This window comes from Streptomyces kanamyceticus, from assembly GCF_008704495.1.
Lineage (GTDB): Bacteria > Actinomycetota > Actinomycetes > Streptomycetales > Streptomycetaceae > Streptomyces > Streptomyces kanamyceticus.
Genome location: NZ_CP023699.1, coordinates 1210215 through 1266680, shown reverse-complemented (window position 1 = coordinate 1266680; position 56466 = coordinate 1210215). Strand labels below are relative to the sequence as shown.

Here is a 56466-nt window from a genome sequence, read left to right as displayed (position 1 = left end):
CGACTGATAGACGAGGGATATCACGACACTCAACAGTGCTGCGGCTGAGATGATCAGCGAGATCACAGCTGTCAATTGCCTCACCTCATGAATGACTCCGGTCGCCCGGTGGCAGCAGCAGGATCTCCAGGGCGCGGGCGCAGCCCCGTGCCCTGGAGAGGAACCAGTCGGTTCTGTCGTCCGTGATCAGTTCCGGGGTCGCGCGCAGGGCGAGGGCGAAGCGGGCGTGGCCCGTGCGGTCGAGTACCGGTACGGCCAGGGTGCGTACGCCGTGTGCCGACTCGCCGTCGTTGCGGGCGTGTCCAGCGGTTCTCACGCGGGTCAACTCGGCTTCCAGCGCCGCCGGTTCGACGATCGTCCGCTCGGTGAACGCGAACAGGGGCGGGAGTGACGAAGGGCCGCCCTCGCCGGGGCGCGCCCAGGCGAGCAGGACCTTTCCGAGTGCCGTCGAGTGCAGTGGGCGGCGCAGGCCGACCTTCGGGGTGACCGAGCCGCCCGCCACGATCACCGCGTGTGGTCCGCTGCGCAGCGCCAAGTCGGCGGTGACGCCCGTGCGTTCGGCCAAGTCGGTGAGTTCGGGTGCGGCCAGGTGGAGGCCGCGCTGGTGGTACGAGAGGCGCCCCAGCTCGGTCACGGCCGGACCCAGGCGGTAGCGCGCCGTGCGGAAGTCCTGCTCCAGGAAACCGGCGTCGAGCAGGGTGCGGGCCAGGCGGTGCGCCGTCGAGACGGGCAGCGCCAGGCGGCGGGCGAGGTCGGACGCACTGAGGTCGGGGCCGTTGTCGTGGAAGCAGTGCAGGACGTCGAGGGCGCGCCGCACCGCCTGGGCGCCGGTGGGGCGGCGCGGTGCGGTGGCCTCGCTCATGGGGTGTGCCTCTCCTGGTGTGCGTGCTTGTTCTGTGTGTGGAGCCTCTTGCTCTCCGCTCCAATTCTCTGTGCCGCTTCCCACATTACGGCAGCGGAATCGGGCCCAAACAGCCTGGTGAAACACCCTGTTCACGCTCGCTCCCACATCGTGGGAAGCGGCTTGATGAGGGGGCACGGTCCGTGCCAGTCTGCGGTCGTCACCACCACGAGCGCCCGTAGAACGGGAGAGGGGAGCAGCGCCATGCGCGGTCGTCGTCGTACCGCAGCGCCTGCCGCCCGCCCGGTTCCGGTCGCCTTCACGCTGCGCCGCCACATCGATCTGGCCCGCGTGTCCAGCGCCGCCTGTCGCTGACCCTTCGTCTCCGCCGGTCCTTTCGCCGCTGCCCGCTGCTTTGCGGTCCCTCGGCGGCGCCGCCACACCTCCCCCGGGAAGAGTCCATGACCCATGCCCTCGTGCCCCCTGTGCCGGAAACGCTCTGGTTCACCCGCTGTCCGGTGCCCACCGCGACCGGCATAGCGGCCGATCAGCGGTGGCTGAACGCCGAGTTCGCGCGGGACGGCATCGCCGTACGGTCCCTTCAGGATCTGGATCCGGACGCCGCCGACCCCGCCGTGGACCGACAGGCCCACTACACGCACGCGCTGCCGGGACTCTTCCGCGAGGGCGGCAACGTGCCCGCGCTGTGGGCCCGTTCGCGCGGCGAGCGGACGCGGCTCGTCGGCCTCACCTGGATCGAGGAGCGTCAGGCCGTGCTCGTCGCGCCGGGATCGGGGACCCGCGGTGCCGCCGCGCTGCGCGGCCTTCGCCTCGCGGTGCCCCGGCATGCCGTGGCCATCGACTTCTGGCGGGCCATGGCGCTGCGCGGTTTCGACGGCGCGCTCGCGTCGGCCGGGCTCGGTCTCGGTGACGCCGCGCTGGTCGACGTACCGGCACGGGGGTACGAGGGGCAGTGGGCCGCGGAGCTTGCGGCGCTGCGGCGCGGGGACGTCGACGCCGTCTATGTGAAGGGTGCGCTCGCGGTCGAGGCGGCCCGGCGCGCGGGGGCCGAGGTCGCCGTCGAGCTGGACGAACTCCCCGACCGGGCACACCGCGTGAACAACGGCACGCCCCGCCCCATCACGGTCCACCAGGACCTGCTCGACGACCACCCGGACCTCGTGGCGCGCTTCCTCTCCGTGCTCCTTCGCGCCGCCGACTGGGCGGCGGACCACCCCGCCGACGTCGCCCGGATCCTCGGCGCGGAGACGGGTGCGGGCGCGGCGGGCGTCGCGGGCGCCTACCGTCCCGGCACGCACCGCACCCTCCACCCCGACCTGTCCGAGGAGCGCATCGGGCTGCTGGCGCGGCAGGAGGAGGGGCTGCGCGCGCACGGCTTCCTGCCCGAACCCGTCGACGTACGCGCGTGGACGGATCACGAGCCGCTGCGGCGTGCCGCCGAACTGGTGTGTGCGGAGCCGGAGTTCACCGCCGGGCCCGGGCCGTCCCGTACGACCCCCACCGCTACCGCGCCGCCGCCCCCGTCGCCCCGTACGGCCTCACACTAAGGACCCCGTCATGCGCATTCCGAAACTCCTGGTGGCCCTCGCGGCCCTCGCCGCGCTCGCGGGCTGCGGCACCTCAGAGGCCGATTCCGGCGGGGAGGGCGGCGGACAGGTCACCGTCCGCATCCCCGACCCGGGGAACGCCGGTGTCCTCGCCCTCGGCAAGAAGGACGGCAGCCTCGCCGAGGCACTGGCGAAGGCCGACGCGAAGGTCGAGTGGACGGGCAGCGCCGGTCCCTTCGCACCGGCCGCGCAGGCCATGAACGCCGATCAGCTCGACATCGCGACGGGCTCGATCACCTCCGGCATCACCTCGCTCGCGCAGACCCCCGGCTTCCGGTTCTTCACCGCCACCGCGCCCGACCCGGTCGGCGAGGGCATCCTCGCGAAGAAGGGCTCCGGCATCGACGGTGTCGAGGACCTGGTCGGCAAGAAGGTCGCCGTCAACCAGGGCGGCACGGGCGAGTATCTGCTCCTGAAGGCGCTCGCCGAGCACGACATCCCGGCGAGCGAGGTGGAGCGGGTCTATCTGCGGCCCGACCAGACCGCCGCGGTCTTCAACACCGGCAAGGTCGACGCCTGGGCGGTCTGGGCGGCGTACGCCGTGTCCGAACTCGGCAGCGGGAAGGCGGAGTTCGTCGCCGACGGCAAGGAGATCGGATCCGACAACTACAGCCTCACCGCCGTCCGCACTGCCTTCGCCGAGCAGCACCCGAAGGTGGTGAAGGCGCTCTACGACTACCTCCACGAGAACAGCGCCAAGGAGAAGAAGGACCCGGCCCGCTACCTCAACGTCACCACGGACGCGGGCCCGCAGGCGCTGAGCGGCGACGCCAAGCGCATCCAGACCGACTTCACCGCGCGGGGCGGCACGGTCGAGCCGATCACCCCCGCCGACATCAAGCGCTTCGAGGCCGTGGCCCGGTTCTACGCCGAGCAGAAGGTCACCAAGAAGACGGTCGACATCGCGTCGCACGTGCTCGATGTGGAGCGGCTGTGAGGGCGGGGCGAGGGGGCGGGGCGCCTGTGCCCGCGCCCGCGCGGAGGGACTCGGCGCCTGCCGCGCCGGCCGCGGGCGCCGTGCCCGCACACGCTGTGAAGGGTTCGGTGCCTGCCGTGCCTGCCGTGCCTGCCGCGCCTGCCGCGCCCGGCCGGTCCGCCGAGCCCGCCGCGTCTGCCGAGTCCGGTGTGCCCGAGGCGAAGGGCGTAACCAATACGGCGCCCACGGCACCCGCACCCGCCACCCCCACCGAATCCACCGAAGGACCACGCCCGCGCCCGACCCCGCCACCCGGCCTCGTCACCCCCGCCCACCCACCTCTCGCCCCCGCCCCCGCGCCTACTCCCTGACCGTCCGCACCCTCGGGCCCTTCCTCCTCCTCGCCCTCTGGTGGGCCGCGTCCGCGAGCGGGCTGCTCACCCCGGACGTGCTCGCGTCGCCCGCCGAAGTGCTGCGTGCTGTAGGGGAGTTGTGGGGGAACGGACAGTTGTCCGACGCGCTCGTCACCTCGCTCACCCGGTCCGGGCTCGGACTGCTCATCGGGCTCGCCGTCGGGCTGACCCTCGGCATCGTCACCGGGTTCACCCGGCTCGGTGACGAGCTGCTCGACTCCTCGATGCAGACGCTGCGCACCATCCCCTTCCTGTCTCTCGTGCCCCTCTTCATGGTCTGGTTCGGCATCAACGAGACCGCGAAGGTGCTGCTCATCGCGGTCGCCACGACCTTCCCGATGTACGTGTCGACCTCCAGCGGAGTCCGCGCCACCGACCGCAAACTGGTCGAGGCGATGCGCAGCTTCGGCATGGGCAGGATCGGCATCGTCAGGGAGGTCGTCCTGCCCGGGGCGCTGCCCTCGCTGCTCGCGGGCCTTCGGCTCTCCATGACGCTCAGCGTGATCGCGCTGATCGCCGCCGAGGAGATCAACGCCACCGCGGGCATCGGCTACTTGATGTCGCAGGCGCAGAGTTTCGCCAGGACCGACATCCTCGCCGTCTGCATCCTCGTGTACGGAGTGCTCGGCCTGCTCGCCGACGGCCTCGTACGTCTCCTGGAGCGGGTGCTGATGCCGTGGCGCCGCGCCGGTCAGGGGGTGGTGGCGCGATGAGCACCGCCGTCCACGTCGCCGGACTGCGCCGTGCCTTCGGGCAGCGGGCCGTCCTCGACGGGCTCGATCTCACCATCGAGCGGGGCGAGTTCGTGGCCCTGCTCGGCGCGAGCGGCAGTGGCAAGACCACGCTGCTCCGCATCCTCGGCGCCCTCGACCGCGCCGACGGCGGTGACGTCCTCGTACCCGAGTCGCGCACCGTCGTCTTCCAGGAGCCGCGTCTCGTACCGTCCAAGCGGGTCCTCGCCAACGTGACCGTCGCCCTGCCCCGCGGCCGCGCCGAACAGGGCCGCACCGCGCTCGCCGAGGTCGGTCTCGAACGGCACGCCGACGCCTGGCCCGCCACTCTCTCCGGTGGCGAGGCGCAGCGCGTCGCCCTCGCGAGGGCCCTGGTGCGCGAGCCCGAACTGCTGCTCCTGGACGAGCCGTTCGCCGCCCTCGACGCGCTCACCAGGCTCCGGATGCAGGACCTGGTCGGCGAGCTGTGCCGGGTCCACCGCCCCGCCGTGCTGCTCGTCACCCACGACGTGGAGGAGGCCGTACGCCTCGCCGACCGGGTCTGCGTGCTCCGCGAAGGGCGCCTCGTCACCGACGAGACCGTCGCCGCCGAGCGTCCGCGCGACCCCGGGGACCCCGCCTTCGCCGCCCTGCGCCGACGTCTTCTGAACGACCTCGGAGTCCACACCCCCGACCCCACTGGAGTGAGCTGAATGACCATCACCATCGGTGTCCACAACAGCAATCCGACCCTCTACTACCTCTCCCGGCTCGACTACGCCCAGGAGGAACTGGCCGCCGTCGGCGAGAGCGCCGCCTTCCACACCTACGTCAACGGCGTACGCACCGGACAGCTCCTCACCGAAGGCGTCATCGACTTCGGAGGCACGGGTTCGACGCCTCCGGTGACCGCGCAGGCGGCGGGACACGACATCGTGTACACCGCCGTCTCCGCTCCCCGCCCCGACCACGGCGCGCTCTTGGTCGCCGAGGACAGCCCGGTGCGTACCGTCGCGGACCTGAAGGGCGGCACCGTCCACCTGGCCATCGGCTCCTGGCAGACCCACCTGATCGCCAAGGCCCTCGACGACGCGGGCCTTTCGTACGCCACCGACATCACCCCCGTACGCGGTGGCGAGGACAGCGAGAGCCTGCTGCGCGCGGGCGGGATCGCCGCCTGGGTCGCCCAGGGCGCGCAGCTCGTCGCGGCCCTGCGCGCCGGGGGAGTGCGCGTGGTGGTCCGCACCGGGGACGTCATCACCGACCGGTCCGTCTTCTTCACCCGCCGCGAACTGGCCGAGGAGCGGCCCGAGATCGTCGCCGCGCTCACCCGGGCGCTCCAGCGCGCCGACGACTGGGCGGCCGCCCACCCGCGCGAGGCCGCCGAGATCGCCGCCGCCCATCAGGGCGGCACCGTCGAGGACTGGGAGAGCGCGCTGCGCGCCCTGCCCTGGCGCATCGAGGAGGTCGGCGACGCCTTCGTCGCCGAACAGCAGCAGGCCGCCGACATCTTCGTGCGCACCGGATTCATCGACCGCCCGGTGACCGTCGCCCACGCCCTGCCCCGGAAGGCGGCGTAGCGCATGGCATCGGAAGTCCTCTGGTACATCATTCCGCGCGAAGGCGCCTACCCCTGGGAGCCCGAAGGGCGCAGGCCCGTCGACCTCGGCTACCTCCGGCGACTCGCGGGCACCGTGGAGGGCCTCGGCTTCTCCGGCGCCCTGCTCGCCACCGATCTGTACGACGTGTGGCCACTCGGCAGCGCCCTCGCCGCCTCGACGTCCACCGCCTTCAAGCCGCTCCTGGCCGTCCATCCGGGCCTGATCTCGCCGACCCTGCTCGCCAAGATGGCGCTCAGCTTCGACACCCTCTTCGGCGGGCGGCTCCGCTTCAACGTCGTCAACGGCTCCACCAAGTCCCTTCAGGAGTACGGACTTCACGTGGAGCACGACGAACGCTACGAGCTGAGCGCCGAGTACTGGTCGATCGTCAAGCGCCTGACGGCCGGTGAGGTCTTCGACCACAAGGGCCGCTTCTACGATCTGAAGGACGCGGGCGCCTCCTTCCGCGAACTGCGTCCCGTCCAGGAGCCGCACGTCCCCCTCTGGTTCGGCGGTTCGTCGGCGCCGGGCATCGAGATGGCGGCGGAGCACGTCGATGTCTATCTGACCTGGGGCGAGCCCCCGCACCTGCTCAAGGAGAAGCTGGACCTGGTCCGTGCGCGGGCCGCCGCGCACGGGCGGACGCTGCGGATCGGACTGCGCCTGCACCTGATCGTGCGGGACACCGAGGACGCGGCATGGGCCGCCGCCGACCGGCTCCTGGACGTCACGAGCAAGGCGACGTACGCCCGTCAGCTCGGCGACCGCGCGGGCGAGGACGGGGTGGGCTGGCAGCGGCAGTTCCGCGAGCACGGCGGGAAGGTCCCTGCGCGCGCCAGGGAGCTGGAGACCCATCCGAACCTGTGGCCCGGCATGAGCCTGTTCCGGCCGGGCCCGGGCACGGCCGTCGTCGGCTCGGCCGCCCAGGTCGTGGAGCGCCTGAAGGAGTACGAGGCGCTGGGAGTCGACACGTTCATCCTCTCCGGCAACCCGCTCTTGGAGGAGGCCTACCGGGTCGCCGAGACCGTGCTTCCCGCACTGCGCTAGGGCGTTGGGGGCAGTTCTCGGGGCATGGTGGCGCCCTCGCGGGGCAGGTCCCGGAGCCGATGCGGGAAGATGATGCCCGACGGCGACCGCCGACGGCGTCGTCCCGCGTCCGCCCGGAAGGAGAGACCACAGGTGACCGACGAGTCGAGCGCCGCGCCGCGTCCCACGCTGGAGGCCGTGGCCGCACGGGCGGGGGTCTCCAGGGCCACCGTCTCGCGCGTCGTCAACGGCGACGCGGGGGTGCGCGAGGTGCTTGCCGTGAAGGTCAGACGTGCGGTCGACGAGCTCGGTTACGTGCCGAACCGGGCCGCTCGCAGCCTGGTCACCCGGCGCCACGACGCGGTCGCCGTGGTGATCGCCGAGCCGGAGACGAGGGTCTTCGCCGACCCGTTCTTCGCGCTGCAACTGCGCGGCATCAGCAAGGAATTGACCGCCCAGGACGTACAGCTGGTGCTCCTGCTCACCGAGGGGCGGGACGATCACGAGCGGGTCGGCAGGTACCTCGCGGGCGGGCACGTCGACGGCGCGCTCGTCTTCTCGCTGCACCTGGACGACCCGCTGCCCGGCATCATCCGCCGCGCCGGGGTGCCCACCGTGTTCGGCGGGCGCCCCGGCTGGTCGGACCCCGTGTCCGGCGGGCCCGGCGCCCCGTACGTCGACTGCGACAACCGGGGCGGCGCGCGCGAGGCCGTGCGGCATCTGGTCCGCCTCGGGCGCGGCCGCGTCGCGCACATCACCGGGCCCCTGGACCAGACGTCGGCGGTCGACCGGCTCGACGGCTTCCGCGACGTCCTGGCCGACGCCGACCCGAGGCTGATCGTCGAGGGCGACTTCACCCCCGCGGGCGGCGAGCGCGCGATGCGCCGACTCCTGGACGTCTGCCCGGACGTGGACGCGGTCTTCGCGGCCAACGACCTGTCGGCGTCCGGCGCCCTGCGGGTGCTGCGCGAGCGCGGCAGGAGGGTGCCGGACGACGTGGCCGTGATCGGCTTCGACGACATGCTGCCGGTGGCCGAGCAGGTGGACCCGCCGCTGACGACGGTGCGTCAGGACATCGAGGGGATGGGGCGGTTGATGGCGCGGATGCTGCTCCGGGGGAGGGGCGAGGGCCCTGCCGCAAGCCCGACCGGTGTGGTGCTTCCGACGTCGCTGGTCCGCAGGGCCTCGGCGTAGCGGAGGGGGTGGAGCGGGCGCAGGGGCCGGGTCAGGAACCCACGCTCACCGTGAACCGCCGCGGGTTCCCGTCGTGCGCCGCGCCCGACACGTCCGGCTGTCCGTCGGGCCGTACGTCGTCGTACGGGAACGCGTACCCGATCGGGGAGTTGGCGTGCACCACCCGGGACCAGTGGTTGGTCACCGCGTCCCGGTAGTAGTCGCTGGAGGTCGTGCCGTTCGGCTGCTCGGGGTGGGTGAGCATGATGCTCCTGTTGAACCCGGCGGCGAGCCTGGCGAGGAGGCCCTTCTTGTCGTCGGGGTCGCCGGGGTTGTTGGCGAAGGGCCCGTGGTTGCAGGTGAAGATGTCCTTCGACGTGGGCTTGGCGAAGGAGTGGCCGCCGTTGAACGTCAGCACGTCGCCGCTGACGCGCCCGGTGAACACGCCCCTGCCGCCCTGGAGGTCGATCTTCAGGTCGGTGGAGCGGTACTTGTCCCACACCTGGTCGATGTAGCCGTTCCACAGGTCGCGGAACGGCATCTGGTCGGGCCGGTCGAAATAGGGGGCCATCAGGTTCTGCGGCGAGATGACGCGCAGGACGCCGCCGCCGTCACCGCGGATGACCAGCTTGTCCCACGGCTGCCCGTCCTTGCCTGTCTGCGCCGCCAGATCCGCGGCGATCTTGTCGACGGCGCCGTCGGGGAGCGGGGCGACGGTGTGGGTGCCGTCGCCCTCCAGGGTCAGGCCGATGGGCAGCGCGGTCACCAGGTCGACGTAGCTGATGTTGGCGTACAGCTGCTGCGGGTTGAAGGTGAACTCGCAGAACGACCACGTGCGCCCGTAGTTGGGGTCCTCGCGGGTGGCGAAGGCGGGCTCGACCAGGGAGGGACCGGGGTTGAGGAAGAAGTCGAGCTTGTCGTCGCGGACGAAGTAGACGCGGGCGCCGTACATCTGAGGCAGCGTCAACACCTTCGGCGCCGAACCGGCGGCGCCGAGCGGGATGGCGCAGTCGACGGGCAGCGGGGTCTGCGGCGCGGAGGGCGAGTCGGGCCGGTAGACGCCGCCGTCGGGCTTGAGCAGCACCCAGCGGTCCGTGCCCTGCTCGTGCCCGGTGACGTAGGCGCGCACCTGCCCGGGCAGCGATTTGTTCCGCAGGGCGAGCTCGCAGGTGGCGGGCGCGGCCGTGCTCCCGGCCTGGGCGCCGGGGCTGAGGGCGCTGCCCCAGACGGGATAGGTGAGGGCACCCGCGGCGCCCGCTGTGGCGGTCAGGAACGTTCGGCGCGATATCACGGAGGGTCTCCTGCGGTGGGGGGTGTGTGGGGGTGGTGCACCACTGTCGCGGCGGGGGAATGGGGCGTCAAGAGATGTGACTGAGAGCGCTCTCAGAAATCTTCTGCCTTCAGGAAATGACGACGTGAGAGGGGTCCAGGCGGTGCCGGAACCGCCAATCGGCAGGACGGCAGGCGGATTGTCAGTGGCGGGTGCCAGACTCAAGGGAACGGCAGTGAGATGCGACAAAGGAGTCGATCATGCTCAATAACCGTTTCGTCACCGGAGCACCTGTCTGGGTGGATATGTGTGCCCCGGATCTCGGCACCGTCAGCTCCTTCTACCGCGAGCTGTTCGGCTGGGAGCTCCAGCAGGGCGGCCCGGAAGTCGGCGGCTACGGCCAGTTCCGGATCGCGGGCAGGACCGCGGCGGGCGCGATGGCCGTCTCGGCGGACGAGGCCCCACCGTCCTGGACGCTCTACTTCCGCACACCGGAGGCCGACGCCACCGTGAAGTCGGTCGAGCAGGCGGGCGGCCGGGCGCTCTTCGAGGCCGTGGACATCACCGACCTCGGCCGCATGGCGGGCCTCGCCGACTCCGCGGGCGTGCCGTTCTCCGTGTGGCAGCAGGGACAGCTCAAGGGCCTCGATGTCCTGAACGAACCGGGCGGCCTGATCTGGGCCGAGCTGTACACCCCGGACGTCGCGGCGGCCACCGCGTTCTACGGCTCCGTGTTCGGCTGGGGGACCACCGAGGCGTCCTTCCCCGGGGGTTCGTACACGATGGTCCACCCGGCCGACGGCACCCCTGACGACATGTTCGGCGGCCTGGTGTCGCTGGACTCCGACCCCGCCGAGACGGCGGCGTACTGGCTGCCGTACTTCCAGGTGACCGACTGCGACGCCGCGGTAGCCACGGCGCGAGGGGCCGGTGGCGAGGTGCGGATGGAGCCGGTCTCCATGGAGGGCGTGGGCCGCTTCGCCAAGCTGGCCGACCCCGCGGGAGCCCGGTTCGCCGTGCTGCAGCCCTCGCCTCCCGGCGAGCAGATGGGGGCGTAGTCTTCGGTCCCCGCGGTTTCGGAGGGCTGCTTTCAGGGCAGCCCTCGTCGGGAGCCTCGTGCTGATGTCCGGCGGCGAAACACCGTCGGCCCTGTCGTTGATCGTTCGTTGATCGAACGTTTCGCGCGGCACGGCAGCATCGGCGGCATGTTGATCGAGATGACGGCCGAGCCCGAACTGGCCTGGCAGGAACAGGCGCTGTGCGCCCAGACCGGAGCGGACTTCTTCTTCCCCGAGCCCGGCAGCTCGGTGCGCGAAGCGAAGTACATCTGCCGGATGTGCGAGATGCGCCCCGCCTGCCTCGAGTACGCCCTCGCCAATGACGAGCGGTTCGGTGTCTGGGGCGGCCTCTCCGAGAAGGAGCGGTACGCCCTCAGACACCAGTCGGGCAGCTAGTGCCCGCGCTGCGCACGGGGCCCTTCGCCGCCGGCGAGGGGCCCTTCAGGCGTACGTCACCGTGAAGTGCCGCGTCCCCGCGGGGATGTGCACGTCGTCCCCGGACACCGTCAGCTGCCTGCCGTCCGCCGAAGCGGCCCGCACCCGTCCGAATCGGCACGGATAGACGTACCGCACCCGTTCCGGCGCCCGGGTGAGCTCCACCGCCACGGTCCGGTCGCCCGCGTCGTGGGTGAGCCGGTAGCCGAAGGGCTCGCCGAACAGCGTCGGCGCGGACTCCACCTCCACCGTGTCACCGTCCGGCACCCAGTGCGGGCGCACCCCCGGCGCGATGTACAGATGCGGATCGCGGTCCTCGTCCGCCTCGAAGAGCAGGATGTCGCGGAGCAGCAGCAGGTACTCGGCCGCCGCCCAGCCGTGCGGGATGTCCCCCATGTACCAGTGTCGCGACGGCACTTCGTGGAAGTCCGAGGCGATCGTGAAGGCGTGCTGCTCGTTCCACGCGCCGAGCGCCACCGCCCGTTCCTGGGTGCGCGGGAAGGCCGCGCCGACGATCCAGCCGAGCAGCGCGTCCATCCGCACCGGATCGCCCGCCAGCAGGTAGGCGTGCGCCAACTGCGTGGTCAGATAGGGCCCGTAGGCGTTCCACGCGGCCTCGTGCCGGTAGCCGCCCGCCACGAAGTGGGTGTACATGGTGTCGAGCGTGAAGCGCGCGGCCCGGTCGATGTCGGGCCCGAGCTTGCTGCCCATGTGCAGCCGCAGCGGATGGAAGAACGCGGCCGTGCCGATCATCGTCGAGTCGAGCCGCCCGGCGTCCGCGGGCCCGGTGGGGATGTAGGTCTCCCAGGCCCCGCGCCTCCGCTGCTCGTCGAGGACCCAGCGTACGGAGGCGGCCGTGGCGCGCTTCACGTCGTCGAAGGCCGCCCAGAGTTCGGGCACGTCGGGCGAGCCGATGCGCTCGGCGAGCCGCGCCGCCTCGTAGAGACCCGCGAGGGCCCACAGGTCGTCCCAGTAGTGCGGCTTGTCGCGCTCGCCCAGGTGTTCGGCGCTCCAGCCGCTGTGCAGCAGGCCGTACTGGTCGCGGTTGTCCCGCAGCCAGCGCGCGCCGTCGACGACGTACGGCGTGTACAGCTTGGTGCCGAACGCGGCGCCCCTGCCCAGCGTGCGGTCGAGGCGGCCGATCGCCCAGAGCGCCTGGCCGTTGCTGTCCCACTCGCGGTCGTCGCGCTCGTGCGGCCCGCCGTAGAAGCCGTACTCGGCGCACGGCCCGATCCGGCCCGTGCCCCGGTTGAACTTCAGCGGATAGTGCGTGCCCAGCTGGCGTTCGGCGAGCGCCGCGTCACCCACGAGCGAGCAGGCGGTGGCCTCCACCGACGAGTCGCGGATCCAGAACGAGTCGTAGACGGTCGGGCCCGGATGGATCTCGCCGTGGTCGGAGAGGATGAGCAGCTGCGAGCGCGCCTCGCGGAACAGATCCGTCAAGTGTCCGACAGGGCGTGGCAGTTGGGGCTGGACGCCCTGGCCGAGCAGCTTGGCCGTCCAGAACGCGCGGTTGCCCTCCTCCAGTTCGGCGGCCGGGGTGGCCCTGATCTCCGCGAGGTCGGCCGCCCCGCTGTACAGATCGACCGGCAGCCGTACGTCCAGTTCGAACATCTCGTCGTCGACGACCCGGAAGGGCCAGGCGAACGCCGCGCTGCAGAGCCCGGCGACCTGGTCCTGGGCCTGCCGCGCGCCGTTCAGCTTGCCGCCCATGACCAGGTCGTGGAAGGGGCTGTGGGCGAGGTAGGAGTCCGGGTCGAAGGAGAACTCCGGGTTGCCGTAGACGCCGTACTGCTCGGGAGCCGTGTCGAATACCGGGCCCCAGCCGCTGTTCGTCTCCACCCGGTTCTCCTCGGGCAGATGGCGCAGGAACGTCAGCCTCCGGTCGGTGATCCGCCGTCCGTTGCGGTCGTGCCGCTGGAAGCCGCTCGGGCCCGCGGGCATGACCGCCGCGCAGAGCCAGCCCTCGCGCGGCTGGCCGGTCGCGGTGCCCACGGTGAGCCGGGTCACCACGAGGTCGCGCTGCCGGGCGCCGATCGCCGTGGCGAACGTCCGCTGCACGAACTCGACGCCGTCCGGCGTGCGGAACTCGGTGAGGACCACCGGCAGATGCGGCGCCTCCATGCGCTGGCAGACCGTGCCGCCGTCGGTGAGCTGCGGCAGGTGCAGGGCACCGGTCGCCGGGTCGTAGAGGAAGAAGGACAGGCAGTACTTGTCGTAGACCGGCTCGATCTCGCCCGCCTGCCCGATCAGGGACTCCTGGCGGTGGTCCTTCACTCCCACCATGTGCCAGTAGCGGTACAGGGCGTTGGAGGCGAGCGCCGCCTCCTTGGATTCGTACGTCCCGGAGTCGAAGTCGTCGCTCCAGCGCCGGAAGGCCTGCTGCGTCCACCACGGGACGGGATAGGGCACCTGCGCCCTGCCCGCCCAGCTGCGCCACATGACCTCGTAGAACATCCACTCATGGGTCTGCGCCATGGGTTCACCCCCTCGCCCACCGTTGCACCGCGAGGGGCGTTCGTAAATCGGCTGCGGTCAGGGTCCCGGCTTCACCGTCTTCATGGTCAGGTGGGAGTCGACGCGCAGGACACAGGGGAGGCCGGTGAGCTTGCCGGTGAGGAAGGCCTCGTAGGCGGCGTGGTCGGCGACCGCGACGCGGATGAAGTAGTCGGGGCGGCCGAACATCCGCCGGACCTCTATGACCTCCTCGTAGGAGGCCACGACCTCCTCGAACTCCAGGTACGTCTTGCGGTCGTTGGCGCTGACCTCGACATCGATGAGGACTTCGAGGCCGCGGCCGAGGGCTTCGGTGTTGAGGACCGCGTGGTAGCCGGCGATGACGCCGGATTCCTCCAGGCGCTTGACCCTGCGCAGACAGGGCGGCGCGGTCAGGCCGACGCGTTTGGCCAGTTCGACGTTGGTCAGACGGCCGTCCTGCCGCAGGTGAAACAAAATTTCGTGGTCCAGGGCGTCAAGGCGAATTTCATTGCTCACGGGGCCATCATAGAGCCACTATCCGCAACCATATTAGGCGTGGATCTTTATAAAATGTCGGCATGCGAATAGCTCCACCCGTTGTCGGCGACACCCCCGCGCCCACCCCTGTCCCCACCTCCGCCCCACCCTCCCGGCCCCTCTCGGGGCTGCGCGTCGCACTGGGGGACACCGCTTCCGTAGGTCTCGCGTTCGTGCCCATCGGCCTCGCCTTCGGGGCGCTCGTCACCCAGTCCGGCATCGACTGGTGGTGGGCGAGCCTGTCCGCCGCGCTCATCTACGCGGGCTCGTTCGAGTTCCTGCTCATCGGCATGGTCGCCGCCGCCGTCCCGCTGGCCTCGATCGCCGCGACCGCCTTCATGGTGAACGTCCGGCACGTCTTCTACGCCCTGTCCTACCCGCTGCACCGCGTCCAGGGGCGGCTCGGCAAGGCGTACGGCACCTTCGCGCTCAGCGACGAGGCGTACGCCCTGACCTCGGGGGAGAAGGCCCGCTCCTGGCCGGGCCCGCGCATCATCGGGCTGCAGCTCCTGCTGCACCTGTACTGGGTGGGCGGCGCGACCGCGGGAGCCCTGCTCGGCTCGCTGATCCCCGAGGGCGTCACGGGCCTGGACTTCGCGCTGACCGCCCTGTTCACCGTCCTCGCCGTCGACGCCGTCCGGGACCTGCGCGGCGATCTGCCCACGCCGCTGCTCGCCCTGCTCAGCGCCCTGTTCGCCCGGCTGCTCTTCCCCGGCGAGCTGCTCCTCGCCGCCTTCGCCCTGTTCACCCTCGGGCTCCTGGTCCGCCACCTCGCCACCGGCAGGAGGCCCGGCCGTGCCTGACGCCCGCTATGCCGTCGCCGCGGTCGTCATCACCGCCGCCGTCACCTGGACGCTGCGCGCCCTGCCCTTCGCCGCCCTCGCCCCGCTGCGCGCGAGCGGCACCGTCCAGTACCTCAGCACCCGCATGCCCGCGGGCGTCATGCTGATCCTCGTCGTCTACTGCCTGCGCGACATCCCCCTCACGCAACCGCGCGCCCTGGCCCCGGTGGTGGCCCTCGCCGTCACCGTCGGGCTCCATCTGTGGCGCCGCAACGCGCTGTTGAGCATTGTCGGCGGCACGGCCGTCCATGTGATCCTGGCCAGCACGGTCTTCGCCACGTGAGGCCCCGCGGCCGCATCCGGAAAGGTACGCACCGTTGAACACCGGCAGTTACTACGAGCCCATCGACGAGCACCGCTACAAGCCCACCGCTCATGCCAGCGGCGCGTGGGACCCGGCGGAGCTGCACTTCAGCCCGCTGGGCGGCCTCATCGTCCACGCGATCGACCGGTATCTGGCCGCACGGCCGGAGAGCGGCCTCGTGCTGTCCCGGATCAGCTTCGACATCCTGGGGCGGCTCGCGCTCGACGAGTGCGAGATACGGGTGGAGAGCGTCCGCCCGGGCCGCACCATCGAACTGCTCGAAGCGGTCGCGTTCGTCGCCGACCGGCCCGTGGTGCGGGCGAGGGCCTGGCTGCTCGGGTCCGGTGACACGACCGCCGTGGCAGGTGGCGGCGCCGACGCGCTCCCGCACCCTGACACGCTCGAACCCTGGCCGCTGGCCGACCTGTGGCCCGGCGGGTACATCGCGTCGCTCGACGCCCGCGCCGTCGCGCCCCCGCGTCCCGGCCGTACGACGGCGTGGATCTCCACCGGCCTCGACCTCGTCGCGGGCCGGGACGTCAGCCCGCTCGCCGCCTACGTCGCGCTGGTCGACACCGCCAACGGCATCGCCGTCCGCCAGCCGCCCACGGCCTGGATGTTCCCCAACGTGGACCTGACGGTCCACCTCCACCGGCAGCCCGAAGGACGCTGGGTCGGACTCGACACCACCGTCACCTTCGGACCCACCGGGCAGGGCACCACGAGCACCGTGCTCCACGACATCGCGGGACCGGTCGGCCAGGCCCAGCAGATGCTCACCGTGCGGCCCCTGCCGGGCACCGGCACCCCGGGCACCGGCACCCCGGGCACGGGCTGATGCGGGTCAGGCGCCCCGCGCCGCCATCCGCGCCTTGCGCGCGGCCAGCTTCTCGTCGAACTTCGACGCCTCCGCGTCGAGCCCGCCCATGAAGAAGCCCAGCTCCTCCTGCGCCTTGAGGCCCTCGGGGCCGAGCCCGTCGATCTCCAGGACCTTCAGGAAGCGCAGGACGGGCTGCAGCACGTCGTCGTGGTGGATGCGCATGTTGTAGACCTCGCCGATGGCCATCTGCGCGGCGGCCCGCTCGAAGCCCGGCATGCCGTGCCCCGGCATGCGGAAGTTGACGACCACGTCGCGCACGGCCTGCATCGTGAGGTCGGGGGCGAGCTCGAAGGCGGCCTTGAGCAGGTTCCGGTAGAAGACCATGTGGAGGTTCTCGTCGGTCGCGATGCGCGACAGCATGCGGTCGCAGACCGGGTCGCCCGACTGGTGTCCGGTGTTGCGGTGCGAGATGCGGGTGGCCAGCTCCTGGAAGGCGACGTACGCGACCGAGTGCAGCATCGAGTGCCGGTTGTCCGACTCGAAGCCCTCGCTCATGTGCGCCATCCGGAACTGCTCCAGCTGGTCCGGGTCGACCGCGCGCGAGGCGAGGAGGTAGTCGCGCATCACGATGCCGTGGCGGCCCTCCTCGGCCGTCCAGCGGTGCACCCAGGTGCCCCAGGCGCCGTCGCGGCCGAAGAGCGAGGCGATCTCGTGGTGGTAACTGGGGAGGTTGTCCTCGGTGAGCAGGTTGACCACCAGGGCGATGCGCCCGATGTCGGTGACCGGGGACTGGCCCTTCTCCCACGCCTCGCCGTCCTCGAAGATCCCGGGGAAGTTGCGGGCGTCGGAGAACGGGACGTACTCGTGGGGCATCCAGTCCTTGGCCACCTTCAGGTGGCGATTGAGTTCCTGCTCGACCACTTCCTCCAGCGCGTAGAGCAGCCGGGCGTCGGTCCAGCTGTCCGCGCTGCTGCCGAGGTGGGGAGAGGTGATCGTCACGGGGGCTCCAGAAGGGGGACGGGAGTTCTTACGAGCGGGGAAGTGCGAGCGGTGCACTACCTACGGTGTCGTAGGTTACGTTGCCGTAGGTTAAACCCGCCGTAAAGGGTCTCCGGGCCACGGCCCCACCCGCCCCTGCCGCAACTACCGCCTCAATGCTGGTCAGACGTACAGGTCACGGAGCCGGACTGAGAGGCACGTCACACAGCCTTCGAGCTTCTCGAACTCGCTGATGTCCACCAGAACGGGGTCGAATCCGACGTCGGCGAGGAGTGCCGCGCTCTGCGGCGCGCTCGCCGACATCAGCAGTTTCCCGCCGCCGAGGAGCACCACGTGCGCGCCCGCCTCCTCCGGCACGGGCAGGAAGCGCGGGAAGAGCGAGGGGTGGTCGACGAGCGGCTCGTATCCGATGACCGTCCCGTCGGGCAGCGCCGTCACCGCGGACTTCAGATGCAGGACCCTGGTCACGGGCACGGCGACGACGCGCGCCCCCAGCGGTGCGAAGGCGGCCCGCAGCTGCCGCACCCCGTCCGCGTTGGTCCTGCCGCCGCGCCCCACATAGACCGTGTCGCCGACCTTCAGGACGTCACCGCCGTCCAGCGTGCCCGGCTCCCACACCCAGGCCACCGAGGCGCCGAGCCTGGCCACCGCCTCCTCCACGCCCGGCGTCTCGTCGAGGCGGGACGGGGCGCCGGGGCGGGCGATCAGCGCAACGTTGCGGAAGACGGCCACCGTGTCCTCGACGAACACCGCGTCCGGGCAGTGGTCGGCGGGCTCCACCTCCAGGGTCTGCCAGCCGTGGGCCGCGAGCGTCTCCACGTACGCGGCCCACTGCCGCAGCGCGAGGCCCGGATCGACCGGCGGGCGCACTCCGGTGACCAGGCCCTCGGCTATGCGCGGTCCCGGGCGGCGGATCAGGGCCTTCTTGCTGGGCACAGCGGCGACTCCCTACGGCGGCGGGGCAGTGCCGCACATCATGCAGCGTGCGCCCGCTCCCGGCCCAGAGCGCCGCGAAGATGATCCGCCGTGAACGACCCGGTGGCGTCCAGGAGTTGTGCGGGCGTGCCCTCGAAGACGATCCGCCCGCCGTGCTTGCCGCCGTCGGGTCCCAGGTCGATCACCCAGTCCGCGTGCTTGACCACGTCGAGGTTGTGCTCGACGACCACCACGGTGTTGCCCGCGTCGACCAGCCGGTCGAGCAGCGCGAGCAGCCCGTCGACGTCGGCCATGTGCAGCCCGGTGGTCGGCTCGTCCAGGACGTACGTCGTGCCCGTGCGGTGCAACTGGGTGGCCAGCTTGATGCGTTGGCGCTCGCCGCCGGAGAGCGTGCTCAGCGGCTGGCCGAGCGTGAGATAGGTCAGGCCCACGTCCCGCAGGGCGCCCAGACGGCGGCGTACGCCCTTGTCGTCGAAGCCGTCGCCGAGCCGGTCGAAGAAGTCCAGGGCCCGCTCGGCGGTCATCTCCAGGACGTCGACGATCGAGTGGCCGCCGACGGTGAGCCGCAGCACCTCCTCCTTGAAGCGGCGCCCCTCGCACGCCTCGCAGGTCGTGGTCACCGGATCCATGAACGCGAGGTCGCTGTAGATGATCCCGCGCCCCTGGCAACGCTCGCACGCGCCCTGCGAGTTGAAGCTGAACAGGCTCGCCCGCTCGCCGGTCTCGCGCGCGAAGAGCTTGCGCAGGGTGTCCATGATCCCGAGGTACGTGGCCGGGGTCGAGCGGCCCGAGATGCCGATCGCCGACTGGTCGACGACCACGGCGTCGGGGCGCGACCCGACGTAGGCCCCGGACACCAGCGTGCTCTTGCCCGAACCCGCGACGCCGGTCACCGCCGTGAGCACCCCGGTCGGCACCCGCACGCTCACGTTCTTGAGGTTGTGCAGATCGGCGTCCTCGATCCAGTGCCCGCCGGTCGCCTCGCGCGGGCGCTCCTTGACGCCCCTGGTGCGGCGCAGCTGGCGTCCGGTGAGCGTGTCCGCGCCGCGCAGCTCGTCCGGGGTGCCCTCGAAGACGACGAGGCCGCCGCCCGTCCCGGCCCTCGGGCCCATGTCGACGACGTGGTCGGCGACCGCGATCACGTCCGGGTCGTGCTCGACCACGAGCACCGTGTTGCCCTTGTCGCGCAGCCGCAGCAGCAGATCGTTCAGGCGCCCCACGTCGCGCGGGTGCAGTCCGACGCTGGGCTCGTCGAAGATGTACGTCATGCCGGTCAGGCTGGAGCCGAGGTGGCGCACCATCTTCAGGCGCTGCCCCTCGCCGCCCGACAGGCTGGACGTCTCGCGGTCCAGGCTGAGGTAGCCGAGGCCGATCGCCTCGATCCGCTCCAGGGCCGCCACCGCCGCCCCGGCGATCGGGCCCGCCACCGGGTCGTGGATCCGGCCGAGCGCGACGATGAGGTCGGTGACCTCCATGCGGGTGCAGTCGGTGATGCTCAGGCCGCCGATGCGGGTGGCCAGTGCCGCCGCGTTGAGCCGGGCGCCGTGACAGGTGGGGCAGCGGCCCTCCTGGAGGAACTCCTGCACCATGTCGCGGGTCTTCTGGGCGAGCGTCGACAGGTCACGGTTGAGGTAGAGCCGCTCGAAGCGGTCGGCGAGGCCCTCGTAGTCGATGTCCCGCGCGCCGCCGGTGTTGTTGACGTTGACCTTCTTGCTGCCGCCGCCGCGCAGCAGGAACTCCCGCTCGGCGGCGGTGAATTCACCGACCGGCTTGTGGGTGTCCAGGTCGGTGGTGTTCGTGTACGTCTGGCCCTGCCAGGTCCCCGCGGCGAACGGCGGGAAGAGGACCGCGCCGTCCGCCAGGGACTTGGCGGGGTCGAGGATGCGGCCGTAGTCGGGCCGCACCGTGCGCCCGAGGCCGTCGCACTCGGGACACATGCCCGACGGGTCGTTGAACGAGTACGCGGTCGCCCCTCCCGCGCTGGGTGTGCCGTGCCGGGAGAACAGCACCCGGATCACCGAGTAGATGTCGGTCATCGTGCCCACCGTCGAGCGGGAGTGACCGCCGATCGGCTTCTGGTCGACGACGATCGCGGGCGAGAGGTCCTCGATGGTGTCCGCGTGCGGCCGCTCGTACTTGGGCAGCCGGTTGCGGACGAACCAGGTGAAGGTCTCGTTCAGCTGGCGCTGCGACTCGACCGCGATCGTGTCGAACACGACCGACGACTTGCCGGACCCGGAGACCCCGGTGAAGACCGTCAGACGGCCCTTCGGGATGCGCAGGCTCACCTCCTTGAGGTTGTTCTCGCGGGCCCCTGCGATGGTGATGAACTGGTGGCTGAGCTGGTCCATGCCGCCGAAGCTAGCCCGAATACCCGACAGCTTCTGTCTTCTTTTCCTGGGTGATCTCGGTCAGTTCTCCGTCCAGGCGCAGCCACCGCGTGATGCCGATGGACTCCAGGAACGGCAGGTCGTGGCTGGCCACGATCAGCGCGCCCCGGTAGGACTCCAGGGCCGTGGAGAGCTGTTTCACGCTCGCCATGTCGAGGTTGTTCGTCGGCTCGTCGAGCATCAGGAGCTGCGGCGCGGGCTCCGCGAGCAGCAGCGCCGCGAGCGCCGCGCGGAACCGCTCGCCGCCCGACAGGGTCGCCGCCCGCTGATCGGCCTTGGCCCCCTTGAACAGGAACCGGGCGAGCCGCGCCCTGACGCGGTTGTTGGTCGCGTCGGGAGCGTACGCCCGTACGTTCTCGACGACGGTCAGCTCGTCGTCGAGCACGTCGAGGCGCTGCGGCAGGAACCGCATCGGCACATGGGTGAGGGCCTCGCCTGAGACCGCCGCGAGCTCCCCGGCGATCGTACGGAGCAGCGTGGTCTTGCCCGCGCCGTTGCGCCCGATCAGCGCGATCCGCTCGGGGCCGCGCAGCTCGAACCCGCCCTTCACCCGGGCGCCGTAGCACAGTTCGAGGTCGCTGAGGGTGAGCACGGTGCGCCCCGGGTGGACCAGGGTGTGCGGCAGGTCGACGCGGATCTCGTCGTCGTCCCGCACCGCGTCGACGGCGTCGTCGAGGCGCTCCTTGGCCTCGGCGAGCTTCTCCTGGTGCATGATGCGGTGCTTGCCCGCCGACTCCTGCGCGGCCCGCTTGCGCGTGCCCGCGACGATCTTCGGCAGACTCCCGCTGTCCTGGATCTTCTGGCCGTACCGCTTGCGGCGGGCCAACTTGACCTGGGCGTCGGCCAGATCGCGCTTCTGCTTGCGCAGATCGGACTCGGCGACGCGCACCATGCGCTCCGCCGCCTCCTGTTCGACGGCGAGGGCCTCCTCGTAGGCGGAGAAGTTGCCGCCGTACCAGGTGACCTCGCCCTCGCGCAGATCGGCGATCTGGTCGACGAGGTCGAGGAGCTCACGGTCGTGACTGACCACGACCAGGACCCCGGACCACGCCTCGACGGCCGCGTACAGGCGCCGACGGGCGTACAGGTCAAGGTTGTTGGTGGGTTCGTCGAGCAGCAGTACGTCGGGCCTGCGCAGCAGCAGCGCGGCCAGGCGCAGCAGCACCGACTCGCCGCCGGACACCTCGCCCGACGTGCGGTCGAGGCCGATGTGGCCGAGCCCCAGCTGGTCGAGGGTGGCGCGGGCGCGCTCCTCGACGTCCCAGTCGTCGCCGACCGCGGTGAAGTGCTCCTCGGCGGCGTCGCCCGCCTCGATGGCGTGCAGGGCGGCGCGCCGCTCGGCGATGCCGAGCACCTCGTCGACGCGCAGACCGGTGTCCAGGGTGACGTTCTGCGGCAGGTAGCCGACCTCGCCGGTGACCTTGACGGCCCCTTCGGAGGGCTTCAGCTCACCGGCGATCAGCTTCAACAGGGTGGACTTTCCCGACCCGTTGGCGCCGATGAGACCGGTCCTGCCGGTGCCGAAGGCCACCTGGAGTCCGTCGAAGACACCGGTGCCGTCCGGCCAGCCGAAGGTGAGCGACGTACAGGTGAGGGAGAGGGGGGATGTTGACATACGGGCCTCGCGGTTGCGTGGTGTGGAGCGCGGTCAGGGGCAACGCGTTCGAGACACCGCGGCGGGGTGAGGCCGGAAAGAGGAAAGGCCTGTGCCGGGGGACGGGACGGCTCGGATGCCGAGGTCGCACAACGACGTACACAGCGGTGAAAGCTGTGTGACGCGGTGTCTCATGACCTCAGACGAGCAACGTCCTTCTCCTATCGACGGCAACAGAACCGTTGTACACCGTAGGGAAGGGCCCGCGGGCGTGTCAACGTCTTATCGTGGGCCCCGCCCCGCCCCGCCCCGCCCCGCCCACGCCCCGCCCGCCTTGGCGATCGGCACGAGGAGGCGCTGTGCACCACGGAACGCAGTCACTGCCCGCCAGGCTCTTCCTGCTGGCCTGGAACACGCACCGGGGCAAGATCACCGGTGCGCCCGATCTGCACCTGGCGGTCAGGGCGGGCGCGCTCGCCGAACTCGCCCAGCGCGGCCTGCTCTTCGAGCGGGACCGCATCGTCACCCCGGTCGTCGGCGCCCGCATCGGCGACACGGCGCTCGACGCCCTCGCCGAACTCGTCGAGCAGTCCCGGCCGCGCACCTGGCGGGGCTGGATGACGCACCGCTCGCGCGGCACCCTGAGCGCGGTCCGCGACCAGCTGATCGCGCACGGCTATCTGCGGGCGGAGCGCGGCCGGGTCCTCGGTCTCTTTCCCGCCCGGCGCTACGTCCTGGAGCGGGTGGGGCACGTCGAAGTGCTGCAAGCGGAGGCACTCGCGGTGCTGCACGGCAAGCAGCCGGTCGCCGAGGTGTCCGAGTCCGACGCGGCCCTGGTCGTGTGCGCGGCCACCGGCAAACTGCGCACGGTCGTCACGGGCAAGGACCGCAGGCGCTACCGGGACAGGCTCGACGAGCTGACGGAGCGGGCCGGTGGCGCGTCGTCGGAGCTGCGGACGCTGATGGAGAACCTCCGCAAGGCACTCGCGTCGGCCGTGTCGTCGGCCGAGGCGGCCCGTGCGTCGGGCGGGGGAGGCTGAGGCCGGACGCGGGAGCGGGGAGGGCGCGCGACAGGGGTGGCTGCGTCAGGCCCGGGGGCGCGGGCCCGTGGCGGTGGTGGTCAGCACGCGTCGCGCATCAGCTCGGCGAGGTCCTGGTCCAGGTCGACGTACAGGTGCTCCTGGCCGACGGGGACCAGGTCCATGGTGCGGTGCAGGAAGTGGCGGAGCTCGCCGGTGCGCACGTGGACGATCGCGGTGCCCTCGGGCGCGTGGAACTCCACGACCGTGCGGTCGAAGCCGTAGGGGCGCACGCGGACGTCGCCGTCGCCGACCGCCCGCTCCACCCCGTGGGTCAGCAGTTCACGGGCGAAGGTCCAGTAGACCTCCACGCCCTCCAGGGTCGCGGGCGCGGGAAAACTCATGCGTACGGCGAAGGGGTCCCGCTGGTCGTAGTGGAGTGTCGCGGGAATGGTCGGCATCCGCGGCGCGGCGGCGACGAGGCGGGCCTCTACGGCTTGCTCGATGACGGTGGACAACGCCTGCTCCCTCACTGACTGCTTGACGACTGGGGTCGGGCACTTGAATAGACGACGGAATGACGAGATCCGTGCACACGGAGAGCGGGTGAGACCGAGTGACCTCTGTCACCGCGACACCGTGGAGCCGCCCACGGTTCCCTGCGATCATCGACGGGGGGATGCCTTCCGGCCATCTGGACGAGGCCCGGCGAGTCGGCTAGCTTCGCCCGCCATGAGGGGCATGGGGAAGTCGAAGTCATTGAGGCGCACGGTGCTCGTGGGACTGTGCGGCGCCGCACTGGCGGGGGCCGCGCTCGCGCCGCCCGCCGCCGCTCTCGCGGACGGGGGCGGGGCCGGGGGACCGGCCCCGAAACGGGCGCTGAGCTGGCAACTCAAGGAGAGCGGGAGCGACGCGCGGTTCCGCGGCCTGGCCGCCGTGAGCCCGCGCTCGGCCTGGGTGGCCGGTACCAAGGGCACCGTCCTGCGTACGTCCGACGGCGGTGAGACCTGGCGCGATGTCTCCCCGCCGGGCGCCTCCGCGCTCGAATTCCGGGACGTGGAGGCCTTCGACGGCCGCCGCGCCGTGGTGCTCGCCATCGGCGAGGGCGAGGCCTCGCGGGTGCTGCGCACCGAGGACGGCGGAGCGACCTGGACGGAGTCCTTCCGCAACACCGACGCCAAGGCGTTCTACGACTGCATGACCTTCTTCGACCGCCGCCACGGCCTTGCCATGAGCGACCCGGTCGACGGCAAGTACCGCGTGCTGTCCACCGCCGACGGCGGCCGTTCCTGGAAGGTGCTTCCGAACACCGGCATGCCTGCCGCGCAGGAGGGCGAGTCCGCCTTCGCGGCGAGCGGCCAGTGCCTGGTGAGCTCGGGGCCGCGCGACGTGTGGCTGGCCACCGGAGGAGCGGCACGCGCGCGTGTGCTGCATTCCGCGGACCGGGGCCTGACGTGGACGGCGACCGACGCGCCGATCCCGGCGGGCGACCCGGCCCGCGGCGTCTTCGGGCTCGCGTTCCGCGACCGTACGCACGGGATCGCGGTCGGCGGCGACTACCGGGCCGACCAGCCGTCCCCGAAGGCGGCGGCGGTGACGGGGAACGGCGGCCGTGACTGGGACCCGTCGGACCGGCCGCCGCCCGCCTACCGCTCGGGCGTCGTCTGGTTGCCGCACAGCCGCTCCACGGCGCTCGCGGTCGGCCCGACCGGCACCGACGTCACGAAGGACGGCGGGCGCACCTGGCGGACGGTCGACACCGGGTCGTACGACACGGTCGACTGCGCCGGGAGCCGGGGCTGCTGGGCCGCGGGCGAGAAGGGGCGGATCGCGCGCCTGGAGAGGCGCTGAGCGCCCCGTAAGGGGCGCGGGGCTGTATCAATCCGCGGCTCCGCCGCGGGGCGCGACCAGCCCCCACCGGCCCGCAGGTCAAGGGCCGCACCTCCAGCGGACTACGCAGGCAACTGCTCACGGTACGCGCCGAGTCCAGGCGCCGTCTTCGTCGCGATGAACTCGGTGATGCGGTACTCGCAGACCCCGGCGACCGTGAACGGGTCCGTTGCGGCGATCTCCTCGATCCGCGCGCGGTCGTCCGCGACGGCGATGATCACGCCGCCGTCGCGCGGGTTCTTGCGCCCGGACGCGATGAAGACACCGGCCGCGTACAGCTCGTCGAGCCATGCCACGTGGGCCTGCAGCTGCTCGTCGACGGCGGAGACGGGCGCGGTGTAGGTCAATTCGAGAATGAACATGATCGTGAGGCTACCGGGCTGCTCACGGCACCCGGCCGGGGCGTCGGGCCGCCGGGGCGTCAGGCGGCGCGGGCTCCCGGCGCGCGGACCATGAAGACGTCGACCGGGTCCTCGCTCTCCACCGTGAAGCCGTGCCGCTCGTAGAGCCTGCGGGCGGCGCTGCCCTGAAGGACGTTGAGGCGCACGGTCGTGCCCTCGGCGTCGGTGCGCCGCAGGAGCGTGCCGAGGACGGCCGAGCCGATGCCCCGCCCCTGGACCCGCGGGTCCAGGAAGAAGTGTTCGAGCCAGTGCGCGGAATCGGTGGGGCGCAGGGCGACGCAGCCGACAAACGCGCCGTCCGACTCGATCACCGAGGTCTGCTCGGCGCGGAAGGCGTCCCGGAAGCGCTGGCGCACGCGGTGCGGATCGAACCTGCCGAGCCGCTCCAGGTCGGGCCGCATCACCACGGCCCGCAGCTCGACGATCGTCTCCATGTCCGCGGTCCCGGCGGAGCGCAGTGCCCATCCCATGATCCAAGTATCCAGAGGGGCACAGGGGGGCAGTGCGCCGGGTACGGGGAAGCCCGGGTCAGGCGCGTTCCGTCCGGTGTTCGGGGGCCAGGACCGCCCACAGCTGCTTGTCATGGCGTGCGCCGTCGTAGGGCCAGGCGCTCCGGCGTACGCCCTCCAGCGTCATGCCCAGGCGCTTGGCCACCGCGGAGCTGCGGTCGTTGTCGGCCCGGCAGTGCCACTCGGCGCGGAAAAGACCCCGGGTGGTGAACGCCCAGTCGAGCAGGGTGCGGCAGGCCTCGGTGATCAGGCCGTGGCCCTCGCCCGCGGGCTCCAGCCAGCAGCCGATCTCACAGGTGCCCGACGCGGCGTCGAAGGCCACGAACATCACCCCGCCGATCAGCGTGCCCTCGTGCCAGATGCCGAAGAGGCGGGCCCCGTCGGCGGCCTGGCGCTCCGCGTAGCGGCGCAGGGTGGCCCGTGCCCCCTCCACGTCGTCCGTGACGAAGGCGGGGCCGACCCACGGCCGGATGTGCTCGCGGGCGCGGTCGAGGTGGGCGGCGAACTCCTCGGCGTGCCACGGCTCAAGCGGCCTGAGCTGGGCGTCGTCCCGCAGTGGCACGGAGAACATGGGTGACCTCGCATTCACACAACACACGTTATGAATATGTACGGTAGCAGCATGCCACGCACCAAGGGAGATCACGAGGCCCGCCGTCGCGATGTGTCCGAAGCGGTCTGGCGGGTCCTCGCCACGCACGGATTCGGCGGGCTGACCATGCGCGCCGTCGCCGCCGAGCTCGGCGCGACCACCGGCCTGCTCACGCACTACTTCCCGGCCAAGCGCGACCTGGTCGCCTACGCGCTCGACCTGCTCGCCACCCGCAGCGCCGCGCGGCCCCGGCGGGCGGCGGGCGCGGGGATCGCCGCCGTCCGCGCCGCCCTGCTCGACATCCTGCCGCTGACCGAAGAGGCCGTCGCGAGCAACCGGATCTGGGTTTCTTCCTGGGACGTGGCGCTCGCCGATCCCGAGCTGAGCGCCGCGCACGGCCGCAGGTACGGGCAGAGCAGGGACAAGCTGCGTGACCTGATGGCGGCGGCCCAGGACAGGGGTGAACTGTCCGCCGGGTCCCCGGCGGACCTCGCCGCCGGTGCCCAGTCCTTCGTGCTCGGCCTGGTGGTGCAGGCCCTGTTCAACCCCGACCAGTTCCCGCCGGAACGCCAGACGGAGCTGCTCGACGGCTACCTCGCGGCGCTGGGCTCGCAGCCCTGAACGGGACAGTCGTCCACGGTGACGTACACGACGGGTGAGACGGCGCCGCCACCCGTCATGCGCAGCGCGTTGCGTCCCTTGTAGTCGAGCACGACCCGCATCGCGTACGTCCCGCGCGAGGTCGTGCGCACCGTCGCCGGCAGGTCCACCCACCGCTCGCCCTGCTTCTGCTGGAGGGTGACGGAGGTGCCGGGCGGCAGGTGCCCGGCCGTGCCGAAGACGCGGAACTCCTCCGAGGCCCGCACGGTGCTCCGGGTGGCCTGGGCGGTGAGCGTCGGACGGGGAGCCGCCGCCGTGCCCGTGCCCGTGGCCGCGGCCGGTTGCGGGGGCGGGTCCGTGACGGGGCGGGGCGTCGCCGCCGCCGGTCCGGCCAGGGCGCCGAGGAGTACGGCCGTGGCCGCGATGGCGGAGAGGGCGGAGAGGGAGGCGTACTTCTTGTGGTTCATGGTCAACGTGCCGTCCAGGCCTAGACGCGGATCGTATGCCGCCTCAACATAGGCAAGACGTGCCGAAACGTAGGTGAGACGTGCCGAATCATGATGAATCGACTCGCTCTGACATCCCGGATCCCCCATTGCGCGAACTGGTGTGTGTCACGCCACTGTTGGCACGTAGGTTGTGCGAGGAACGATTCAGGCCACGGTGGAGAGACGGACGGGAACCATGACCGACCACGCGACAACGCCCGGACCCGCGGCGGCACATCAGAGCATCGACACCTCGGTGCCGCACTCCGCCCGGATCTGGAACTACTGGCTGGGCGGGAAGGACAACTACCCCGTCGACGAGGCGGCGGGCGACGCCTACAGCGCCCTCTTCCCCGGCATCGTCACCGTCGCCAGGAGCAGCCGCGCCTTCCTGCGCCGCACCATCACGCACCTGGTCACCGAGGCGGGCATCCGGCAGTTCCTGGACATCGGCACCGGCCTGCCGACCGTCGACAACACCCACGAGGTCGCCCAGCGGCTCGCGCCCGAGGCCCGGATCGTCTACGTCGACCACGACCCGATGGTCCTTGCGCACGCCCGCGCCCTGCTGACGTCCACCCCCGAGGGCGCGACCGCCTACGTCGACGCCAGCCTGTCGGATCCGGACCGCATCCTGGCGTCCGCCGCCGAGACGCTGGACCTCACCCGCCCCACCGCCCTGATCCTCAGCAACATCCTCGGCCACATGGCCGACTACGACCAGGCGCGGGACATCGTCCGGCGCCTGGTGGACGCGCTGCCTTCCGGCAGCTACCTGGTCATCAACGACGGTTCGCGGGGCATCGACGCCGCCTACGAAGCGGCCCAGGACGGCTACAACGCGTCCGGCGCGGTGCCCTACTTCCTGCGCCCCGTCGACCAGATCGCCGCCTTCTTCGACGGCCTCGAACTCCTCGAACCCGGCGTCGTCTCGGTGCCGTGCTGGCGGCCCGACGCCGACGCCGAGGCCGCCGAGCCCATCGGGGAGCACGGCGGCCTGGCCTTCAAGCGCTGACGAGACGCGGCGCCTAGTTGGTGATCTCGATCTTGCCGTTCGCCGCCTCGGGGGCACCGTCGGCGGCGGGCTTCGCCGACTCCGCCGAGGCGCCGCGCGCTCCTCCGGTGATGCCCTTGAGGAGCTGCGCGAGGTCGACTCCCGTGGTGGAGTTGAGGAGTTCGACGCCCTGGGCGACGTTGTCGGCGACCGTACGGGAGAGCTGGCTCGCGCCGTCCGTGGAGATCACCGTCATCTTGTCGATCGCGCTGAGCGGCTCGGACGCCTTGGCCACCACGCTCGGCAGGACCTCGACGAGCATCTGCAGGACCGCGGCGTCGCCGTACTGCGTGAACGCGTCCGCCTTCTTGAGCATCGCCTCGGCCTCCGCGGCGCCCTTCGCGCCGATCGCGGCGGCCTCGGCCTCACCCTCCAGGCGTACGGCGTCGGCGAGCGCGGCACGCTGCGCCTTCTCGCCCTCACCGGTGAGCCTGGCCCGCTCCGCGTCCGCCTCGGCCTGCTTGACCAGGCCGATCCTGCGGGCCTCGGCCTCCTGCTCGGCCTGGTAGCGCGCGGCGTCGGCGGGCTTGCGGACCTGGGTGTCCAACTCGCTGTCGGTCAGCGCCGCCTGGCGCTTGGCGACCTTCTCCTGCTCGGTGAGGACCTCCTGCTGGCGCGCCGCCTCGGCGAGCGGACCCGCGGCCCCGGCCCGCGCCGACGCCTCGTCCGTCTCGGCCTTGATCTCGGCCTGCTTGAGGTAGAAGGTCCGCTGGGCGACCGCGATCTCCTCCTCGGCCTTCAGCCGCGCCTGCTCCGCGGCCCTGCGCGCCACGGCCTCCGCGATGTCGGCCTCCTGCTTGGCACGGGCCGCCTCGGGGCGCCCGAGGTCCTCCAGGTAGGAGCCCTCCGTGGTGATGTCCTGGATCTGGAAGGCGTCCAGGACCAGGCCCTGCCCGGAGAGGCTGGCCTCCGCCTCCTCGGCGACCTGCCCGGCGAACGCGGCGCGGTCACGGATGATGTCCTCCACCGACATGCGCCCCACGATGGAGCGCAGCGCGCCGGAGAGCACCTCCTGGGTGAAGCCGACGATGCCGTCCTGCTGCACCAGGAAGCGCTGGGCCGCGGCCCTGATCGAGTCCTCGGTGCCGCCGACCTTGACGATGGCGACGCCTTCGAGGTTGGCCTTCACGCCGCGCAGCGTCACCGCGCCGCGCACCGCGATCGGGATGTGCCGCGAGGAGAGGTCGAGCGTGAACTTCTGCTGCACGAACGGCACGACGAAGACACCGCCGCCGACCACGACCTTCTGACCGCTGTTGTCGGTCATCACGCGGCCGGTGTCGGGGTCGGTGGACCGCTTGCCGCGCCGCCCGGTCACGATGAAGGCCTCGCTGGGCCCCGCGACCTTGTAGCGGGTGATGACGACGAGCGCCAACAGGACGAGGAGTACGACGACTCCGATGACGGCGATCAGGACTGGACTCATGCGAATTCCCCCCTGCCTCCCGGGGGACGGCAGATCGGTTGCGTACATCTACATCTTTTGGTTGCGGCGCGGCGGACGCGGAGGTCAGCGCTCCACGGGCCGTACGGCCACCGAGGTCGGTGACAGCGCCTGGTCGACCCAGATCTCGGTGCCCCGCGCCACGGCGACGGAGCTGCGGGCCGAGAACTTCACCGGCTGGCCCGCGAGACGAAGGAGCACCTCGCCGTAGCCGTCGGCGGGAATGGCGGTGACCACCGCGCCCGCGCTGCCCACGAGGTCGTCGCCGTTGGGCGTGCGCGCGGTCTGGTCGCGCATCAGGGCGCGGGTGACCTTCCAGGTCAGCCATGCCGCACCGGTACCGGCGGCGACGCCCACGACGGTGGCGGGCGCCGCGCCGATCCCGGTGGTGCCGAGCGCGATCGCTCCGCCGAAGCCGAGCATCGAGACGAACCCGGCGATGACCGGAAGGGACAGGAGCCCGTCGAAGAGCCCGTCGAGCACTCCCGCTCCGTCGAAGAGCCCTTCGAGCACTCCGTCGAGGACGAGCGAGAGCACCAGCAGCACGATTCCCGTGATGCCGAGAACTAGAAAGACCGTCATCGGATCACGTCCCCCGTTCATGCCGTCCACCTCGGTACGGAGTGATCCTGACACGTCGAGAAGGGTGCGTTCATTGCCGGATCCCGGCAATCTTTACGCGTTCTTGATGCCGGTCGGCCACGGCCGGGCGCGCCAACTAGGCTGATCCGCACCATGACCAGCCATACGCCGCCCTCCGACTGGCCCACCGACGAGCGGACGGCCCGCGCCGTCCAGGACGAACTGCGTACCCGCGTCGTCCTCGACGAGCCGGGCCCCGCGCCGGGCCGGGGGCACGTCACCGGCGTGGACGTCGCCTACGACGACGAGCGGGACATCGTCGCGGCCGCCGTCGTCGTCCTCGACGGCGCCACGCTCGACGTCGTGGAGCAGGCCACCGCCGTCGGCACGGTGGCCTTCCCGTACGTGCCGGGCCTGCTCGCCTTCCGCGAGATCCCGACGGTCCTCGCGGCCCTCTCCGAACTGAACTCCGACCCCGGACTCGTCGTCTGCGACGGCTACGGCATCGCGCACCCGCGCCGCTTCGGCCTCGCGAGCCACCTCGGCGTGCTGACCGGACTGCCCACCATGGGCGTCGCCAAGAACCCCTTCACCTTCTCGTACGAGCCTCCGGCGGCGCCCAGGGGAAGCGCGTCGCCGCTGCTCGCGGGCGCGGAGGAGGTCGGCAGGGCGCTGCGCACCCGCGAGGACGTCAAGCCGGTGTTCGTCTCGGTGGGCCACCGCGTGAGCCTGGCCAACGCCTGCGCCCAGACGTTGGGCCTGACCCCGCGCTACCGGCTGCCGGAGTCGACGCGGCGCGCGGACGCGCTGTGCCGGGCGGCGCTGCGCCAGGCGGTCGGGGCCTGACGCGGCCGGGGCCCCGCGGCCCTAGCGAACCGCCGCGACCCGGAAGCCGATGCCCGCGGCGTCGAGCCGGGCGAGCAGCGCGTCGCCCATGGCCACCGCCGTGGTGACCTGCCCGGCCGTCGGGGGCAGTTCGTCGAGCGCCAGGCAGAGCGCCGACTCGGCGAGGATCTTCGCCGTCTCGTCGTACCCCGGGTCGCCGCCCGAGACCTCGGTGTAGACCCGCGTGCCACCGCCCTCGCCGACGAACCGCACCGAGAACCACGACTTGGCGCGGCGCTCCTCGCTCGGCCCGTCGCCGGGCTTGAGGCGGTCGGACAACCAGCGCCGCGCGGGCGGCAGTTGAGCCGCGGCGAGCACACCGGCAAGCGCCGCGGTGCCGCCGATCGCGACCGGCAGCGTCTTCACCGCCGCGTAGTGCCGGTAGCGGAAGTCGGGCCCGTACCGTTCGAGTGCCCGCGCCGAGCGCTGCACCACCTGGGGGTCGATGGTCGGCAGCGGCAGGGCCCACGCGCCGACCTCGGCCGCGTAGCGGGGTGCGCTCGGCGGGGCGTACGCCTTGCGCCCCACCAGGCGCGGCTCGTGGCGCCGCCGGTCCTTCGCGGCGGCCAGCATCTGCGGGCCGCGCCCGAACTGGTTGAGGGCGGAGGCGAAGGTGCCGCCGGAGAACTGCGCGCCCGCCCGGACGAAACCGTCCACGCGCAGCGGAACCCCCTCGGGCAGCTGCTTGACCGTGAAGTACGCGCCCAGGTCGTGCGGGACCGAGTCGAAGCCACAGGCGTGCACCAGGCGCGCGCCGGTCTCCCGCGCGCGGGTGTCGTGCCGCACGTACATGAGGTCGACGAACTCGGGCTCACCCGTCAGGTCGACGTAGTCCGTGCCCGCCTCCGCGCACGCGGCGACCAGCTCCTTGCCGTACGTCAGGTAGGGACCGACGGTCGTGGCGACCACGCGCGCGTCCCCAGCCAGCTCCCGCAGGCTCTCGGGGTCGGCGACGTCGGCCTGGACCAGCGGGAGTTCGGCGCACCGCGGGTGCCGCTCGGCGAGCCGCTCCCTGAGCCGCTCCAGTTTCTTCGGGTCGCGCCCCGCGACGGCCCAGCGCAGTCCTTCGGGTGCGTGCGCGGCCAGGTACTCCGCGGTCAGCACCCCCACGAAGCCGGTCGCTCCGAAGAGCACGATGTCGTACGGGCGATCGCTTTTCTTGCTCTTCTGGCTGGTCTGGCTGGTCATGGCACCTCTCCACCGTGGGGGCCCGCGCAGTTGTCGGTGGCAGAGGCTAGCGTGCCTGGGCCTGCCCCCCGATCCCACCCCTCGGGGCGCTGCCCCGGACCCCGCTCCTCAAGCGCCGGAGGGGCTGGATTCCTCCGGCGCCGACCGCACCGTGATCCCGTTGCGTGCGAACAGGGCCGCCGTGACGCCGTCGCCCGCCACCAGCTCCCCGCCGAACGACCCGTCGTAGACCGCTCCGCGCCCGCACGAGGGGCTGCGCGGCATCAGCAGCGCCTCCGTGCACCCGCCCGCCCGCGCCGCGGCGAGCGCGCGGTGGGCGCCTGCTACGAACTCGGCCGTCACATCGCGCCCGGTGTCCTCGACGACCCGCGCCCTGCCGTCCAGGACGTCGTGCCCGTCGCCGCCCACGAGCTCGGCCGGGCGGCGCGGCGTCGGCAGGCCGCCCGCGGCCTCCGGGCAGAACGACACGACGTCGCGGCCCGCCACCGCGGCGTCGACCTCGGACGACGCCTTGTCGCGGCCGTCGAAGCGGCACGGCACGCCGCGCAGACACGCGCTGACCAGTACGGAATCCATGCCTGAAGGGTAAGCGCCGCCGAAATTGGCTAAGCGCTTGCTCTTCAGGGGCTTGTGCACAGTGGAACACGTTCTTAGCATCACTGGTGTTACATCAGTTGTGTCATAACGCTGGGGGCTCAATGGCAGTACCGGGCAAGGGCGTTCACGGACCGCTCGCCGGGGTGCGTGTGGTGGAGCTCGCGGGCATCGGGCCAGGGCCGTTCGCCGCCATGCTCCTCGCCGACCTCGGCGCCGATGTCGTACGCGTGGACCGCCCCGGTGGCGGCGGCCTCGCGATCAATCCCGAGTACGACGTCACCAACCGCAACAAACGCTCCGTGATCATTGACCTCAAGGCCGCCGACGGCGCCGACCGGGTCCTCGATCTCGTCGCGCGCGCCGACGTCCTCATCGAGGGCTACCGCCCCGGCGTCGCCGAGCGCCTCGGCGTCGGCCCCGCCGCCTGCCACGCCCGCAACCCCCGGCTCGTCTACGGCCGGATGACCGGCTGGGGCCAGGAGGGGCCGCTCGCGCAGCGCGCCGGGCACGACATCGCGTACATCGCGATCACCGGCACCCTCGGCATGATCGGCAACCCGGACGAGCCGCCCGCGATCCCCGCGAACCTCGTGGGCGACTACGCGGGCGGCTCGCTCTATCTGGTCGTGGGAATCCTCGCCGCGCTGCACCACGCGCGCGTGCACGGCGAGGGGCAGGTCGTGGACGCCGCGATCGTCGACGGTGCGGCCCACCTGTCCGCGATGATCCACGGCATGCTCGCGGCCGGCGGCTGGCAGGACCGGCGCGGCGCCAACCTCCTGGACGGGGGCTGCCCCTTCTACGGCAACTACGAGACCGCCGACGGCGGTTACATGGCCGTGGGCTCCCTGGAGCAGCAGTTCTACGACGAGTTCATCGCGCTGCTCGGCCTCACGGAGACCGCCCCCGCCCGCAAGGACCTGGCCCGCTGGGACGAGCTGCGCACGGCCGTCGCCGCGCGCTTCAAGGAACGTACGCGCGAGGAGTGGACGGCCGTCTTCGAGGGTTCCGACGCGTGCGTGGCGCCCGTGCTCTCGCTGCGCGAGGCGCCGAACCACCCGCACCTCGCCGCGCGCGGCACCTTCACCGACCACGGCGGCATCACCCAGCCCGCCCCCGCGCCGCGCTTCTCCGCGACGCCCACCGAGGTGCGCAGCGGCCCGGCCCGGCCCGGCGCGGACACCGCGGAGGTGGCCCACGACTGGGACGTACCGGCGCTGAACGAGGAGGAACACCACTGATGGAGATCTCGGTACCGCTCGCCTACGCGGGCGACCCGCGCGAAGCCGCCGACGGCGTCGCGGCGCTGGAGGCGGCGGGCCTCGACGCGGTGTGGGTCGCCGAGGCGTACGGCTTCGACTCGCCCACGATCATGGGCTACCTGGCGGCCCGCACCGAACGCATGAGGATCGGCGCCGCCATCCTCAACGTGTACTCGCGCACCCCCGCCCTGATCGCCCAGACCGCCGCGGGGCTCGACGCGATCTCCGGGGGCCGCGCGATCATCGGCCTCGGCGCGTCGGGCCCGCAGGTCGTCGAGGGCTGGCACGGCAGGGCGTACGACAGGCCGATCGGCCGCACCCGCGAGACCATCGAGCTGACCCGCCGCATCCTGCGCCGCGAGGTGATCGACCACCACGGCATCACGGACATGCCGCTGTCTCCGGAGAAGGGCGGCAGACTCGGCAAGCCCCTGAAGATCCTCACCAGGCCGGTGCGCCCCGAAGTCCCGCTGTACGTGGCATCCCTTGGACCCGCGAACGTCCGCATGACGGCAGAGGTCGCCGACGGCTGGCTGCCCACCCTCTTCATCCCGGAAAAGGCCCACCAGGTGTGGGGCGCCGCGCTCGCCGAGGGCAAGGAGAAGCGTGATCCGGCGCTCGGCCCGCTGGAGACCGTCGCCGGGGGACTGCTCGCCATCGGCCCCGACGCGGCGGCCGCACGCGACCTCGCGCGCCCCACGATCGCCCTCTACGTAGGCGGCATGGGAGCCAAGGGGAAGAACTTCTACAACGACGTCGCGGTCGCGTACGGCTACGAGAAGGAGGCCGCGCGCATCCAGGAGCTCTACCTCTCCGGGAAGAAGAAGGAGGCCGAGGCCGCCGTCCCGGACGAGTTCTGCGAGCTCATGTCGCTGTGCGGGCCCGAGAGTTACGTGCGCGAGCGCGTCGAGGCGTTCCGCGCGGCGGGCGTCACCATGCTCAACGTCATCCCGGTCGGCCCCGAACCCGCCAAGTCGATCGCAACCGTCAAGGGCTGGCTCTAGGCCCCAGGAGGCCACGAACAGATGAAACGGCAGATCTTCTCCGCCGAGCACGACGCGTTCCGCGAGACGGTGCGCACCTTCCTCGCCAAGGAGGTGCTCCCGCACTACGAGCAGTGGGAGAAGGACGGCATCGTCTCCCGCGAGGCCTGGCTCGCGGCCGGGAAGCAGGGACTGCTCGGGCTCGCCGTCCCGGAAGAGTACGGAGGCGGCGGCAACGACGACTTCCGCTACTCCGCCGTACTCGCCGAGGAGTTCACGCGCGCGGGCGCCGCCGGGCTCGCCGTCGGGCTGCACAACGACATCATCGGCCCCTATCTGACCTCGCTGGCCACCGACGAGCAGAAGCGGCGCTGGCTGCCCGGCTTCTGCTCCGGCGAGACCATCACCGCCATCGCGATGACCGAGCCGGGGGCGGGCTCCGACCTCCAGGGCATCCGCACCAGCGCCGAGGACCGGGGCGATCACTGGCTGCTGAACGGCTCCAAGACGTTCATCTCGAACGGCATCCTCGCCGACCTCGTCATCGTCGTCGCCAAGACGTCACCCGAGGGCGGCGCGCACGGCCTGTCCCTGCTCGTCGTCGAACGCGGCGCGGAAGGCTTCGAGCGCGGCCGCAACCTCGACAAGATCGGCCAGAAGTCCCAGGACACCGCCGAGCTGTTCTTCAACGACGTACGCGTCCCCAAGGAGAACCTCCTCGGCGAGCTCAACGGCGCCTTCATCCACCTGATGACGAACCTCGCGCAGGAGCGCATGGGCATCGCCGTCGCGGGGATCGCCGCCGCCGAGCACCTCCTGGAGATCACCACGACGTACGTCAAGGAGCGCGAGGCCTTCGGGCGGCCGCTCGCCAAACTGCAGCACGTCCGCTTCGAGATCGCGGAGATGGCCACCGAGTGCGCCGTCACCCGTACGTTCCTCGACCGGTGCATCGTCGATCACTCGAACGGGGAACTCGACGCGACGCACGCGTCGATGGCGAAGTGGTGGGCCACGGAGCTGCAGAAGCGGGTCGCCGACCGGTGCCTGCAACTGCACGGCGGCTACGGCTACATGAGTGAGTACCGCGTCGCCAGGGCCTTCACCGACGGGCGCATCCAGACCATCTACGGGGGCACGACCGAGATCATGAAGGAGATCATCGGTCGTTCCCTCCTCGGCTGACTCTCCGGAACCGCTCGTCTCCAGGACCGTTCGGCTCCAGGACCGTTCGTCTCCAGAACTCCCGCTACCAGAAACCCTCGAAAGGCACGCGTGTGACCACCGAAGCGTACGTATACGACGCGATCCGCACCCCGCGCGGACGCGGCAAGGCCAACGGCGCCCTGCACGGCACCAAGCCGATCGATCTCGTCGTCGGCCTGATCCACGAGATCCAGGCCCGCTTCCCGGGCCTCGACCCGGCCGCCATCGACGACATCGTGCTCGGTGTGGTCGGTCCCGTCGGCGACCAGGGCTCCGACATCGCGCGCATCGCGGCGATCGCCGCGGGACTGCCCGACACGGTCGCGGGCGTCCAGGAGAACCGCTTCTGCGCCTCGGGCCTCGAAGCCGTCAACCTGGCCGCGATGAAGATCCGTTCGGGCTGGGAGGACCTGGTCCTCGCGGGCGGCGTCGAGTCCATGTCGCGGGTGCCGATGGCCTCCGACGGCGGCGCCTGGTTCAACGACCCGATGACCAACTGGGACACCAACTTCGCGCCGCAGGGCATCGGCGCCGACCTGATCGCCACCGTCGAGGGCTTCTCGCGGCGCGACGTCGACGAGTACGCGGCGCTCTCCCAGGAGCGCGCGGCCGCCGCCTGGAAGGACGGCCGCTTCGCCAGGTCCGTCGTGCCGGTCGAGGACCGCAACGGCCTCGTCGTCCTCGACCACGACGAGCACCTGCGCCCCGGCACCACCGCCGACTCCCTCGCCAGGCTCAAGCCGTCCTTCAAGGACATCGGCGACCTGGGCGGCTTCGACGCGGTGGCGCTGCAGAAGTACCACTGGGTCGAGCAGATCGACCACGTCCACCACGCGGGCAACTCCTCCGGCATCGTCGACGGTGCCTCGCTGGTCGCCGTCGGCACGAAGGAGGTCGGCGAGCGCTACGGGCTGACCCCGCGCGCCCGGATCGTCTCCGCCGCCGTCTCCGGCTCCGAGCCGCTGATCATGCTGACCGGGCCCGCGCCCGCCACGCGCAAGGCGCTCGCCAAGGCGGGGCTCACCATCGACGACATCGATCTCGTCGAGATCAACGAGGCGTTCGCGGCGGTCGTGCTGCGCTTCGTCAAGGACATGGGCTTGTCCCTGGACAAGGTGAACGTCAACGGTGGCGCGATCGCGCTGGGACATCCGCTCGGCGCGACCGGGGCGATGATTCTGGGCACGCTCGTGGACGAACTGGAGCGGAGGGACCTTCGGTACGGGTTGGCCACGTTGTGCGTGGGCGGGGGCATGGGTATCGCCACGATCGTGGAACGGCTGTAGGGCATCGCGCCGTAGGGGCTGGGGCGCGCCGCCGACCGCGGGTGCTTCGTGGTTGCGCGCGCAGTTCCCCGCGCCCCTGAAGGCGCACTCCGTGCGCCTCATGAGGCGCGGCGCAGCCGCGAGCCTCAGGGGCGCGGGGAACTGCGCGACCAGCCCCCACCCACCCGCAGTCGGCCACGAAACGGCACCGCCCACCCCAGTAGCCGCACCCCGCCCACAACAGACTTCACGGAGACCGCACCATGACGCAGAGTTCAACCATCCGCTGGGAACAGGACGAAACCGGCATCGTCACCCTCGTCCTCGACGACCCCAACCAGTCCGCGAACACCATGAACCAGGCGTTCAAGGACTCCATCGCGGCGATCGCCGACCGCGCCGAGGCCGCCGTCCAGGCCGACAAGGACGCGATCCGCGGCTTCATCTACACCTCCGCCAAGAAGACCTTCTTCGCGGGCGGCGACCTCAAGGACATGATCAAGGTCGGCCCGGAGAACGCACAGCAGGCGTTCGACACGGGCACCGCGATCAAGAACTCGCTGCGCCGCATCGAGACCCTCGGCAGGCCCGTGGTCGCCGCCATCAACGGCGCGGCGCTCGGCGGCGGTTACGAGATCGCCCTCGCATCGCACCACCGCGTCGCCCTCGACGCACCCGGCTCCAAGATCGGCCTGCCCGAGGTCACCCTGGGCCTGCTGCCCGCGGGCGGCGGCGTCACCCGCACCGTACGCCTCATGGGCATCACCGACGCGCTCCTGAAGGTGCTGCTCCAGGGCACCCAGTACAACCCGAAGCGCGCCCTGGAGAACGGCCTCGTCCACGAACTGGCCGCCACGCCCGAGGAGATGATCGAGAAGGCCCGCGCCTTCATCGACGCCAACCCCGAGTCGCAGCAGCCGTGGGACAAGCCCGGCTACCGCATCCCCGGCGGCACCCCGGCCCACCCGAAGTTCGCGGCGAACCTGCCCGCGTTCCCCGCCAATCTCAAGAAGCAGACGGCGGGCGCTCCCTACCCGGCCCCGCGCAACATCATGGCGGCGGCCGTCGAGGGCTCCCAGGTCGACTTCGAGACCGCGTTGACCATCGAGGCCAGGTACTTCACCGAGCTGGTCACCGGGCAGATCGCCAAGAACATGATCCAGGCGTTCTTCTTCGACCTCCAGGCCGTCAACTCCGGCGCCAACCGCCCCAAGGGCATCGAGCCGAAGACCGTACGCAAGGTCGCCGTGCTCGGCGCGGGCATGATGGGCGCGGGCATCGCCTACTCGTGCGCACGCGCGGGCATCGACGTGGTCCTCAAGGACGTCTCCGCCGAGGCCGCGGCCAAGGGCAAGGCCTACTCCGAGAAGCTCTGCGCCAAGGCGGTCGCCAAGGGGCGTACGAGCCAGGACAAGGCGGACGCGCTGCTCGCCCGCATCACGCCGACCGCGGACCCCCAGGCGCTCGCGGGCTGCGACGCCGTGATCGAGGCGGTCTTCGAGGACACCTCGCTCAAGCACAAGGTGTTCCAGGAGATCCAGCACGTCGTCGAGCCGGACGCGCTCCTGTGCTCCAACACCTCGACGCTGCCGATCACCCAGCTCGCCGAAGGCGTCGAGCGGCCTGTCGACTTCATCGGCCTGCACTTCTTCTCGCCCGTCGACAAGATGCCGCTCGTCGAGATCATCAAGGGCGAGCGGACCGGCGACGAGGCCCTTGCCCGCGCCTTCGACCTGGTGCGCCAGATCAACAAGACGCCGATCGTCGTCAACGACTCGCGCGGCTTCTTCACCTCGCGCGTCATCGGGCACTTCATCAACGAGGGCGTCGCGATGGTCGGCGAGGGCATCGAGCCCGCCTCCGTCGAGCAGGCCGCGGCCCAGGCGGGCTACCCGGCGAAGGTCCTCTCCCTCATGGACGAGCTGACGCTCACGCTGCCCCGCAAGATCCGCAACGAGACCAGGCGCGCGGTCGAGGAGGCGGGCGGCAGCTGGGCGGGCCACCCCTCGGACACCGTCATCGACCGCATGGTCGACGAGTTCGAGCGGCCCGGCAGGAGCGGGGGAGCGGGCTTCTACGACTACGAGGACGGCAGGCGCGGCAAGCTCTGGCCGGGCCTGCGCGAGCACTTCACCAAGCCCGGGTACGAGATCCCGTTCGAGGACATGCAGGAGCGGATGCTCTTCTCCGAGGCGCTCGACACCGTGCGCCTGGTGGAGGAGGGCGTCCTCACGTCGGTGGCCGACGCCAACATCGGCTCCATCTTCGGCATCGGCTTCCCCGGCTGGACCGGCGGCGTCCTGCAGTACATCAACGGCTACGAGGGCGGCCTCACCGGCTTCGTGGCACGCGCGCGGGAGCTCTCTGAGCGTTACGGGGATCGGTTCCTGCCGCCCGCACTGCTCGTGGAGAAGGCGGAAAAGGGGCTCAAGTTCACCGACGAGTGACATGTGCCCCGTAAGGGGCGCGGGGCTGTGACATGTGCGGCTCCGCCGGGGCGCGCTCAGCGCGCGAAGAGCCGCAGTCGCGTCTGCCGGGTTGCTCGGCAGACGCGACTGCGGCTGTTCTCTGGTTGCGCGCGCAGTTCCCCGCGCCCCTGACGGGGCTAGTCCTCCTTGAGCCAGCCGCGCAGTTCCTCCTTGAGCGAGCGTTGGAACGCCGTCACCAGGGCCTGCACCACCATCGGCTGCATGTGGGCCGAGAGCGACCGCATCGCCGCGACGTGCTCGGGGTCCGACTCGCGCTCGCGGTAGGGGCTCCACACCTCGTCGCGGAACAGCCGCGACAACTCGTGCGCGGCCGAACGGGTGTGCTCCATCAGGACCGTGCGCGCCGCCAGGATCGTCTCGTGCGCGATGGGCACGTCGAGCAGCTGCACGCCCAGGCGCAGCAGGCCCGGATCCACGCGGTAGGTCTCCGGGGTCTGGGTCCGCGCGGTCACCCCCATCGCCGTGAGGCGGTCCAGGTCCGCCTCGGCGAGGGGCCTGCCCGCCCTGCGCTCCAGCTCGGCGCGTGACACGTCCTCGGCCGCGTCCGGCGCCCAACTCGCCACCAGTGCGCGGTGGATGGCCAGGTCGTGCGCGCTCAGGTCCGCGGGCAGCTGCTCCAGGTAGCGTTCGATCGCGGCCAGCGTCATGCCCTGGAGCTGGAGCTCCTCGATGAGGGCGAGGCGGGACAGGTGCCCGGGGCCGTAGTGGCCGACCCGGCGCGGGCCGATCACCGGGGGCGGCAGCAGCCCCTTGGTGCTGTAGAAGCGGATGGTGCGGACCGTGACGCCCGCGCGGGCGGCCAGTTCGTCGACGGTGAGCGTCGGCTCCTCGGTGTCCGTCGTCATGGCGGCGCCCTCCTGTGCATCAATCCGGTTCAACAGTATTGCTGGCACACCAGTGTTGTGAAACCCTCCGGGCCAGTCACTTGCTCCTCACGCAGGCATCCGCTCACGCATCCGCTCACGCTCAGCCGATGGCGCCAGGAGGCGGTCATGACCACGATTCCGCGACTCCCCGGGGACCTCGCCGACAGCACGCTCCCCGCCCTGCTGCTCCGCAATGCCGAGGAGCACGGAGATCTTCCCGCCCTTTCCTGGCGGTCCGCGGAGGAGTGGACGACGCTCAGCTGGCGCGAGGTGCGGCGCAAGGTCGCCGTCCTCGCCGCCGGATACCAGGCACTGGGCGTCGAACGCGGCGAGCACGTCCTGATGATGATGGGCAACCGCCCCGAGCACTGGCTGAGCGACCTCGCCCTGACCCACCTGGGCGCCGTCCCGGTGTCCGTCTACGGCACCGCGGCGCCCGAACAGGTCGCGCACATCGTCCGGCACAGCCGCGCCCGCTTCGCGATCGTCGAGGGCGCCCGCGAACTGCCGCGCTGGGAGCCCCTGTTGACCGACGTCGCGGGCCCGCTGGAGCGGCTCGTCGTGGTGGAGGCCGCCGACGCGGGCGGCCACCGTACGTACGGCTCCCTGTACGCCAGCGGCGGCCGCCTCTTCGACCCCGACGCCTTCGAGAAGGCGTGGCGAGAGGGCCGGGCCACCGATGCACTGACCGTCGTCTACACCTCGGGCACCACCGGCGACCCCAAGGGCGTCCGCCTCACCCATCGCAACGTCGTCCTCAACGGCGTAGCCCTGGACGCCGTCACCGATTTCCCCGAGCACGCCGGGCACATCTGCTACCTGCCCTTCGCGCACATCGCGGAGCGCATGCTCGGCATCTACCTGCCGGTCCTGCGCGCCGCGCACGCCTACCTGTGCCAGGACCCGGCCCAAGTGGCCGCCACCGTGCGCGAACTGCACCCCTTCCAGTTCTTCGGGGTCCCGCGCGTGTGGGAGAAGCTCACCGCGTCCGTGAAGTCCGCGCTCGCGGATCTGCCCGAGGAGCGGCGGCGGGCTCTCGAAGCGGCGAACGAGACGGCACGCGCGCATGTCGACTGCCGGGAGCGCGGCGAGGAACCGTCCGCCGCTCTCGCGGCGGCGTACCAGGAGGCCAAGGAGCGTGTGCTCGACCCGTTGCTCGCGCTCGCCGGTTTCGACTGCCTGGTGTGGACCGCGAGCGCGGCGGCGCCGATGCCCCTCGACGTGGCCCGCTTCTGGGCGGGCTTCGGCCTGGTGATCATGGACGCGTGGGGCCTCACCGAGACCACCGGTGTCGTCACGTCGAACGGCCCCGACGCGTTCCGCCTCGGCTCGGTGGGCCGCCCCCTCGAAGGCCTGGAGGTGCGCACCGCCGACGACGGCGAGATCCTCGTGCGCGGTGCCACCGTCTTCGACGGCTATCTGCGGCCCGACGGCGGTGTCGAGGACGCCTGCGACGCGGACGGCTGGTTCGCCACCGGTGACATCGGGCGGCTCGACGAGGACGGCTTCCTCTGGCTGACCGACCGTAAGAAGGAGATGATCGTGACCTCGACGGGCAAGAACGTCTCGCCCGCCCTCGTCGAGAACACGCTCAAGGAACACCCCCTGATCGGCCAGGCCCTGGTGCACGGCGACGGCCGCTCCTATCTGGTGGCGCTGCTCGTCCTCGACCCCGAACTGGCACCCGCCTGGGCCGCCGCGCGGGGGATCACCGGTGACCTGATGGACAGCGCGGCCGTACGGGAAGAGGTGGCCCGCGCCGTGGCGGCGGCCAACGCGCGCCTCAACCGCACCGAGCAGATCAAGCGTTACCGCCTCATCGGCGAGGAATGGGGCCCGGAGACCGGCGAGCTGACCCCGTCCCTGAAGCTGCGCCGACGCGTCATCCGCGCCAAGTACGAGCAGGTCATCGATGCCCTGTACACCCCTTGACCACCATGTGAGAAGTTCCGCTATGTGACGTGCGCCACCGCGTACGGGGTGATCTCTGGGGGAAGGTGTCCCGTCGGTCCGCGCGCGTCAGGGGTGTCGCGGGCCGGAGCATATCCGGACCCCGGGTCTCTTCCGGGCACCAGAGAGTAGATCCACCACGTGAGCAAGGAAGCCGTAGATTCGGCCGCCCTGGACGCATCCCGCACAGATGCGCACCAGGCCCCCGCGGACGCGGGAGACGCCGGATACAGCAAGGACCTCAAGGCCCGCCACGTCAACATGATCGCGATCGGTGGCGCGATCGGCACAGGGCTTTTCCTCGGGGCGGGCGGTCGCCTCAACTCGGCGGGCCCCGCACTCGCCGTCGCGTACCTCGTGTGCGGCATCTTCGCGTTCTTCGTCGTCAGAGCCCTCGGCGAGATGGTCCTCTACCGTCCTTCGTCGGGTTCCTTCGTCTCGTACGCGCGTGAGTTCCTCGGCGAGAAGGGCGCGTTCTTCGCCGGTTGGATGTACTTCCTCAACTGGTCGACCACGTGCATCGCCGACATCACGGCGATCGCCCTCTACACCCACTACTGGAGCTTCTTCACCGACATACCGCAGTGGGTGCTCGCGCTGATCGCCCTCGCGGTGGTGCTCTCCGTGAACCTCATCTCGGTGAAGTACTTCGGCGAGATGGAGTTCTGGTTCGCGATCATCAAGGTGGCCGCGCTGACCGCCTTCATGATCATCGGCATCTTCCTGCTGGCCAGCCAGCACAAGGTGGGCGGCGAGGCGCCGGGTCTGAACATGATCACCGACCACGGCGGCTTCCTGCCGAACGGCATCATGCCGGTCGTGATCGTGATGCAGGGCGTCGTCTTCGCGTACGCGTCCCTGGAGCTGGTCGGCGTCGCCGCGGGCGAGACCAAGGACCCGCAGAAGGTCGTCCCGCGCGCGGTGAACTCGATCATGTGGCGCGTGGGCCTGTTCTACGTCGGCTCCGTGGTGCTGCTCGCCCTGCTGCTGCCCGGCTCGATGTACTCGGCCGACCAGAGCCCGTTCGTGACGGTCCTGTCCAAGATCGGCGTCCCGGCGGCCGGTGACGTGATGAACTTCGTGGTGCTCACCGCGGCCATGTCCTCGCTCAACTCCGGCCTGTACTCCACCGGACGCATCCTGCGCTCCATGGCGATGTCGGGCTCGGCCCCGAAGTTCACGGCCCGGATGAACCGCAGCCAGGTGCCCTACGGCGGCATCCTGCTCACCGCGTCGATCGGCGTGCTCGGCGTCGGCCTGAACAGCATCGTCCCGGAACAGGCCTTCGAGATCGTCCTGAACGTGGCCTCGCTCGGCATCATCGGCACCTGGATCATGATCATGGTCTGTCACCTGGCCTTCGTGCGCAGCGCGAAGCGGGGCGAGATCACCCGGCCGAAGTTCCGCCTCCCCGGCAGCGGGATCACGGAGTACGTGACGATCGCGTTCCTGCTCGCCGTCCTCTGCCTGATGTGGAAGGACGCCGAGATCGGCCGCAAGACGCTGTTCCTCATCCCGATCGTGGGTGTGGCCCTGGTCGTGGGCTGGTTCGGTGCCAGGCGCCGGGTGGGGCGCGAGGCACAGGCCCTCACGGTGCCCGAGCAGCGCAAGGAGTAGGCCAGGACGGCCGCTCGACGGCCGTTGTCAGTGGCAGCCCCTACGGTGGCGTCATGTCGGAGATCACATATGTCCGAGGTGACGCCACCGCGCCGTTCGGCAAGGGCGTCAAGCTGATCGCCCACGTCTGCAACGACCTCGGGGGCTGGGGGAAGGGCTTCGTGCTCGCGGTGTCGCGCCGCTGGCCGGAGCCGGAGAAGGCGTACCGCGGCTGGCACCGCGAGCGCGCGAAGAACGACTTCGGCCTGGGCGCCGTCCAGTTCGTGGACGTGGGCCGCGGCCTGTGCGTGGCCAACATGATCGGCCAGCGGGGCATGCGGACGGGCAGCAAGGGCGCCCCCGTCCGGTACGAGGCGATCGACACCGCCCTGACCGCCCTCGCCGACAAGGCCACCGAGCTCGGCGCCGCCGTGCACATGCCGCGCATCGGCTGCGGTCTCGCGGGCGGCAAGTGGTCCCGGATCGAGCCGCTGATAGCCGAGCGGCTGGTGGCGCGGGGGATAGCCGTGACGGTGTACGACTTCGGGGACTGAGGCCCGCCGCGAGCCCTTGCCAGCCTTCCCTGGTCCGCGTCAGCCCGCCGCGAGCCCTCCCTGGTCCGCGTCAGCCCGCAGCCAACCCGCGCTGGTCTGGGCCAGCCCTCATCAGCCCTCGCCAGCCCGCCGCGAGCCGTCGCTAGTTCGCGTCAGCCCGCCGCTAGCCTTCCCTGGTCCGCGTCAGCCCGCCGCGAGCCCTCGCTGGTCTGGGTCACCCCTCGCCAGCGCTCGTCAGTCCGCCGCGAGCCCTCGCTAGTTCGCGTCAGCCCTCTGCCAACCCTCATCAGCCCTCGCCAGCCCGCCGCGAGCCGTCGCTAGTTCGCGTCAGCCCTCTGCCAACCCTCGCTGGTCTGGGTCACCCCTCGCCAGCCCGCCGCTGACCCTCCCTGGTCCGCGTCAGCCCGCAGCCAACCCGCGCTGGTCTGGGCCAGCCCTCATCAGCCCTCGTCAGTCCGCCGCGAGCCCTCGCCAGTCCGCGTCAGCCCGCCGCCAGCCTTCGTCATCCCTCGCCCAGTCCGCGTCAGCCTTCATCAGCCCCGCAGATACGCCAGGACCGCGAGGACCCTGCGATGGTCGTCCGGGGCCGAGGGCGGTAGATCCAGCTTCAGCAGGATGCTCGCGATGTGCTTGGCGACGGCCGCGTCCGTGACGACGAGCGCCCGGGCGATCGCCGAGTTCGAACGGCCCTCCGCCATCAGGCCGAGCACCTCGCGCTCGCGCGGTGTGAGGCGCTCCAGCGGGTCGCGTCGGCGCGCGAGGAGCTGGCGCACCACCTCCGGGTCGACGACCATGCCGCCGTCCGCGACGCGCACCACCGCCGCCATGAACTCCTCGACGTCGCCCACCCGGTCCTTGAGCAGATAGCCGGTGCCCGCGCCGTGTCGGCCGCCCAGCAGCTCGTCCGCGAAGGTCTGCTCGACGTACTGACTGAGCACGAGCACGGCGAGGGAGGGCCGCAGCGCCTGGAGTTCACGGACCGCGCGCAGGCCCTCGTCGGTGTAGCCGGGCGGCATGCGGACATCGACGATCACCACGTCCGGCTCGTGCGCCAGCGCGGCGGCCACGAGCGAGGGCCCGTCGCCGACGGCCGCGGGCACGGCGTGCCCGAAGCGTTCGAGCAGCCCCACCAGGCCCTCGCGGAGCAGCACGGCGTCCTCCGCGAGCACCACCTTGAGGGTTCTCACGGGAACGGGATCGCCGTTCAGTCGCCGCACGGGATCTCCATCCGCAGTCGGGTCGGCCCGCCGACCGGGCTGGACAGCAGCATTCTGCCCCCCACCGCCGCGATCCGGTCGGCCGTGCCGGTCAGCCCCGTACCGGCCGTCGCGTCCGCGCCGCCGCGCCCGTCGTCGGACACCTCGATCTCCACCACCCCGTCCCGCAGCCGCCCCTCGACCCGGCAGCGCAGCGCCCCGCTGTGCTTCGCCGCGTTCGCCAGGGCCTCGCAGACCGCGAAGTAGGCGGCCACCTCCACGGACGGGGGCGGGCGGTGCGGCAGGTCGAGCGCGATGTCCACCGGGATCGCCGAGCGGCCCGCCACGTCGCGCACCGCCGCGGGCAGGCCGCGCTCGGTCAGGACCTGCGGGTGCACGCCGCGGATCAGTTCGCGCAGTTCGGTCAGGGCGTCCTTGGCCATGCGGTGGGCGTCGGCGACCTCCCGCGCGGCCCGGGAGCCCGGCGGCAGGTCGAGGCCCGCGAGGCCCAGCTTCATGGTGAGGGCGACCAGGCGCTGCTGGGCGCCGTCGTGCAGGTCCCGTTCGATGCGGCGCCGCTCCGCCTCGTACGCGTCCACGAGCCGGGCCCGGGACTGCCGCACCTCACTCAGCTCGGCGTCGCCGGACGCCAGGACGGCGCGCGCCACGGAGCCCCGCGCGCCCGCCCACGCGGTGATCGGGTAGGCGGCCACGGGCAGCAGCAGCGCACCCGCCACCGGACCGCCGAACGCGGCCCACACCGGGGCGTCGGGCTGGAGCGGCGCGGACAGGAGCACGCCCGGCACGCCGAGGGACACGAAGACCACGCCGAGGTCGATCCAGCCCGCAGCGAGCACGGACACGGCGCCGTAGACGACGGCACGGGAGCCGTCCGCGCCGGGCCCCGCCGTTCTGGCGGTCCCACCGGACCCACCGCTCCCGGCGATCCTGACATCCGGGGCGATCAGCGGCAGCCTCGCGCGCTCCAGAGGGCCCGCGAGCGCCGTCACGAAGGCGAGCACGAGGACCGCGCAGACGGCGGCGGCCCACCCGCCGATCCGCCCGCGCGACGCGACGAGCCCGGCGACCGCCACCCAGGCGCCGACGCCGAGCGGCCCGCCGGACAGCAGGTAGCCGAGCGCGCGCCAGGGCCAGGCCGATCCGAGGAACCCCAACGGGCGCGCGGTCAGCGCCTCCAGGGCGGTACGAGGGGTCACCGCGTGACCGTAACCGGCGGGGCGGGGCGGGGGCAGTAGTGCCAGGTGTAGTACGAGGACTAGTCCGGCCGCTCCTGCGCGGACCCCCGTCGCGGCGGTGCACTGGGCCCATGCCGATCACACCGTCCGCCGTCACGACGACGGCGCACCCCGTCGAACTCCACTCCCTCACCCGGCGCCACGGCACCGGTGAGCGGACCGTCGTCGCGCTCGACGACGTCAGCGTCTCTTTCGCCGAGGGGACGATGACCGCCGTCATGGGACCCTCCGGGTCCGGCAAGTCCACGCTCCTGCACTGCGCCGCCGGGATCGACCGGCCCTCGTCGGGGCGTGTCGTCATCGACGGCACCGAGACCGGGGGACTCGACGAGACCGCGCTGACGCTGCTGCGCAGGGACCGGGTCGGCTTCGTCTTCCAGGCGTTCAACCTCGTCTCCGCGCTCACCGCCGAGCAGAACGTCGGCCTGCCGCTCCGCCTCGCCGGACACAGGCCCGACCCGGCGCGCATCGCGGCCGCGCTCGCCGAGGTGGGGCTCGCCGACCGCGCGGGGCACCGGCCGAGCGCGCTCTCCGGCGGGCAGCAGCAGCGGGTGGCCATCGCCCGCGCGCTGATCACGCACCCCGCGGTGCTCTTCGCCGACGAGCCGACCGGCGCGCTCGACACCAGGACGTCGCGGGCGGTGCTCGCCCTGCTGCGCCGCCTGGTCGACGACCACCGGCAGACGGTGATCATGGTGACGCACGACCCGGCGGCCGCGTCCTTCGCCGACCGCGTGGTCTTCCTGGCGGACGGCCGCGTCGCCGCCGAACTCCCCGAGCGCACCGACGCGGAGACCGTCGCACGCCAGATGGCCGCACTGGAGGTGGCGACGTGAGAAGCCCCCACATGGCGCCCCGGCGGGCCTTCGGCAAGTTGCGGCGGGGCCTGGGGGAGTCGTTGCGCGCCCCCGGCAACACGTTCAGCCTCGGTCTCGCCATGGCGCGCGAGCGCCGCGCCGCGTTCGTCGGGTCCTTCCTCGCGCTCTGCCTCGGCGTCGCCATCCTCACCGTCGGCGCGCTGACCCTGCTCTCGCCGGGCGGCGGCGTCCCCGAGCGCTACCAGGGTGCCCCGGTCCTCGTCCGCAGCACCCAGGACGCGGCGGAGGCGCGCGCGAACGGCAGGTTCCTGGAGGCCGCGCCCTTCTCGCCGCGGCGCACGGCCGAGCTGACCCGGCAGCTCGCACAGCTGCCGGGCGTACGGGATGCGGTGCCCGACCGGGCTTTCGCGGCGCAGGCCGTCGTGGCCGGGAAGGTCGTCGGCGACCAGGAGCGGGGCGAGCGGCAGGGCCACGGCTGGTCGAGCGCCGCCCTCGCCCCGTACGGGCTGAGCGACGGGCACCCGCCACGGCGGGACGACGAAGTGGCCGTCGACGGCTCGCTCGGCCTGCGCCCCGGCGACCGCGTCCGCCTCCGCACGGCGACCGGATCCGCCCCGTACACCGTCTCCGGCACCGTCGCTGGACCCGGCTATTACGTGAGTGACGAACGCGCGGCCCAACTGGCGGGCGGCGTCAGGGTGATCGGGCTGCTCATGGAGAAGGGCGCGGCGGACGTCCGGCCGGACGTCGGCCCCGGCGCCGAGGTGCTCAGCGGAGCGGACCGCGCCGAGCTCGCCCCCGCGCGGGACGCGAAGACCCGCTGGATCGGCGGGCAGGTGGTCGGCGCCATGGCCGCGCTCGCCGCGTTCGTGACGGTCTTCGTCGTCGCCTCCACGTTCGCCTTCGCCGTCGCCCGACGCCGCCGCGAGTTCGGCCTGTTGCGCACGGTCGGCGCCACACCGCGGCAGCTGCGCCGCATGCTGTACGGAGAGGCCGTCGCCGTCGGGGCGGCCGCCGCGGGAGCGGGGGTGCTGTTGGGCGCCGTCTTCGCCCCCGCACTCGGTGGCGTCCTGGTCGACGCCGGATTCCAGCCGGAGGGCTTCACGGTGCGGCTGAGCGTCCCGGTGCTCGCCGCCACGTTCGGGGCCGGAGTCGCCGTGGCGTTCGCCGGTGTGTGGTCGGCGTCCCGGCGGGCCGCCCGCATCGGCCCGCTCGACGCCCTGCGCGAGGCCGCGGTGGACGACCGGCCGATGACCGGGGGCAGGCGCTGGACGGGGATCGCGTTCACCGCCGTCGGCCTCGGGGCCGCCGTCGCCACCGGCACCGCGGACCCCGCCGACATGATCACCTTCGCGCTCGTCACCGCGGCCGGCCTGATCACCGGCGTCACGCTGCTCGTGCCCGCCCTGGTCCCGCCCCTGGTCCGCGCCCTGTCCTGGCCGCTCGCGCGGCGTGCGGGCGCCACCGGGCTCCTGGTGCGGGAGGGCATGCTGACGGCCGTGCGGCGGACCGCTTCGACGGTCGCCCCGGTCCTCGCCACCGTCGGCTTCGTCGTCCTGATCACCGGCAACACCCAGACGTCCGCCCACTCCTACCGGACGCAGGACACCGTGTCCGTACGGGCCTCCGGCGTCGTCGTGCCGGACGGGACGCCGGGGATCACCGACGCGGACGCCGCCCGCGTCAAGGGCTCGGCGCCGCTGCCGACCGTTCTCTACGGACGATCTCCCCTCCAGGCCGCGGGAATCGAGCCCGCCGCCTTCCAGGACGTACAGAGCGGACTGAAGACGGTCGCGGGCTCCCTCGACCGGCTGAGCGACCCGGACGGCCTCGCCGTCTCCGAGTCCGCGCTGCGTGCCCTCGACGCCCGGCAGGGCGGCACGGTCCCCGTCACCTTCGAGGACGGCAGGAGCGCGCGGCTGCGTGTCGTCGCCGTCGTCAGCGACCAATCGGCGCCGTACGAGGCCCTGTTGAGTCGCGGGACGGTGCGCGCGCACGATCCGTCGGCGCTCGCCGATGCCGTCCAGCGCACCGGCGCCCCGCACCCGGTGCCCGGCACCCGGGAGATCTCCGTGGCCGCCCACGCGGGCAGCGACCAGGCCGAAGAGGACCGGCTCGTGGAGGTCTTCACGCTGCTGCTCGTCGGGCTCTCGGCCGGATACACGGGCCTGGCCGTCGGCAACACGCTCCTGATGGCCACCGCCGACCGGCTCCCCGACCTGCGGATCCTGCGGCTCTCCGGCGCCACCGCGCGCCAGGTGCTGTGGGTGGTGGCGGGCGAGACCGTGTTCGTGGTGGGTCTCGGTACGGTGCTCGGCGGCCTGGTGGCGCTGCCCTCGCTGCTCGGCATCAGGGCCGGTCTGAGCGGGACCCTCGGCGTGCCGGTCGAGTTGATCGTCCCCTGGGTGCCCGCGCTCGGCGCGATCGGCGGCTGCCTGACGCTCGCCCTGGTGGCGAGCGTGGTGCCGGTGCGGTTCGCCCTGCGGGGCGGGTCCGGTGGGGCGCGGACGTGAGCGGCGAATGCCAACTGCCATGCAGGTGTGCGTTGTTGTGCACGGATGAGCGGGTAGGGCTTGGGCATGCAGCTCATTCCCATGAATCTCGGACCGCTCAACCCTGAGGTTGAGCAACTGGCCGTAGCGGTGGTGCTGTTCGCCGCCGTCTACCTCGTCGTCGGACGCTTCCTGCCCCGCGTCAACCGGGTGCTCGAGGAACGCGCGATGCTTCTCGAAGGCGCCACCGGAGGGCCGACCGCCGACCTCTGGCGCGCGGCCGAACGCGTCCGCGACGAGCGGGGAGTGCTGCTCTCCGAAGCCCGCCGGGAGGCCGCGCACGTGCGCCAGGCCGCCCGTGAGGAGGGCGCCGCGCTGATCGCCGATTCCCGCGACGAGGGCCTGCGCGAGCGCGCCGAGATCGTCGCCACGGGGCAGGCCAGGGTGGAGGCCGAGCGTGCCGAGGCCGAGGCCGAACTGCGGGGGTGCGTCTCGGAGGTGGCATCGGAGCTGGCGAGCAGAATCGTGGGCGAGCCGATCCCCGTGCCCGCCGTGAACGCGGGCCTTTTCGAAGGATCCGGCGGCGACGCGGGGAGCGGGCCTCGGGGCGGCGGGGACGGCGGGGCATCGGGTTCCGGTCGCTAGCGGTACGCATTCGCGCCCTCGTCGGGCGGGTCCCCTGGCGCGGACGCCCGCGCCCCCGGAGACTCGGGGCATGGACGTCATGGTGTCGGTGAAGGACGGCGAGGTGTGGGCGCACGACTCTGGCGCCCCGAGCGGCGCGGGCTCCCGGAGCGGCGCGGGCTCCCGGAGCGGCACGGGTGACGACGCCCTGCCCCTGGTCCTGCTGCACCCGGGCGTCGCCGACTCCCGCGTCTGGGACCGCATCCTGCCGCGTCTCACCGAGCGGCACCGCGTGATCCGCTATGACGCACGGGCGTACGGCAGGTCACCGGCGCCGACCGCGCCCTTCTCGCTGGTCGAGGACCTGATCGCGGTGCTCGATCACTTCGGGGTGGCCCGCGCGGTGTTCGTGGGGTCGAGCATGGGCGGCGCGACGGCCGTCAGTCTCGCGCTGCGCGACCCCGCGCGGGTGGCGAGCCTCGCCCTGGTGGTCCCCACCGTCACGGGCGCCGAAGAACCCCTCACGCCGGAGTTCATGGCCGAGGTCGGCGCCCTCGCCGTGGCGGGCGACGTGGAGGGCATCGTGACCATGATGCGGCGGGCGTCCGCCGCGCTCGGCACCGGGGACGATCCCGAAGTGACGGAGTACCTGCGGGCGGTGGTCCCCGCGTGGCTCGCGGTCCACCCCCACCAGGTCCCCGACCCGCCCGTCTACGACCGGCTCGGCGAACTCGACGTACCGTGCGTCGTCGTCCTCGCCGAGCACGACCAGCCCGGCGTGATCCGGGTGAACGAGACGATGGCGGAGCGCATCCCCGGCTGCCACCTCGCGCGCCTCAGGCACAGCGACCACTTCCCGACGGTGCGGGAGCCGGATGCCGTGACGGAGATCATCCTGAACGCGTACGCCGCCGCGCGCTGACCGCGCCGCGCGCTGACCGCGCCGCGCGCTGACCGCGCCGCGCGCTGACCGCGCCGCGCGCTGACCGCGCCGCGCGCTGACCGCGCCGCGCGCTGACCGCGCCGCGCGCTGACCGCGCCGCGCGCTGACCGCGCCGCGCGCTGACCGCGCCGCGCGCTGACCGCGCCGCGCGCTGACCGCGCCGCGCGCTGACCGCGCCGCGCGCTGACCGCGCCGCGCGCTGACCGCGCCGCGCGCTGACCGCGCCGCGCGCTGACCGCGCCGCGCGCTGACCGCGCCGCGCGCTGACCGCGCCGCGCGCTGACCGCGCCGCGCGCTGACCGCGCCGCGCGCTGACCGCGCCGCGCGCTGACCGCGCCGCGCGCTGACCGCGCCGCCGCACGCGGCTCCTCCGCGTCCTCTTCGCGGCGCGGGAACACGCGCGGTGCCCACCGGAATGCGACCAGGCGGGGCATATCGGGGCAAAATAGGTAGCCCCGCGAAAGAGCACGTCGCATGAGAACCACCCCCGAGCCGCCCCCGCCCGACGGCATCCTCTGGAGCATCGCGGGCGACATCCGCGTCCTCCTGTCCCTGCCGCCCGCCCTCGCCCTCCAGGTCGCGCACCCGGCCGTCGGCGCGGGCGTCGACGACCACTCGGTGTTCCGCACCGACCCGTGGGGGCGCGGCGAGCGGTCGCTGCGGTCGGTGCTCCTGTGGGTGTACGGGGGAGCGGCGGCGGCCGAGGAGGGCCGCAGGCTGCGCGAGCTGCACAGGACGGTCCGGGGCACGGACGCGCACGGCAGGCGCTACCACGCGCTGATGCCCGCCACCTACGCCTGGGTGCACGCCACCGGCTTCCCCGTGTACCGGCAGGCCCAGCGGTACCTGGCCACGCCCTTCACCGAGGAGCAGGAGCGACGGCTGTACGCGGAGTGGCGCCAGGTCGGCCGGGTCCTCGGCCTCCACGACCGGGACATGCCGGGGAGCGTCGAGGAGTTCTGGCCGTACTACCGCAAGGTCCTGGCCCAAGACCTCGAACTGACGGCGGTCGCCCGAGAGCTGACCGCGGTGGACCTCTCGCTGCCCCCGCCCGACCGCGGCCCGCTCCCCGTACGCCTGGTGGCCCGCGCCCTGTGGCCCGTGCTGCTTCCCCCGCTGGCCCGCTTCCGCAGCTTCGTCACGATCGGGCTGCTGCCCCCGGACGCCCGCGCGGCGATCGGCCTCCCCTGGACTCCCGTCCAGGAGCGCAGGCTGCGCCGGTTCGGCGCGGTGGTGCGCACGGTGGTGCCGCTGCTGCCGGAACGGCTCCGCTATCTGCCCGCGGCGCGGCGGGCGCGGGCGGCGCACCGCGCGAGGACCAGGCGCGGTCGCGTCACAGCCCCCTCGGCGGAGTGACGCGGCCGGACGCGGGAAGGCGTCCGGCCGCGACCGTGCGGGTCAGTGCGGGTCAGCGCGGGTCAGTGCCCGTGCCGGTCCTTGCCCCCGTGCTCGTGCACGCCGTTCGTGGCGGCGATCTCCTTCCACGACTTGGGCGCGGCCGGAGCGGACGCGGCCGCCGACCGGGCGACGCGGGCCTGCTTCGCGGCGGGCGCGTCCGGGCGCGACGGCTGGTACAGCCAGGTGTCGAAGAGCTCGGCGAGCGGCTTGCCCGAGACCTTCTCGGCGTACTTCACGAAGTCGTTGACCTTCGCGTTGCCGTAGGCGTGCTTCTGCGGCCAGCCCTTGAGGATCGCGAAGAACGTGTCGTCGCCGACCTCGTTGCGCAGCGCCTGCAGGGCGAGCGCGCCCCGGTCGTAGACCGCGATGTCGAACTGGTTGTCCGGACCCGGGTCGCCCGGCTTGACCGTCCAGAACGCGTCGTCGGCCGGGTGCTGCGCGTACACGTAGTCCGCCAGCTCCTGCGCCGAGCCCTCGCCCTCCTTCTCCGACCACAGCCACTGGCTGTAGCGGGCGAAGCCCTCGTTGACCCAGATGTCCTTCCAGCCGTCCACGGAGACGCTGTCGCCGTACCACTGGTGGGCGAGCTCATGGACGACGATCGACGCGTTGGAGCCGTTCGCGAAGGCGGCCGGGCTGTAGAAGGGCCGCGTCTGGGTCTCCAGGGCGTAGCTGCTCTTCACGTTCGGGACGTAGCCGCCGAGCGCGTTGAAGGGGTACTTGCCGTAGAGCGTCTCCAGCCACTCGGCGACCTCGGTGGTCCGCTCGATGCTGGCCCGCGCCGACCCCGCGTTGTCGCCGAGGTCCTTGCTGTAGGCGTTGAGGACCGGAAGGCCGGACTCCGTCTTGTCCGTGGTGATGTCGAACTTGCCCACCGCGAGCGTCGTGAGATAGCTGGCCTGCGGCTTGTTGGAGCGCCAGTTGTAGCGGGTCCAGCCCAGCTTCGAACTCTGCGACTGGAGCACGCCGTTGGAGATCGCCTGGGTGCCGTCGGGCACCGAGACCGACACGTCGTAGGTGGCCTTGTCCAGCGGGTGGTCGTTGGACGGGAACCACCACACGGCCGCCTCGGGCTCCTGCGCCGCGACGCCGCCGTCGGGCGTGCGGTGCCAGGCGTTGTAGCCGTTGATCTTCAGCTCGGACGGCTTGCCCGCGTACCGCACGACGACCGTGATCGCCGTGCCCTTGACGAGCCCGGACGGCGGAGTGATCTCCAGCTCCTGGTCGCCGGTCTTCGCGAACTTCGCCTTCTTGCCGTTGACCCGCACCTCGGAGACCTTGAGGCCGAAGTCGAGGTTGAACCGCGAAAGGTCCTGCGTGGTGCGGGCGTTGATGGTCGCCGTGCCTTCGAGAAGGTCGGTCTTGGGCTGGTACTTCAGCCGCAGGTCGTAGTGCGAGACGTCGTATCCGCCGTTGCCGCTCGCCGGGTAATAGGGGTCGCCGATGCCCGGGGCCCCGGGGGAGAAGTCGGCGGCCGACGCCGGGATCGCCAGCAGAAGGGAGGCCGCGAGCGCGCCCGGGGCGATGAGTCTGCGGTGCACGAAAGCTCCAAGTCGTAGGGGCACAAGAACGGTTGCCACAAATTGCCACAAGGGGTCCTGCAAGACCGCTCCGCACAGGATCCGTTGATCGTCGACCCTATTCAGCACTCCCCGAACGCGCCATGTCCATGGCCCCGGACGTCACACGATCGCCATTCGGCCGACATGTGTCTTTACCACCCACGGACCTGTCGCGCATGCTCACGCCCTCTGTCGCGCGAGAGTTCACCGGTGTACCTTCCGCGCCATGCCGATTCGTGCGCGACGCACCCGCCTCCTCTGGAGAGCGTTCATCGCGGCGGCCCTGACCGCCCTCCTTGCCACTCTCATGTCCCCGGGCGCGGCGCTGGGAGCCGCGCAGGCCCCGGCCGCGCCGGGAGACTCGCTCCGCCCGCCGGGCGAGAGCAGACCCGTGTACTCGTACGAGGACGCGATACGCGAATCCGTATGGGTCGACACCAGGATCGACGGCGACGCGGACGGGAGGACCGACCGCGTCGCCGTCGACATAGTCAGGCCCCGCGAACTGGACCGCGCGGGCCGCGAGATACCCGTGATCATGGACGCCAGCCCGTACTACTCCTGCTGCGGGCGCGGCAACGAGAGTCAGAAGAAGACGTACGACTCGAACGGGAAGCCGGTCCAGCTCCCGCTCTACTACGACAACTACTTCGTGCCCCGCGGCTACGGCTACGTCGCCGTGGACCTCGCGGGCACCAACCGCTCGGACGGCTGCGTCGACGTCGGCGGCCGCTCCGACATCCAGTCGGCCAAGGCCGTCGTCGACTGGCTCAACGGCCGCGCCCG

Annotated in this window: 52 protein-coding genes and 1 pseudogene (2 of these 53 running past the window's edge); 31 read left to right on the top strand and 22 right to left on the bottom strand. The window is 72.0% G+C overall.

The genetic code is table 11. The features are described from left to right. Positions 1–66, bottom strand: partial view of a DUF6082 family protein gene (locus tag CP970_RS04690; RefSeq protein WP_224059160.1) — the start only. The gene continues 381 nt to the left of window position 1, outside the view; only the first 66 of its 447 coding nucleotides appear in the window; the start codon lies at positions 64–66; the stop codon falls past the left edge of the window. A gap of 19 nt (positions 67–85) precedes the next feature. Continuing rightward, positions 86–862: an IclR family transcriptional regulator gene (locus CP970_RS04685; RefSeq protein WP_055552972.1), complete on the bottom strand. Its 777-nt coding sequence runs from the start codon at positions 860–862 to the stop codon at positions 86–88. A 440-nt stretch (positions 863–1302) separates the two neighbouring features. Between CP970_RS04685 and CP970_RS04680 the strand changes: the two genes are divergently transcribed. The 7 genes and pseudogenes from CP970_RS04680 (at position 1303) to CP970_RS04650 (ending at position 8329) form a co-directional block, all read left to right on the top strand. After that, complete coding sequence (locus tag CP970_RS04680) at positions 1303–2409, top strand: ABC transporter substrate-binding protein (RefSeq protein ID WP_107099058.1); 1107 nt, start codon at positions 1303–1305, stop codon at positions 2407–2409. Positions 2410–2419: 10 nt separating this feature from the next. Beyond that, on the top strand, positions 2420–3406 hold the full coding sequence (locus CP970_RS04675) for an NrtA/SsuA/CpmA family ABC transporter substrate-binding protein (RefSeq protein ID WP_055552971.1): 987 nt from the start codon (positions 2420–2422) through the stop codon (positions 3404–3406). Positions 3407–3594: 188 nt separating this feature from the next. Continuing rightward, positions 3595–4511: pseudogene (locus CP970_RS04670) on the top strand (ABC transporter permease). Beyond that, positions 4508–5221: an ABC transporter ATP-binding protein gene (locus tag CP970_RS04665; RefSeq protein WP_055555896.1), complete on the top strand. Its 714-nt coding sequence runs from the start codon at positions 4508–4510 to the stop codon at positions 5219–5221. Before CP970_RS04670 ends, CP970_RS04665 begins: the two are co-directional and overlap by 4 nt. Further along, positions 5222–6088, top strand: a complete 867-nt coding sequence (locus CP970_RS04660) for an ABC transporter substrate-binding protein (RefSeq protein WP_055555898.1) — start codon at positions 5222–5224, stop codon at positions 6086–6088. A 3-nt stretch (positions 6089–6091) separates the two neighbouring features. After that, entirely contained in the window at positions 6092–7156 is a 1065-nt protein-coding gene (locus CP970_RS04655) for an LLM class flavin-dependent oxidoreductase (RefSeq protein WP_055555904.1), read from the top strand. 177 nt (positions 7157–7333) lie between these two features. Then, entirely contained in the window at positions 7334–8329 is a 996-nt protein-coding gene (locus CP970_RS04650) for a LacI family DNA-binding transcriptional regulator (protein WP_224059158.1), read from the top strand. A 31-nt stretch (positions 8330–8360) separates the two neighbouring features. Here CP970_RS04650 and CP970_RS04645 read toward each other — a convergent pair whose 3' ends face one another. After that, positions 8361–9599, bottom strand: a complete 1239-nt coding sequence (locus tag CP970_RS04645; protein WP_150492989.1) for a glycoside hydrolase family 64 protein — start codon at positions 9597–9599, stop codon at positions 8361–8363. A 239-nt stretch (positions 9600–9838) separates the two neighbouring features. Between CP970_RS04645 and CP970_RS04640 the strand changes: the two genes are divergently transcribed. After that, complete coding sequence (locus tag CP970_RS04640; RefSeq protein ID WP_055548893.1) at positions 9839–10636, top strand: VOC family protein; 798 nt, start codon at positions 9839–9841, stop codon at positions 10634–10636. Positions 10637–10783: 147 nt separating this feature from the next. Beyond that, positions 10784–11032: a WhiB family transcriptional regulator gene (locus CP970_RS04635; RefSeq protein WP_191094872.1), complete on the top strand. Its 249-nt coding sequence runs from the start codon at positions 10784–10786 to the stop codon at positions 11030–11032. A gap of 45 nt (positions 11033–11077) precedes the next feature. On the opposite strand, the gene CP970_RS04630 is transcribed toward CP970_RS04635, so the two are convergent. Both CP970_RS04630 and CP970_RS04625 read right to left on the bottom strand, forming a co-directional pair. Next, a complete protein-coding gene (locus CP970_RS04630; protein ID WP_055548898.1) occupies positions 11078–13549 on the bottom strand; it encodes a prenyltransferase/squalene oxidase repeat-containing protein in 2472 nt (823 codons plus the stop codon). 57 nt (positions 13550–13606) lie between these two features. Further along, the gene (locus tag CP970_RS04625) at positions 13607–14065 is read right to left on the bottom strand and encodes an Lrp/AsnC family transcriptional regulator (RefSeq protein ID WP_055548900.1); all 459 of its coding nucleotides are present in this window, start codon (positions 14063–14065) and stop codon (positions 13607–13609) included. Between the two features lie 62 nt (positions 14066–14127). On the opposite strand from CP970_RS04625, the gene CP970_RS04620 reads away from it, so the two are divergent. From CP970_RS04620 to CP970_RS04610, 3 genes are read left to right on the top strand one after another with little or no spacing between them, the layout of a single operon-like run. Continuing rightward, the gene (locus CP970_RS04620; protein WP_150492987.1) at positions 14128–14889 is read left to right on the top strand and encodes an AzlC family ABC transporter permease; all 762 of its coding nucleotides are present in this window, start codon (positions 14128–14130) and stop codon (positions 14887–14889) included. Further along, complete coding sequence (locus CP970_RS04615; protein WP_055551493.1) at positions 14882–15211, top strand: branched-chain amino acid transporter permease; 330 nt, start codon at positions 14882–14884, stop codon at positions 15209–15211. The genes CP970_RS04620 and CP970_RS04615 overlap by 8 nt, the downstream gene beginning before the upstream one ends. A 34-nt stretch (positions 15212–15245) precedes the next feature. Then, the gene (locus CP970_RS04610) at positions 15246–16070 is read left to right on the top strand and encodes a thioesterase family protein (protein ID WP_055551495.1); all 825 of its coding nucleotides are present in this window, start codon (positions 15246–15248) and stop codon (positions 16068–16070) included. A gap of 6 nt (positions 16071–16076) precedes the next feature. Here CP970_RS04610 and CP970_RS04605 read toward each other — a convergent pair whose 3' ends face one another. From CP970_RS04605 to CP970_RS04590, 4 genes are all read right to left on the bottom strand, one after another. Continuing rightward, positions 16077–17051 carry an acyl-ACP desaturase gene (locus tag CP970_RS04605; protein ID WP_055551497.1) on the bottom strand — a complete coding sequence of 325 codons (975 nt, stop codon included), beginning with the start codon at positions 17049–17051 and terminating at the stop codon, positions 16077–16079. Between the two features lie 162 nt (positions 17052–17213). Beyond that, positions 17214–17987 carry a dimethylargininase gene (gene ddaH, locus CP970_RS04600; RefSeq protein WP_055551500.1) on the bottom strand — a complete coding sequence of 258 codons (774 nt, stop codon included), beginning with the start codon at positions 17985–17987 and terminating at the stop codon, positions 17214–17216. A 38-nt stretch (positions 17988–18025) separates the two neighbouring features. Then, complete coding sequence (locus CP970_RS04595; RefSeq protein ID WP_055551502.1) at positions 18026–20338, bottom strand: ATP-binding cassette domain-containing protein; 2313 nt, start codon at positions 20336–20338, stop codon at positions 18026–18028. 10 nt (positions 20339–20348) lie between these two features. Further along, a complete protein-coding gene (locus CP970_RS04590; protein WP_055551505.1) occupies positions 20349–21992 on the bottom strand; it encodes an ABC-F family ATP-binding cassette domain-containing protein in 1644 nt (547 codons plus the stop codon). Positions 21993–22330: 338 nt separating this feature from the next. Here CP970_RS04590 and CP970_RS04585 point away from each other — a divergent pair, with 338 nt between their 5' ends. Continuing rightward, positions 22331–23011 (top strand): GOLPH3/VPS74 family protein, encoded by a 681-nt coding sequence (locus tag CP970_RS04585; protein ID WP_224058223.1) that lies wholly within the window; start codon positions 22331–22333, stop codon positions 23009–23011. 80 nt (positions 23012–23091) lie between these two features. Here CP970_RS04585 and CP970_RS04580 read toward each other — a convergent pair whose 3' ends face one another. Then, complete coding sequence (locus tag CP970_RS04580; protein WP_150492983.1) at positions 23092–23508, bottom strand: spore wall synthesis regulator SsgD; 417 nt, start codon at positions 23506–23508, stop codon at positions 23092–23094. 223 nt (positions 23509–23731) lie between these two features. On the opposite strand from CP970_RS04580, the gene CP970_RS04575 reads away from it, so the two are divergent. Then, a complete protein-coding gene (locus tag CP970_RS04575) occupies positions 23732–24841 on the top strand; it encodes a WD40/YVTN/BNR-like repeat-containing protein (RefSeq protein WP_150494740.1) in 1110 nt (369 codons plus the stop codon). A 101-nt stretch (positions 24842–24942) separates the two neighbouring features. Here CP970_RS04575 and CP970_RS04570 read toward each other — a convergent pair whose 3' ends face one another. Genes CP970_RS04570 through CP970_RS04560 form a run of 3 tightly spaced genes read right to left on the bottom strand, consistent with a single transcriptional unit; the run spans position 24943 to position 26361 of the window. Beyond that, a complete protein-coding gene (locus CP970_RS04570) occupies positions 24943–25242 on the bottom strand; it encodes a YciI family protein (protein ID WP_055556163.1) in 300 nt (99 codons plus the stop codon). Positions 25243–25301: 59 nt separating this feature from the next. Continuing rightward, entirely contained in the window at positions 25302–25751 is a 450-nt protein-coding gene (locus CP970_RS04565) for a GNAT family N-acetyltransferase (RefSeq protein ID WP_055556165.1), read from the bottom strand. Positions 25752–25809: 58 nt separating this feature from the next. Continuing rightward, positions 25810–26361 (bottom strand): GNAT family N-acetyltransferase, encoded by a 552-nt coding sequence (locus tag CP970_RS04560; protein WP_055556167.1) that lies wholly within the window; start codon positions 26359–26361, stop codon positions 25810–25812. Positions 26362–26412: 51 nt separating this feature from the next. On the opposite strand from CP970_RS04560, the gene CP970_RS04555 reads away from it, so the two are divergent. Continuing rightward, complete coding sequence (locus CP970_RS04555; RefSeq protein WP_107099134.1) at positions 26413–27003, top strand: TetR/AcrR family transcriptional regulator; 591 nt, start codon at positions 26413–26415, stop codon at positions 27001–27003. On the opposite strand, the gene CP970_RS04550 is transcribed toward CP970_RS04555, so the two are convergent. After that, a complete protein-coding gene (locus CP970_RS04550) occupies positions 26973–27449 on the bottom strand; it encodes a hypothetical protein (protein ID WP_055556171.1) in 477 nt (158 codons plus the stop codon). The genes CP970_RS04555 and CP970_RS04550 overlap by 31 nt on opposite strands. Positions 27450–27666: 217 nt before the next feature. Here CP970_RS04550 and CP970_RS04545 point away from each other — a divergent pair, with 217 nt between their 5' ends. Continuing rightward, on the top strand, positions 27667–28485 hold the full coding sequence (locus CP970_RS04545) for an SAM-dependent methyltransferase (protein ID WP_055556173.1): 819 nt from the start codon (positions 27667–27669) through the stop codon (positions 28483–28485). Between the two features lie 13 nt (positions 28486–28498). On the opposite strand, the gene CP970_RS04540 is transcribed toward CP970_RS04545, so the two are convergent. Continuing rightward, entirely contained in the window at positions 28499–29950 is a 1452-nt protein-coding gene (locus tag CP970_RS04540) for a flotillin family protein (RefSeq protein ID WP_055556176.1), read from the bottom strand. Positions 29951–30034: 84 nt separating this feature from the next. Further along, positions 30035–30550 carry a hypothetical protein gene (locus CP970_RS04535; RefSeq protein ID WP_055556178.1) on the bottom strand — a complete coding sequence of 172 codons (516 nt, stop codon included), beginning with the start codon at positions 30548–30550 and terminating at the stop codon, positions 30035–30037. 153 nt (positions 30551–30703) lie between these two features. Between CP970_RS04535 and CP970_RS04530 the strand changes: the two genes are divergently transcribed. Next, positions 30704–31396, top strand: coding sequence for an endonuclease V (locus tag CP970_RS04530; protein ID WP_055556180.1), 693 nt, complete (start codon positions 30704–30706; stop codon positions 31394–31396). A 21-nt stretch (positions 31397–31417) separates the two neighbouring features. Here CP970_RS04530 and CP970_RS04525 read toward each other — a convergent pair whose 3' ends face one another. Together CP970_RS04525 and CP970_RS04520 are read right to left on the bottom strand one after the other, a co-directional pair. Next, the gene (locus CP970_RS04525) at positions 31418–32623 is read right to left on the bottom strand and encodes a saccharopine dehydrogenase family protein (RefSeq protein WP_055556182.1); all 1206 of its coding nucleotides are present in this window, start codon (positions 32621–32623) and stop codon (positions 31418–31420) included. Positions 32624–32731: 108 nt separating this feature from the next. Continuing rightward, a complete protein-coding gene (locus tag CP970_RS04520; RefSeq protein WP_055556184.1) occupies positions 32732–33199 on the bottom strand; it encodes a DUF523 domain-containing protein in 468 nt (155 codons plus the stop codon). A gap of 122 nt (positions 33200–33321) precedes the next feature. Between CP970_RS04520 and CP970_RS04515 the strand changes: the two genes are divergently transcribed. The 5 genes from CP970_RS04515 to CP970_RS04495 all read left to right on the top strand — a co-directional run bounded on the left by CP970_RS04515 (position 33322) and on the right by CP970_RS04495 (position 40383). Beyond that, entirely contained in the window at positions 33322–34461 is a 1140-nt protein-coding gene (locus tag CP970_RS04515; RefSeq protein WP_079044035.1) for a CaiB/BaiF CoA transferase family protein, read from the top strand. Next, positions 34461–35486 (top strand): LLM class F420-dependent oxidoreductase, encoded by a 1026-nt coding sequence (locus CP970_RS04510; protein ID WP_055556188.1) that lies wholly within the window; start codon positions 34461–34463, stop codon positions 35484–35486. Before CP970_RS04515 ends, CP970_RS04510 begins: the two co-directional genes overlap by 1 nt. 21 nt (positions 35487–35507) lie before the next feature. Beyond that, positions 35508–36650, top strand: a complete 1143-nt coding sequence (locus CP970_RS04505) for an acyl-CoA dehydrogenase family protein (protein WP_055556190.1) — start codon at positions 35508–35510, stop codon at positions 36648–36650. Between the two features lie 92 nt (positions 36651–36742). Then, positions 36743–37957, top strand: coding sequence for an acetyl-CoA C-acetyltransferase (locus CP970_RS04500; protein ID WP_055556192.1), 1215 nt, complete (start codon positions 36743–36745; stop codon positions 37955–37957). Between the two features lie 242 nt (positions 37958–38199). After that, positions 38200–40383, top strand: a complete 2184-nt coding sequence (locus CP970_RS04495) for a 3-hydroxyacyl-CoA dehydrogenase NAD-binding domain-containing protein (protein WP_055554687.1) — start codon at positions 38200–38202, stop codon at positions 40381–40383. 158 nt (positions 40384–40541) lie between these two features. On the opposite strand, the gene CP970_RS04490 is transcribed toward CP970_RS04495, so the two are convergent. Then, the gene (locus CP970_RS04490) at positions 40542–41270 is read right to left on the bottom strand and encodes a MerR family transcriptional regulator (RefSeq protein WP_055554689.1); all 729 of its coding nucleotides are present in this window, start codon (positions 41268–41270) and stop codon (positions 40542–40544) included. Between the two features lie 147 nt (positions 41271–41417). Between CP970_RS04490 and CP970_RS04485 the strand changes: the two genes are divergently transcribed. The 3 genes from CP970_RS04485 to CP970_RS04475 all read left to right on the top strand — a co-directional run bounded on the left by CP970_RS04485 (position 41418) and on the right by CP970_RS04475 (position 45391). Continuing rightward, the gene (locus tag CP970_RS04485; RefSeq protein ID WP_055554691.1) at positions 41418–43223 is read left to right on the top strand and encodes an AMP-dependent synthetase/ligase; all 1806 of its coding nucleotides are present in this window, start codon (positions 41418–41420) and stop codon (positions 43221–43223) included. Between the two features lie 159 nt (positions 43224–43382). Continuing rightward, positions 43383–44858 (top strand): amino acid permease, encoded by a 1476-nt coding sequence (locus CP970_RS04480; RefSeq protein ID WP_055554693.1) that lies wholly within the window; start codon positions 43383–43385, stop codon positions 44856–44858. A 53-nt stretch (positions 44859–44911) separates the two neighbouring features. After that, positions 44912–45391, top strand: a complete 480-nt coding sequence (locus CP970_RS04475; protein WP_055554694.1) for a macro domain-containing protein — start codon at positions 44912–44914, stop codon at positions 45389–45391. Positions 45392–45924: 533 nt separating this feature from the next. On the opposite strand, the gene CP970_RS04470 is transcribed toward CP970_RS04475, so the two are convergent. Together CP970_RS04470 and CP970_RS04465 are read right to left on the bottom strand one after the other, a co-directional pair. Beyond that, positions 45925–46578: a response regulator gene (locus CP970_RS04470; protein WP_055554701.1), complete on the bottom strand. Its 654-nt coding sequence runs from the start codon at positions 46576–46578 to the stop codon at positions 45925–45927. A gap of 17 nt (positions 46579–46595) precedes the next feature. Beyond that, entirely contained in the window at positions 46596–47804 is a 1209-nt protein-coding gene (locus tag CP970_RS04465) for a sensor histidine kinase (RefSeq protein ID WP_055554696.1), read from the bottom strand. A gap of 110 nt (positions 47805–47914) precedes the next feature. Between CP970_RS04465 and CP970_RS04460 the strand changes: the two genes are divergently transcribed. From CP970_RS04460 to CP970_RS04440, 5 genes are all read left to right on the top strand, one after another. Then, positions 47915–48679 carry an ABC transporter ATP-binding protein gene (locus tag CP970_RS04460; RefSeq protein ID WP_055554699.1) on the top strand — a complete coding sequence of 255 codons (765 nt, stop codon included), beginning with the start codon at positions 47915–47917 and terminating at the stop codon, positions 48677–48679. Beyond that, on the top strand, positions 48676–51174 hold the full coding sequence (locus CP970_RS04455; RefSeq protein ID WP_224058220.1) for an ABC transporter permease: 2499 nt from the start codon (positions 48676–48678) through the stop codon (positions 51172–51174). The genes CP970_RS04460 and CP970_RS04455 overlap by 4 nt, the downstream gene beginning before the upstream one ends. A gap of 81 nt (positions 51175–51255) precedes the next feature. Continuing rightward, a complete protein-coding gene (locus CP970_RS04450) occupies positions 51256–51798 on the top strand; it encodes a F0F1 ATP synthase subunit B family protein (RefSeq protein WP_224058218.1) in 543 nt (180 codons plus the stop codon). A gap of 70 nt (positions 51799–51868) precedes the next feature. Continuing rightward, positions 51869–52699, top strand: a complete 831-nt coding sequence (locus CP970_RS04445; RefSeq protein WP_150492981.1) for an alpha/beta fold hydrolase — start codon at positions 51869–51871, stop codon at positions 52697–52699. Positions 52700–53194: 495 nt separating this feature from the next. After that, the gene (locus CP970_RS04440) at positions 53195–54076 is read left to right on the top strand and encodes an oxygenase MpaB family protein (protein WP_055545724.1); all 882 of its coding nucleotides are present in this window, start codon (positions 53195–53197) and stop codon (positions 54074–54076) included. Between the two features lie 62 nt (positions 54077–54138). Here CP970_RS04440 and CP970_RS04435 read toward each other — a convergent pair whose 3' ends face one another. Next, on the bottom strand, positions 54139–55659 hold the full coding sequence (locus CP970_RS04435) for a M1 family metallopeptidase (protein ID WP_055545726.1): 1521 nt from the start codon (positions 55657–55659) through the stop codon (positions 54139–54141). A gap of 247 nt (positions 55660–55906) precedes the next feature. On the opposite strand from CP970_RS04435, the gene CP970_RS04430 reads away from it, so the two are divergent. Further along, positions 55907–56466, top strand: partial view of a Xaa-Pro dipeptidyl-peptidase gene (locus CP970_RS04430; RefSeq protein WP_150492979.1) — the start only. The gene runs 1444 nt beyond the window's last position; 560 of the gene's 2004 nt are visible here — the first part of the coding sequence; the start codon lies at positions 55907–55909; its stop codon lies beyond the right edge, outside the window.

Coding starts and splice junctions, on each gene's coding strand:
- CP970_RS04440 (WP_055545724.1), top strand. CDS start 53,195: ATGAGAACCACCCCCGAGCCGCCCCCGCCCGACGGCATCCTCTGGAGC.
- CP970_RS04665 (WP_055555896.1), top strand. CDS start 4,508: ATGAGCACCGCCGTCCACGTCGCCGGACTGCGCCGTGCCTTCGGGCAG.
- CP970_RS04475 (WP_055554694.1), top strand. CDS start 44,912: ATGTCGGAGATCACATATGTCCGAGGTGACGCCACCGCGCCGTTCGGC.
- CP970_RS04620 (WP_150492987.1), top strand. CDS start 14,128: ATGCGAATAGCTCCACCCGTTGTCGGCGACACCCCCGCGCCCACCCCT.
- CP970_RS04680 (WP_107099058.1), top strand. CDS start 1,303: ATGACCCATGCCCTCGTGCCCCCTGTGCCGGAAACGCTCTGGTTCACC.
- CP970_RS04550 (WP_055556171.1), bottom strand. CDS start 27,449: ATGAACCACAAGAAGTACGCCTCCCTCTCCGCCCTCTCCGCCATCGCG.
- CP970_RS04540 (WP_055556176.1), bottom strand. CDS start 29,950: ATGAGTCCAGTCCTGATCGCCGTCATCGGAGTCGTCGTACTCCTCGTC.
- CP970_RS04630 (WP_055548898.1), bottom strand. CDS start 13,549: ATGGCGCAGACCCATGAGTGGATGTTCTACGAGGTCATGTGGCGCAGC.
- CP970_RS04520 (WP_055556184.1), bottom strand. CDS start 33,199: ATGGATTCCGTACTGGTCAGCGCGTGTCTGCGCGGCGTGCCGTGCCGC.
- CP970_RS04495 (WP_055554687.1), top strand. CDS start 38,200: ATGACGCAGAGTTCAACCATCCGCTGGGAACAGGACGAAACCGGCATC.
- CP970_RS04515 (WP_079044035.1), top strand. CDS start 33,322: ATGGCAGTACCGGGCAAGGGCGTTCACGGACCGCTCGCCGGGGTGCGT.
- CP970_RS04560 (WP_055556167.1), bottom strand. CDS start 26,361: ATGTTCTCCGTGCCACTGCGGGACGACGCCCAGCTCAGGCCGCTTGAG.
- CP970_RS04450 (WP_224058218.1), top strand. CDS start 51,256: ATGAATCTCGGACCGCTCAACCCTGAGGTTGAGCAACTGGCCGTAGCG.
- CP970_RS04510 (WP_055556188.1), top strand. CDS start 34,461: ATGGAGATCTCGGTACCGCTCGCCTACGCGGGCGACCCGCGCGAAGCC.
- CP970_RS04545 (WP_055556173.1), top strand. CDS start 27,667: ATGACCGACCACGCGACAACGCCCGGACCCGCGGCGGCACATCAGAGC.
- CP970_RS04565 (WP_055556165.1), bottom strand. CDS start 25,751: ATGGGATGGGCACTGCGCTCCGCCGGGACCGCGGACATGGAGACGATC.
- CP970_RS04535 (WP_055556178.1), bottom strand. CDS start 30,550: ATGACGGTCTTTCTAGTTCTCGGCATCACGGGAATCGTGCTGCTGGTG.
- CP970_RS04590 (WP_055551505.1), bottom strand. CDS start 21,992: ATGTCAACATCCCCCCTCTCCCTCACCTGTACGTCGCTCACCTTCGGC.
- CP970_RS04525 (WP_055556182.1), bottom strand. CDS start 32,623: ATGACCAGCCAGACCAGCCAGAAGAGCAAGAAAAGCGATCGCCCGTAC.
- CP970_RS04505 (WP_055556190.1), top strand. CDS start 35,508: ATGAAACGGCAGATCTTCTCCGCCGAGCACGACGCGTTCCGCGAGACG.
- CP970_RS04655 (WP_055555904.1), top strand. CDS start 6,092: ATGGCATCGGAAGTCCTCTGGTACATCATTCCGCGCGAAGGCGCCTAC.
- CP970_RS04445 (WP_150492981.1), top strand. CDS start 51,869: ATGGACGTCATGGTGTCGGTGAAGGACGGCGAGGTGTGGGCGCACGAC.
- CP970_RS04675 (WP_055552971.1), top strand. CDS start 2,420: ATGCGCATTCCGAAACTCCTGGTGGCCCTCGCGGCCCTCGCCGCGCTC.
- CP970_RS04575 (WP_150494740.1), top strand. CDS start 23,732: ATGGGGAAGTCGAAGTCATTGAGGCGCACGGTGCTCGTGGGACTGTGC.
- CP970_RS04485 (WP_055554691.1), top strand. CDS start 41,418: ATGACCACGATTCCGCGACTCCCCGGGGACCTCGCCGACAGCACGCTC.
- CP970_RS04685 (WP_055552972.1), bottom strand. CDS start 862: ATGAGCGAGGCCACCGCACCGCGCCGCCCCACCGGCGCCCAGGCGGTG.
- CP970_RS04490 (WP_055554689.1), bottom strand. CDS start 41,270: ATGACGACGGACACCGAGGAGCCGACGCTCACCGTCGACGAACTGGCC.
- CP970_RS04595 (WP_055551502.1), bottom strand. CDS start 20,338: ATGGACCAGCTCAGCCACCAGTTCATCACCATCGCAGGGGCCCGCGAG.
- CP970_RS04570 (WP_055556163.1), bottom strand. CDS start 25,242: ATGTTCATTCTCGAATTGACCTACACCGCGCCCGTCTCCGCCGTCGAC.
- CP970_RS04640 (WP_055548893.1), top strand. CDS start 9,839: ATGCTCAATAACCGTTTCGTCACCGGAGCACCTGTCTGGGTGGATATG.
- CP970_RS04530 (WP_055556180.1), top strand. CDS start 30,704: ATGACCAGCCATACGCCGCCCTCCGACTGGCCCACCGACGAGCGGACG.
- CP970_RS04460 (WP_055554699.1), top strand. CDS start 47,915: ATGCCGATCACACCGTCCGCCGTCACGACGACGGCGCACCCCGTCGAA.
- CP970_RS04555 (WP_107099134.1), top strand. CDS start 26,413: ATGCCACGCACCAAGGGAGATCACGAGGCCCGCCGTCGCGATGTGTCC.
- CP970_RS04635 (WP_191094872.1), top strand. CDS start 10,784: ATGTTGATCGAGATGACGGCCGAGCCCGAACTGGCCTGGCAGGAACAG.
- CP970_RS04660 (WP_055555898.1), top strand. CDS start 5,222: ATGACCATCACCATCGGTGTCCACAACAGCAATCCGACCCTCTACTAC.